Raw genomic sequence first — 57,671 nt, forward strand, 5'->3', positions numbered from 1 at the left:
GATTGTCTACCTTTTTGACTCTAGAGACTGGTCCCATCGAGCGATGTCAAACTCATCCAAAGCTCAACACCTTCTTCAGCAGGTGCAATTGCGGCTGACCATTCGCAAGATCGTTCAGCGAACGTTTCTCGTCACGCTGATTCTGGCAGCGGTGTACTTAACGTTCATGCTCGTAGGGCGATTGACTGGCTACTTCCCGGATTGGTTCACACCGTTCTCCGTGCTGATGGTCCCGGTAGTCGGTTTGTTGATCGCAGTCTTGCTCCCAGGTCGACCGGAGCAGAGCCAGGCCGCCCATGCCATTGATGAAAATCAAGGAACGCACGATCTGTACCTCACGCTGCTTTCAGTGAAGACTTCACAATCAGAGTACAAGCCGCTCGTCACCATGAAAGCGGAAGAGCTCGCCGGGAAGATCGATGCCGGTACGGTCGCTCCGTTTCAATGGGAGAAGTCGTGGTTGTGGACTGCCGGAGCAATGGCGGTTCTGTTCGCGGGGGCTTTCTTTGTGCCGACGCTCGATCCCTTCGGCAAAGTGGCGGAAGCCAAACAGGAAGAACAGCAAAAACGCCTGATCGAAGAAACCGCCAAGCAGACAGAAAAACGCAAGGCGATTCTGGCAGAAAAAGAAATTGAAGCTGAAAACTCCGAAGCGGTCGAGAAAGCGCTTGAGGCACTCAAGAGCGATTTCGGGAAAATGAAAAGTGGTGATCGCAAAGCCAACCTCGCACGCTTGAACAAACATCAGAAAGAAATCGGTGAGAAATTCCGCAAACTGAACTCGGGGGAATTGAAATCACTCAATGACAAAATGAACGGGCAGCAAAAGCTGGGAGCCATCCGTGATCAGGAACTCTTTCGGAAGTGGAAAAAAGAATTGCAGCAAGGAAGTGCCGAAAGTATGAAGAGCGAAGTCGACAAACTCCAGGAAGATCTCGAACGCCTCGCCAAGACGACTGATCCCGTCGAACGAACCGAACTCGAACGACAGATTCAAAAGAAGATGAATGAGCTCTCCGACTTTGCATCCAACAAAGTCGGCTCCAAAGCTCTCAGTGCAGCTATCGAGCGTGCGAAACAACAACTCGAAGCCGCCAAAGATGGCAAGCTCTCCAAAGAGGCGATGGAGGCTCTTAAAGAATCGCTGGAAGTCGCGCAGCAGGAAATGGAAATGCTCGCCCAGTCTGCCCGCGATATGAAAGACCTCGAAGAAGCTCTTGAAATGATCAGCATGGCGAAGCAGATGAACGCTGACGGAAAACTTGACGGAGAAATGTTTCCCGGCGAAATGACTTTGGAAGACTACGCGGAGTTGTATGCCCAGATGATGGGAGACGGCATGGGGCAGGGTGAAGGAGAAGGCGAGGGCGAAGGAACCGGCGGACAAGGCTTCGGTGAAGGGGGAGAGGTCGAAGAAGATGACTCCATCGGGACGGAATTCATCGACGAAAAATCAAAAGCCGCCATCCAGAAAGGCCGCATCTTGCTCTCGATGAAGACCAAAGGCCTCTCCGACTCCGGCGACATCACCGACGCCGACTACAAACGCATCGTCGGCGAATTACAACAATCACTCGACGACGTCATCGAACAAGAACAAATCCCCCCCGGCTACCTCGAAGGCATCAAAAAATACTTCGACACCCTGGAAAAATCCGAGAAATAATAGAAACCCGATCCCTCAATTTTTCCCGCTAAAATCGCAATACAAATAGCAAGCTGATCCGAGCGTTGTCCCTCCGCTTACACACACCAGCTACAAACCTACTCAGAAAACTCCACGTGCCGCACGAGTGATGCAGGATGAGACTGCTTTCGAGAGAGAGTGAAATAAATGGGGCTGGCGGGGACTCAAACCCCGAACGAACGGATTATGAGTCTTTTTGCGAGAAATTCTATCTCACAACCAGACAACGGCTTACACGAATCGCCAAAGGATGGTTGCCGGTATGATTTCGAATTGACCGTTGATTCCAGATGCGAATCAGCGAGAAGCGATCTGGCAAACCTGCCCGAAGTTGCTTCAATTGATGATCCGGAATTGCTCGCAATCATGGAATCATGGCCGAATTTATCCAGATCGCTTCGAAAGGCAGTTCTCAGTATTTGCCGAAGTAGTTTATCTGAAACGGATTGAAAATTTTCACCCTTCTGGAGATTTGAATTTAGGTTTAAGACTTCCGGTCAACACTTCGCTATCGAAGTAATAGTAACCACCAATTTCCATGTGTCCCAGATACTCTTTTTGACTCAATGAACCGCCGACTCTCATTTTCTCACCAGTCACAATCCATACGACGTCAAGATCTTCCTTGTGGAGGAAATCAAGAAACTTGTCACGACGAACGAGTAAGCTTGCCGGACCTTTCTCTAGTACCGATGGGTCAAAGATGACGACAGTCCCACTCCCGTCCATAAACTCGCTGGCGTTTCCAGACCACGAAAGTTGCATTCCTTCAAACAATTCTTTGGATGGAAGCTCCATCAGCACTGTGTCTCGAATTGAATGATCAGACGATCCTGATTCTCGCATGAAGCTCTCGTTTGTCTTTAGAATTTCGCAAGGGAGTGTTCTGAAATCACCGGTGGTCCAACCATCTCTCCCGTAATATTCATTGTCACAGGACTTAAACATAGGTGACCAGAAGAACTCACCTAGAAAAATCCTATATTCGCTGTTGTTGTCACGCATCAATCCTCCATAAAGGTGCTGCTTTCGAACCCAATTCAGAAGTTTTTTTGAATCACGTTTTCGAACAAGATAGCCATCGACCCAGATATCCAGAGTGCGTCTGATGCAGTCAAAGCGGTCCTCTTCTAAAGGCGTCGGCTCTTCCCACCGATAGTGCCCGTTCAAGTTGAGCCACTGTGTTTCGTCGGAGTGGCGAACAACTTGAATTAGCTCTTTGGGTTCTGGCAAGTCCGACTTCGCCGCAAGCCAGTTGGCGTGGTCTTGCTCTTCCCAATCGATACTCTGCGAGTCTGTAAACCACCACGAGCTTGATACCCAGTTGTCACGTTCTGTTTTGGTACACAGCGTAGAGGGATCGACATCACGTCCACCGATCAACTGCCAAGGGCCCTCATACTGCAACGCGTCGTCCGAGAAGGTCGAATACCTCCCTTTCATCTGAAAATTGTCTGCAATTCTCGCCGCCAATTCGAAGTATGCGATCCATTGATACTTCATTCCAATTCGCTCAACACCTACTCCCGAATTTGGATAATAACTTGATCGCTGGACGCTGAGATCGTGCTTGCCAAATTTCTCAACATTCCACCCCAATTCGCAGACTCTCTGTAAGATCCAACGTTTTGCAAAATCTAAGTCGAAACCTCGTTCATCTCCGTAAGGGTGATCGAGATAACCGGCAACAATTTGCTGGTAGATTTTGGCCTTCTTTGACCCGCGACGAAGGGTCTTACGAAAGTCGCTCTCTACAGTGTCATGGAACCGTTTGAACTGTTCCTCGGAAACCTCTTGTTCGAGAATTTCTGCGACCCGACTCGGCTGTTTATTGTATGCCTTGACGAGTTTAATTTTCTCAAATGCATCTTTCTGTCTGTCAGTCAGAGACTCTTCAAAAGCCTCTGCAACTTCTTTTCGGGTAGGTGGTGACGTTTCTCCAAACTTTACGTTGGACCAATCGCGGAGCTCTTCAATACGATATTTGCAAAAATCGTCGAAACTACTGGTGACTGAGCTGACAATCATTTCGACGGCCTGATTCGACTTGTCTGATCCTTTGAAAGTCATTCTTCTGGCTGAAGTAGCCTCTTTTATGGGAACCTTATTCGGCCATTTGCTTTTGTAAGGGGGCCGCACTTTGTCAATATCAACGGGGAGTTGGGGGTTGAGTGAATATGCTTTTTCTATAACACCTCTTGCATAATCTCGTGTCCTAAGGTGAACAGGCGGATTTTCTTGTTCGAAAACGAGCTTGTAGACAGTTAAGGCCAGTTCATCGACTTGGTCAGTTTCGAGGCTTCTCATCGCACAACCATACGCAACTGCATATATTCGCTCGCTGACGTACGGATCATTTACTTCTGCAAAATGCGTGAGGAGTTGTTGAAGAGAACTCATTCGGTCTTGCAAAAGATTCACCAAAGCCTTTGTTGCTCGATCTCGAAGCACGCAATTTGACGAAGTGAAAAACCAGACGAGGGTCAAACCTGTAAGAAACACCACTTCGTCGTTAAGATCGTATTTGCTTAGGTCACTCCATGCCCAATCGACAAGTCGATTCGAAGAGCTTTCATCGAACGAGTTTTCGTTCAGGAAAACAGACCACCATTCATCACGATCTGAGAGACTTAAAGGGAAGAGTTTCTGGTCGAGCCACCGCGCATTCAATGCGTGATCAATCATCGGTGCAGTCATCAACACAGAATCCCAAAAATCGTCATATGTTCCCGGCCAACGTAGCACTACTTCTTGAATGTACCCGAACGTGTTTGTCGAAAATGAGTCTCCTTTTCTCCATGACAAGCTTTTAACAAACGCTTCTCTTATAACGTCACATTCCGCCAAGTGTGGTATCATTTCGAAGAGTTCGGACCCGATGCGTTCGGGAACTTGGACACTTAGTGCTTCGATGAGTCCTGAGTGCTCCCATGCCGAAATTTCGTTTGTTAATCGTTTTCCAATTTCTCCTTGTGCTTCAAAAGCAAGTTGCGTGGCTTCATCGTTGGAACATCGATCAAGAAGGTGCTGTGCAACGAGATGGTCAGTGAATCTCTGATACGCTAGATGCGCAACCTCAATGTGATCAGTGTCAATTCTCCAACAGTCCACATTCAAGATTCCTTCATGAACGAGATGCTGAAAAAGTGACTTTGAATTAGAATTGCTAGGCAGGTGGTAGTTGACAATCGATTCCGCTTCTTGCCTATTTAGATACTCTTTATCGGAGAAAGCAAATTCCTTGCACAGTGAATCTAGGGCCTTCTGGACAATCTGATCATTCGGGTTAAAGTCGAGCATTTCCGGTGCTGCGAGTTTCTCATTGATCGAATCTATGAAATGATCAAGAAGCTGCGAAATCCCTCTCATCCCGAGTGGGACGTGTGTAAGATTCTTGTTCTTCAATGCCACACAGAATGATTTCAGGAAAAGTGGATTCGAAAATTCCGGTGCCAACATCGGAAAGCTCGGCGTTATTCCATAATGGCTAAAAAAAGTCTCCATTGCCCGAGACTCGTTGTCGTGGAATCCTCGATGTTTGGCGCATATGACATCCGGTTCTGATAGGTAATCCGGGACAATCAATTTGAAATAGGATGAACGGATGCTAAGACATATTCCGATCCACGGGTAACGACTTAGACGCTTGAGCATCCCCGGAAGATGTTTCTTCCACAATGAGTTGCCCGTCCCTTCGTTAATGGCATCGATGAATAGAACAATTCGACATTCGTTCGCCATTGCAGACGCTTGGACAGCGCCCAGAAATTCATCAACGGAACAAGTAAGGCCGAGAAGTTCAACAATTTGGCCCCACGGTTCGGCGTCTTGAAAATGCGATCCATGAAGTAATATCTGTGGTAACCCTTCTCCGATGGACTTCTCCGCAACATCGCACAGAAGATGAGTTTTTCCTTCTCCAGCTTCACCTTTGAGAATCAGTGCCGGATTTGTCGCTAGTTTGGTTTCATCAGAGACAAGAAAGGTGTCGATTTCGTAAAGCGCGATCTGAAGTTCACGTAATCGTCTGTGTGCACTATTAAGCTCTTCAATTCTCTCGCTTCGATAGTAATTCGACTTCTCCGCTTCGGTTGGATTGTCATTTACTACTTTTCTGAAGGAATCGAGATTAGAAAAAAGAACGTCCAGTTCAGTTCGAATGCTCTCTATCGAATGCCCTAATTCGTCGACGGGAATCGGAGTTAAGATGCGTGAAAACGAAATGTTGTTTTGGTCACAGCCATGAATTACGGGTGCAATGAGAGTAAACAATTCAGTCAATCTCCCCATTAACACACTGTGATCTGCCTCGAATTTTGAATGAGGGAAGTTCGTTGAAATTTTCTTATTCACACGATGAAGTTTACCAACCAACTCTCTGATTCGGCAAAAAAATCTTGTGTGCCGTGAAAGTCCATCAAAGAGGTCAGCCTGCGGAAGGTCGACGTGAATTTGGGGTGTGTATCTGTCTCCAGCATTTGCAATTGCCTCACTTAACCTATCGCTGTACCACTCTTGCGTGAAGCTCTGCTGGGAGGCAAACCAAAACCAAAGCATGCCTTGGAATTTCTGGTCTTGAATCCTCGATGTGATCGCTGACTCATCCCAAAGTTCAATTTTTACTGCCCTCCCTGAGGAAAGTGATTGTTTTTCAAGCTCATTCTTTAGTTCTTCCCATTTCTTCGCAGCACTTTTCGTCTTCGTTTGGCGACTGTCTGGAAGATTCTGAGGTATGCAGATGATATACCTCGTCATGTCTGGGTGGGTCTTGAAAGCAGTATTGAAGGACTCCCTGATTTGTGACCATTGAGATGCACCGATAGTTTGGCGGAAATATTTTGCCTGCCATCCCCACTCTTCGCCCGTATTTGTTTTCCAGAAACATTCGACACCTCCATCTGGTGTTCCTTTGCGTGTGAAGACATATTTTGTCCCCTCGTGTTCAGCGTATGCGAGTTGACAGCAGAACTCTTCGAAAGACTTTTGAAGGTCGCCATTTAATGGCCGCAAGTCGGCCCAATTGATTGACATGGTCTGATTTCTCAAGTAATCAAGTATTCATTGCATTTTTGAGGAAGCCCGGAAGCAATTGAGTCAGTCTTCCTGCTTTTGAATCGGAAGGCTGAATCCTCAAATAGCCTACCGCATTCAGAGCACTTAATGTATGCGACTCCGCTGAATGAATACAAAGCCTGCTAATGTTAGGACGAGAATTTCTGCAAGGCTTTTAACATTCCAGCACAGCGGAGATATCCCCGGTAATATCAGCGAAAAGTCAACATTCGGTTTGTTACTTGAATTTCAATTACTGTTACGGTTTTTGACGTTTCATTATTCTCCCAAAAGTGCGTTTGGCCCAGTAAAACGCTGGATTCGCTCTTACCCCCCCCCCCCCCCTCGAATTTCCCGGATTTTTGTTGCGCAGGGAGTACCTATTGAAGGTGTCGGAGGCCGAGAAATAATCGACCCCCTCCCCCTATAATGATTTCATGGGGATAGGGTGACGGCCCGACCGGAGTAGTGCCCGGCTCGATGGGGGGCGGCTGTCGATTCCGTCCCGACCCCGGTTCGTGACGATCAACTGGAGAAAATGGTTGCCGGTGTGAACGGCGACCATAGCGATTCGATGAGAAAGATTGAGAGAAGAAAGGATCAGGAAAGCAACCCGACTGAAAGCGGTTTCACCGCACAATTGATGCGGAATGATGACGATTGCGACCGATTGAAAATGAATGGGGCTGGCGGGACTCGAACCCACAACCAACGGATTATGAGTCCGCTGCTCTAACCGATTGAGCTACAGCCCCTCGAACACTTTTGTGTTTTGTGTCGGTCTCTTTGTCTGAAACTTTTTCTGCCGGATGACTGTCGTGAGTGGTGGCTCAGGGCAGTCGCGTTTCATCATTCTGAATGAATGATGAGGTGATGGGCGAAGTCTATTTTATCGCTGGGCGGCAAGCAATGTTCCGACAACCTAACGATAAAGAAGGTTCAAGGAATTTGAATAATCTGTACGCCATCACAGGGTTCAGGCTCAGTTTCCCTCACTCGATGGGGAGTTGAGGGAACGCGAGTCAACGACGCATCTGCGATTTTGGTGCGGGGATCTCTTCGATGGAGACTTCATTCGCAGGTCGATCAAATCGGCCACGCGAGGGAAGGCGTCTCTCCTGCGAATGTGTCACCGTTGTTGATCAGGAAGCTTTCAAAGCTGCGAGAACTTCATCGGTGATCGCTTTGACGAGTGCGTCCATGTTTCCAGCGGGGTTCTGTCCGGCGTTGGCTGGTTGTTGCAAGTAACCGGGGTAAGAAGGGGGAGCTGAGAAGGCTGTTGTTTGCGGAGCAGGTACGTTGTTTTCCGAATAGCCTTCCCGGAATGCGGTGTTGCCGCACAGATCGCAATCTTCCATGTGGAAGCGAGGATCGTCGAAGCCGAGTTTCTTTTTGAGGTCGAGCAATTCGCGTGATTTCTGCTCGTTGAGATAAGTGATTCCGCCAATTTCTTTGGACAAAATCAGGATGCGGCAGTAGGCATCAAGGATTTCAGTTTTCCAATACGCTTCTTCGAGCGTCTTTCCGAAACTGACTGTTCCGTGGTTGGTCAGGATGATCGTGTTCGTTGATTTCAAGAAAGGCACAACCGTATTTGCGAATTCTTGTCCCCCTGGAGTTTCGTAAGGAGCCAACGGGACTTCGCCCATGAACACTTCAATTTCCGGCAACACACATTGTGGAATCGCTTCACGTGCGACAGCGAATGCGGTGGCGTGTGGCGGGTGGCAGTGAACAACAGCTTTGACGTCGGGGCGATGTTCCATGATCGCCAGGTGCAGCAGGATTTCGCTCGTTCGTTTCTTGATACCGGCGAGCTGATTCCCTTTCAGGTCGACCATGCAGATATCTTCGTGCTTCATGAACCCTTTGCAGATCATCGTTGGGCTGCAGAGAACTTCGTTTTCACCAACGCGATAAGAGATGTTTCCATCGTTGGCAGCTGCAAAACCTTTGGTGTAGACGCGTCGACCAATCTCACAGATCCATTCTTTAATTTCCGGGTTGTTGAAGAGTGGGTGATACATGGCTTTCTCTTTTCACAGTCTAAGGTTGAGTGTTTCTGGTCAAGGGGTGGTTTCTAGTGACGAGGGAATTGAGAACTCGCTAGTCACCAGGCTTTAGTCCCGAGACATTTTTGATATCGACAACATCGAGCAGGGCTGCGCAGTAGCCGTCGATTGGTTTTTTGTCTGGGTAAAACGGAGCCGAAGCTTCCGCGCTTTCACTAATTGCAACGATTGAACCTTCCCCCGAACCGAGCTCGTCGAAAATAATCAACGGTTCGCCACGTCCGCCCTCTTCGCCGATCAGGGCAGGGAGGTCGAGCGGGACTACGACTTTCCAGCTGCTTCCATTCAGAGATGGATGGCATCTTGAAAGTGTCACTTTGCCGATGACTTCGCCGATACGCATGGGATAGGAATCAGGAGTTAGGAATCAGTTAGGTTAGTTTTTTCGTTGCTACTTACTGCAGATGACTTTTAACAGGTTCTTCAATTCAAAATACGAACGATTCGTAGGGTCGATGCACCAGACGTTGGCTCGTAGTTGTTTGCGGATTTTTTTGACTTCGCCGGAGTCATTAGCGACGACGGCTTTCGCTTTGCTGTTTCGATTGGTCAGGCAGGCTGCTCTGTGGGTTTGCTCTGCGAAGATCAGGACTGCGCCTGCTCCGGTTCGGCAAAGTTCACTGATTGCAAACTTGGCTGCATCGTCAGGGCAACTGACGAGTTCTTTGTTGACGTCGCCCAGTTCGGCAATCGCCTGCTGAACATTTTCCGTGTGCCGCACAATCGCAATACTGAGGTCGTTTGGAGTCGCAGCCTGGTTCGTTGCCTTGCTCTGTTGTGATGCCGGCGAGTGGCTTGTCCGTTCGATGGTTAATTTTCGTTCCCGAACAACATCAACAGCCGCTGGGGTGATGATTGCTTTCGTCGGAACAAAAACCGTTTGGCCAGCTGGGATGCTTTCGATTTGCTCCGCAGTGATGACGTTATTTGAAAGTTGGTGCTGAGGCGGTTGTTTGGTGTCTTGTGGTGAGGGCGACACTTCGTGCACAGGTTCGTCAGGCGAACTGAGCTGGCTCAGTACGTTGGCGACGATCCGGTCGATGGTGGTTGTTGAAAGTGTCATAAACAAAAAATGCTTTTCGCCACGAGGCAGGACGTCAAGACAAATGTTGGGTCTGCTTTAGTCGTCAGGCTGTCCGAGCACGATCCAACGAACTGGTGTTGTAGGTGTTCCCATTACGTCTCCGATCATTTTGCCATCGGAACAAATCATCACATCTTGACCGACTTGGCTGCCCAGTTCATCAATCGCCAGAATGGGAGTTCCGTCCCGGCCACGGTCTGCCAGTAATGGTTGCACTACGAGCAGTCGCCAGCCATTCATTGAATGGTGTTTGACAGTCGAGGTGGCATGACCGATGACGGAGGCAAGTTGCATCTTAATTGAGGGCTAAAGCATCTTAGGGTTTAAGAGGACTTCTACACTATTGTCAAAACCTCTCTAGACCACTCGCAGTTCGTCGACCATGACGCATCTTCGGGTTCTTGTGAATGTGCCGGGGTTGGTGACTCCTTCTCCGGTGGGAGTGGCGACGCTGAAGGAGAGGTAACCTTCTCCGCCGAGCCCCAAGCCAGCCATTGAAGGACCGTTCTTGACGAACAAGGTCGTGTCCATCAATTTGCCCATCACAGTCATTGCGTGGACATTTCGTGAGTGAATGATGGCTGTGTGGCCGAAACCATGTTCGAATTCATAGGCGAGTTCGATGGCGTGCATCGTATCGCGGGCTCGTACGAATGGGATGAACGGCATCATCTGTTCTTCGGGAACAAACGGGTTGCTGGTGTCGGTTTCGGCGTACAGGATTTCCGTGTTTTGCGGAATATTGAGTCCAATGTGCTGAGCGAGAACTGCGGGGTCTGCTCCGATGAAATCGCGATTGAGAACAGGGTGACCACCTGGTTCTTTCGGAGGAGCAAAGGCAAGCTTCGTGAGGGCATCTGTTTGCTGAGCATTTAAACGATACCCGCCATGGCGACCGACCGCTTCCATCAGTTGATCGAAAATACTCTGGACCGCGAAGACTTCTTTCTCGCCAATGCACAGCAGGTTATTGTCGAATGCAGCCCCAGCCACAATTGATTTTGCTGCGTTTTCGATGTCAGCTGAGTCGTCGACTACGACTGGAGGATTTCCCGGTCCAGCGACGACTGCGCGTTTTCTGGCACCCAGAGCGGCTCGTCCAACTGCGGGGCCACCCGTTACGCAGAGCATGCGAACGTTGCGGTGATGGAAAATTTCGTTGGCTGATTCAATTGTCGGTTCACCGATAATGGTGATCAGATTCTCGATGCCGATCTTTTCTGCAATGGCTTTGTTGAATGCCTGAACGCCTTCGCAGGCAATCCGTTTTCCCGAGGGGTGCGGGTTAAAGATGATGCTGTTTCCAGCTGCCACCATGTTGACGATGTTACCAGCGAGTGTCGGAAGCGAGTGCGTCACCGGTGTGATCGCGCCAATGACTCCGAATGGGGCACGCTCTTCGAGTGCGATCCCGTGGTCGCCGCTGAAGCAGGTTGGATTGAACCATTCGACTCCAGGGACTTGTTTGATGATGCGAAGTTTCGCTTTCTTGTGATCGAGTCGACCGATCTTTGTTTCATCGAATTCTTTCTGGCCCCACTCGTCGGCACGCTCATCGCACATGTTTTTGACGATGTCGATCACGGTTTTCCGGTCAGCAATTGATTTCTTCTTCAGTTGCTGAAAAGCTCCATTGGCAGCAGCGACTGCTTCATCGACGGAGCTGAATACACCGAAGTTTCCGCCACCGCTAAACCCGTTTGAGGCGGCACTTGTCCGTGACGCTGTTCCATTCGAGACGACGGGAATGCCGTTCGGGTTTGATTGAGGATTCAACGCTGGCGAACCGGTCAGCTGTCCACCATTCACTTGCCGTGGAGATTTTCCCAATTCCGCCAGAACTTCTTCAACGACGGATCGAATTGTTTGTTCAGTTGTGTTCATGTTTGATTAATCTCGTATTGGGCGAACAATTGGTTTAGTCGGAGACTTTAAGTCTCTGGCTAAAGGTCGTCTTACGAATAGGATTGCTGTGATTCGGCGTAATGTTTGAAGCGGGTTTTTGTGGGGAAGTTTGTCAGCATGAATAAGACAAGCGTGCCGACTATTCCCAGCGACCACCAGTTTTTCTCAAGGATGTAGGCGACGATATTCATGAAACAGCCACCCTCAAGGAGAGCGAAACCGATGATGGTTCGCAGCTGCATGACCTGATACGGCTTGTTTTCCGGAGTGACCGGAATACTTCGGCGGCCGTACTGGCTGTCGATCACTTGTTCCGTTACGAATGCTGAGACGAAAAAGAACATGACAATTTGTGGAAGGGTCACTGCTGCCATCACTGCACTGACTAACGTTCCCTCACTTGCGACATTCACTCCACCGACAGCAAAAACGGCAACTCCGCAAAATGCAACAACTCCTGCAATCAACGCAGCTGCGATGATCTGTGATGTTCGGAGAATTGCCTCTGGTGTTCCGGAGTGCCTGTTCATTCTGAGTCGTCTCCCGCATCGAAGATTGCATTATGTCCGACTTGAACATTATCGACGATCCCGATGATGGCGCAATCGATCGGAAGTGTTTTCGTATCCTCAGTAAATCGAGCGCTTGACCCCTGCACGATCAGTACGACTTCTCCTTCACCGGCACCGACGGCATCGACGGCGATAAACGTTCGTCCTGTCGGTTTGAGTGAATTCTTATTCTGTTCATCAATCCGCAACGGTTCCACGATCAACAATTTCTGGCCAACCATCGTGTTGACCTTGTGCGTCGATGTGACGTTACCGGTGATTTTGGCTAAAAACATTTTGGTGTTACCACTGAGTCACGGAGAGATGGAGGAAGTTCGTGGAGGCGTCTTTTGATTCCATCTCGCATCATTTCCACTTGGAAGTTCGACAGGAATTCAATTCGAACTCCTGTCAGTTTTAAGTCGGTGAATAATTGTGCTTAATGAATAGGGGGATTTTTTCTTGTCGTTTTGATCTCGGGAATCTATTTCAAAAGGATTTCTTGAATTACTGTTTTTGCTTGGGTGGAAAGTACTCATTTCTGGACGAGGTTCGCTGTCTGTCTGGCAACGACGAGCTCTTCGTTTGTGGGAACGATCCAGATTTGGATTTTGCTGTTGTCAGCGGAGATTTTTCCTTCCCCTCGAGTGGAACTGTTTTTGTCGTTGTCGAGTTCGATACCAGCGAAGGTCATTTCTTCGCAGACCTTGCTTCGAATCGCATCGCTGTTCTCTCCGATCCCTCCTGTGAAAACGAGTGCGTCTGCCCCATTTAAGACAGCAAGGTACTGGCCGATGTACTTCTTGATGTCCGCGGCATAAACATCGACAGCAAGCTGTGCCTGTTCGTTTCCGTTGTCGGCTGCGATTTCGATATCTCGACAGTCGTTGGAAACACCACTGAGTCCGAGCAGTCCTCCCTGTGTCGACAATTCATCTAGTAGTTCGTCGTAATCTTTACCACTGAGCCGTTTCACGAGCCGCAGTGCGAATGGGTCGAAATCTCCAACGCGATTGTTTTGTGGCAATCCAGATTGTGGAGTCATTCCCATTGAAGTCGATTGCGACAGACCACCGAGCATGGCGCAAATTGAACTACTCCCTCCGAGGTGGCACGAAATGACTTTCGCGTCCTCTTTCCCGAGTAACTCTGCCATTCTCGTTCCAATGAAGCGGTGACTTGCTCCGTGAAATCCCCAGCGACGAACTTCGTATTGCTGGGTCCATTGGTAAGGGACTGAATAAATTCGGTACTTTTCCGGGATCGTTTCGTGGAAGGCTGTTTCCAACGCTGCCACGAGGGGGATCTTCGGGAATGATGCCTGAAGTTGACGCATCGCCCGGACGTATGGCGGATTGTGAGCAGGAGCAACGTCAGCGAGGTTTTCCATCGCTTGCAACAGCTCTTCGTTGACGATCTTGATGCCACTCAACTTGCCAGCGAAGACCGCTTTGAAGCCAATCGCAGCGACTTCATCGACGGAGCTCAGGCAACCGGTGTCGGAGTGCATCAGTTGATCCAGACACATCTGCACAGCGGCAGCGTGGTCCGGAATGTGTTTGGTTTCTTTGGCAGCATGGCTTCCAATTTCAACAACACAATTCGACTCTGCATCTTCTCCAATCCGGTCGATTCCTCCACGTGCCAACTGCTGCTCGGTTTCCATGTCGAACAGTCGGTACTTGAAACTCGTCGAGCCAAGATTTGCCACCAGGATCTTCACAAGTGCACTCCATTGGGGCGGACACTTAAGTGTCCGGCGAACTTTAACCGGTCTAGAAACCTCTGGAATGAACGCTTTCTTCAGTCTATAGAAGAACAAAACCAGGTTTCAGGATCAGTTCTTAAAAGTTTTCCATCAACCCGTTCGCTGGACGCGGCAGGATGTGTGCGCTGACGAGTTCGCCAACTTTGGAGGCTGCTGCGGCACCGGCATCGACAGCGGCGCGGACGGAGCCGACATCGCCTTTGATGATTGTGGTGACGAATCCGCCACCGATTTGTACTTGCTTTACGAGGGAAACGTTTGCTGATTTCAGCATCGCATCCGACGACTCAATTGTCGCAATCAGGCCTTTGGTCTCGACCATTCCAATCGCTTCGTTCATTTTGATTCCTTGATCAAACAGTGTCTGTTGTCTAAACGTGGTCACAATGTTCTTCTCGAAAACTGCGGTATCCACGGAGACGGAAACTATTTCGAGCTAGCTTTCTTGGAAGGGAGGATGGATGCCAACTCTTCGTGTGGTCGTGGAATGACCTGGACGCTGACAACTTCGCCGATTTTACTGGCAGCACCGGCACCAGCATCGACGGCAGCTTTGACAGCTGCGACATCGCCTGTCAGGAAGATGGTGACGAGACCACTTCCGACTTTTTCCCAGCCAACCATTTCAACGTTGGCAGCTTTGAGTGCAGAATCAGCCGCTTCGATGAGGCAGATGAGTCCCTTCGTTTCGATCATTCCGAGGGCTTCGGAAACTTTAGCCATAGCAGTATTCTCCAAATAAGGATCAAGGGGTTGGGAGTGGTTCAGGGGTTTGAGTTCAGGCTTAGGGAAGCTCCCTAAACGCTAAACTTGAATCCTGAGGTTTATGAGTGGCAGGCACAGGCGCTGCTGTTGGGTTTGATTAATTCGACGTTTGTCGCTTTGGTCAAGTTGATGGCGTTGCCTTCATCGGTGTCGAGGTGAACTTCAAGTTTGATCTTGTTATCTCCCCCTCGGACCGAAACGTTTTCAAGGACGGTTGTGCAACTGGGAGACTCGACTCGCAAGTGCATGAGATCTTTGTCTTGAACGCCATAAGCTGCCATGTCGGCGGGCGACATGTGAACATGTCGCATGGCTCTGATAACACCTTCGTTGAGTTCGATGCTGCCCGCAGGGCCAACGATTAGACAGCCTGGAGTGCCAGCAGTATCTCCGCTGATACGGACAGGGAGGTCCAGTCCAAGCGAAATGGCATCGGTGAAAGCGAGCTCAACTTGAGACGCTCCGCGGCAGGGACCTAAAACGCGGACTTCAGGTAACATCCGACGTCGTGGTCCAACGATGGCAACTGTTTCCTCAGCTGCGTAATAGCCTTCCTGGTACAGCCATTTCATCGGTGTGAGGGTGCGACCTTTACCGAACAGAATTTCAACATGCTCTTCGGTGAGGTGGCAGTGCCGAGCAGAGATGTTGACCTTCAGAGGATTCGGTTTGCCAGTTACGGGGGCTTGCTGCTGTAGTCCCACGCCTTGTAATTGACGGTTCAAGACCGAGCGGACAACACGTTCGACGTCACTTCGAGAAAGAGTATTTCCAACCGCTGACATGTCTGGGGCATCCCTTGTTTCAAACGAAATTATTGGCTGCGTGTTTCGTTGTTCTTGGTACGACTGCTAATTGGCGACGATGCATTCAATGTTGAGTTTTTCAAGTCGCGTTAACCATTCTTTGGGGGTGTTTTCATCAACAACCAATTTATGCACGATCTCGAGTGGACCCAAGTGCGCCAGTTCAGAGTGTCCGAACTTGGTGTGGTCAGCGACCACGATCACTTCATCCACAGATTCGATCATCTGGCGTTCTGTTTCCGCCAGTAATGAATTGGTATTGAAGAGCCCCCGTTCAGTAATTCCGCCAACGCTCATGATGAGTCGTCGGGCGTGAACACGTTTCAGGGCTTCAATTGTCAATTCCCCCAATGCGACTCCGGTTTTCGGGTAGACGTATCCGCCGAGATAAATCAGTTCGACGTCCGCAACTCCGACTAAATGGTTCGCGATCGGAAGTGAGTTTGTCACGACTTGCAAACCTTTGCCCGCAAGATGTTTCGCCACTTCCAGGGTTGTGGTTCCACCATCGAGGATGATCGTCTCCTGCCGACCAATTAATTCTGCTGTTGCACGACCAATTTTTTGCTTCTCAGTCGATGCGAGGTTTCTTCGGACGTCGAAACCGGTCAGGGCATCGCCAACATACGATGCTCCCCCACGTGTTCGTCGTACCTGTCCAATACCTTCAAGATATTCCAAGTCTCGCCGTATAGTGGATTCGCTGACATTAATTGCGCAGGAAAGCTCTCCTAGAGATATAAACCCCTTGGATTGTATGACTTGCGTGATTTCGTCGCGTCTTTCTTCAACGAGCACAATAACTAAACCCGTTTTGCGTGAGTTCTCTAAGTTCTCTGATTCTGCCGTCAGTTGGATTGATATTCAACTCGAAATGACCAGGAGTTGTCAAATTCTTCCAAAAAGTTTCACGGGATTGCGGTTTTCATGAAAATGGTGGCAGCAACGTCCACTTCAGTTTGAGTCGACTGAAAATGTCAAATTCCTCATCTCAAATCGGTTTCTTTTACCGTACTAGCTGGAGCGGACTCCTTTCTCTCATTACTCTTCATTCGACTGAGGGAATCCCAACGACCGATTCAGGTGGTACAGTCGTTTCACTTAGAAGGTGAAAGAACGAATATGGGTGGTGAACTTTTGACGACCTCTCGATCTGAGAAGCTCGAAGCTCTTCGCAAGAGCCTCTCCGCAGTGATTCGCGGAAAAGACGAGACGATCGAGATTCTTTTGATTGCTTTGTTTGCGGGCGGGTCAGTTTTGATGGAGGATGTCCCCGGAGTCGGGAAGACAACTCTCGCCAAGGCGCTGGCGCGGTCGCTCGATGCGGAATTCCGTCGCGTGCAGTTCACGCCTGACTTACTCCCATCAGATATCCTTGGCTCATCTGTTTATTCTCCCAAGGATGGCAGCTTCACTTTCAAGAAGGGGCCGATCTTTTGCAGCATCCTCTTGGCAGACGAAATCAACCGAGCCTCTCCCAGAACGCAGTCCGCACTGCTGGAGTCCATGAGTGAAGGGCAGGCGACGATTGAAGGTGTGCGGCATCACTTGCCATCGCCGTTCCTCGTACTGGCGACTCAGAATCCGGTCGATTTTCATGGAACCTATCCGCTCCCGGAAGCACAACTGGATCGTTTCCTGGTGCAGCTACATGTCGGCTATCCCGAGCCTGATATGGAAATTGAGATGTTGTATGATCGGGCGGTGACGCTCCCTATTAATTCTGTTGAAATCGTCATGACGATGGAAGAGGTCACTGAGATTCAGAAGTCAGTCCGGGAAGTTCAGATGGAACGAAGCCTTGCGCGTTATCTCGTCGACCTTGTCTCAGAGACTCGAACTCACCCGATGTTGAAACTTGGAGTCAGTCCGCGCGGCAGTCTCATGTTCTTTCGGGCAGTCCAGTCGGCTGCGTATCTAGCAGGTCGAGATTTTGTAATCCCGGATGATATTCAGAAGATGGCTCAGCATGTGTTACCGCATCGGTTAAGCTTAACTCCAAAGGCACGCTACGGAAGTCTGACTCGTTTACAGGTCGTTCAGCAAATTGTCAGTGAGGTTCCGGTTCCCGTATGAAACGTCGCGATCCATTAATGGTTCGTCTCACCAGATTTCTGGTGGGTTTCAAGATGACTCCGTTTGGGCGGGTCGCTGTCTTGGGGATTTTCTTGGGTGCTTTAGGTGGCGTGACGATCGAAATTCCGGTCTATCAGATTTTTTGTGGCTGGGTCTGTCTGTTTGGGTTTATCGAAACGACAGGAATCTTACTCAGGCCGAAGCTCGAGCTGAAAGCGTGGTTCCCAGATAAGGTCATCGAAGGTGAGTCGGTCACTGGATATGTGGCCATCACGAATGTCGGCATGTTTCCAGCTTGCGATATTATGTGTGCTCTGCTGGGAATGCCTGAAGGGCTGCGGCATCTTGATGCGGATTTCTCCATTCCAACAATCCCCAAGGGGAAGCAGATGACACTGCCAGTCACTGTTCAAGCTAAAAAGCGTGGCAACTATCTTCTGCCGGGAGCGCGGATTCACAGCACCTTCCCATTTAATTTGATGCGATTTGGAAAGGCTCAAACTGACCAGTGGGAGCTGCGAGTTCTGCCTGCGTTTTCACCGCTCGAACAGTTTGAGATTCCGTTTTCCCGAAAGACGCAGGCAGACGGAGCGAGTGTCGAAATCCGAGTCGGAGATTCTCCTGAGTATATTGGAAATCGAGACTACACTCCCGGAGAACCAGTCAGGCGTCTCGACTTCAAGGCTTGGGCAAGAGTGGGACGACCGGTTGTTCGTGAATATCAGGATGAACTCAATTCGCAGGTTGCCATCTTTCTCGATACTCATCTTCCGCGTCGTTGGAAACGAAAGCGAAAAGATCATTTGCGGTTAGAAGCTGCTGTAAGTTTGACTGCCGCGATTGCTCACCAGATGGACCAACGCGATGCGTCGGTCGAAGTCTTTCTGGCGGGAGCGGATCTCTTTCTCTTTCAGCCAGCTGCCGGAGTGACACACTTTGAGAGTGTGATGGAGGTGCTTTCAGGAACCGAGTTGACGGATTCAGAATCGCTTTCGCAGTTGGCTCCTGTGATCTCCGATTCGTTGGAAGATGTTGCGGTTGTGTTTTGCGTTTTTGTTGACTGGGATGAATCACGAGAACAATTTGTTCGCGGGATCGTCGAGTCCGGCTGTGCCGTTCGTCTGTTGTTGGTCTCGGAATCGGAGCCAGGGATTCCCATTGCGTACGATGAAGGAGAGTTCACAACTCTCAATCCACGAGCGATTCTTCTTGGTGAGGTTCGCGAGTTGTGAATCACAAAGCAGCACAATACCGGATTTTTTTCAGTTCCCAGCGAACGGCAGCTGTGGGAGTGATTCTGATTCAGTGTGCTGTGCTGTTCATCATGATGGAAGCGGCAACGTTTTCGATTTGTGCTGCTGTACTTGCCTGTTGTGGACTGCTCGCACATAAAAAAGACTGGCTGATTTCACTTCCGGGTGACTTCTGGGTTTTTCTCCTCGCTGCTGTCTTTGTGGTGAAATACTCTTTTGCGCCAAAAGAATTCGATTTAGACGACAGGTTTCTGTTCACCGACTTTACATATGAAGTCGCCATGTTCTGTGTCGTCGTAGAGCTGTGTCACTTATATCGCAAACAAAACCGTGAGAAATTACCAACATCATTTTTGGTGTTCGCGGTGATCGGATTGGTCTGCACCTGTAATGTTCGTTTGAATGGATTTCGGCGACTGGCCATGTTGCTGCTGACTCAATGCTTTCTTTTCATGAGCATGTTGTTTTCGATGAAGTCCCGCCGGTTTTCGCAAGTCAGACAACGGCGAGGATTGGTTTGGCGAAACTCGATTATGTGGGGAGTGCTGATCTGCTCGGCTGCAATGGGAACATCGTTGTCGGTCTTGCTTCATCGGTACGAGCATGTTTTCGAACGAGTCGTAAACGGTTATTTGGCGATTGGGGACCATGGGCCTGCCAGAAGCGGGTTTTCCAATCGGGGTGGGCTCAACGATATTTCCAGCTGGCAAAAATACGGCGGAGAAAAAGTGGCACTGCGTCTCGAGTCCGATTCGATGCCCGGTTACCTGCGTGGGAAGGTTTTTAATGAATTTCAAATGAACCGCTGGGTGACGACTGAGCGAAGTCAAACTTTAGCTCCGATTCCGCGAGAAAATTTTTCTGGCGAACTCACTGTTGGGTTTCCTGATGATGAGCACTTGTATTTGGTCTCCGAAACGCTTCCGGGGAAGAATCGAATCATCAATGTGTGGCCGGTCGAGCGTAAAACTGCGGGGCATTGTTTTGCACCGCTCGAAACGGTTGCTTTCACTTGTCGTTCGAGACCGGTCTCTGTTGATCGTAATCGGATCGTCGATCGACAAAGTGAACCAAACGTTGTCTCTTACTCTGTGATTGTTGAATCACAGCCGAGCCGTGATGAAGGAGTTGTCTCCAGCGATTTTCTGCAACTGCCTGGACATCTCGACGAACGCGTTCTTCAGGCAGCACAAGAACTCTTCGCTGATGCAGAATCACCGCAAGAGAAAATTCAGCTTGTTCAACAATATTTTCAGAGAAATTTTCAATATCGATTGGGGGTCGATCTTCCCAGCGGTGAAGACCCGCTTGGGTATTTTCTGGAACATCGGCCTCCCGCCCATTGCGAATTTTTTGCAACCGCCAGTGCCATTCTGCTGAGACTTGGAGGAGTCCCATCGCGATATGTCACAGGTTATCTCGCTCAGGAACAGAGTACCGCTGACAAGATGTGGGTGGCACGAAGTAAAGACGCGCACGCCTGGGTGGAGGCGTACGATTCTGATCAACAACGATGGGTGCTCGTTGAGTCGACACCAGAAGCCGGGGTTCCAAGTCCCTCTCAAACCGGCGTTTGGCAAAATCGTCGGGAGGCGGTCGCACAATATTTTCGTTCGCTGCGGGACAAATTTGTTCGTGGAAATTACCTTCAGGTTCTCTGGTTTTTATTGCAACCTCTCATGTGGGGGATCGTGGCAATCGGTGTCGGAGTTGGAATCCAGTTGCTGCTGAAGCGTCGAGTCCACCGGAATCCTGCATTGGAAGTGGATGAGTCAGAAGAGTGGCCCGAGCTGATTTTGGAGCGACAGAGGATGGACAATATGATGGCCCGAATTGGGTTTCAGCGTGAACCCGGAGAGACATCCACGCGATTTGCGGAGAGAATCGCTTTGGATTTGGAGAGCACACATGCTGCCCGACTGGCTGACTGGTATCGTCAGTATACGATTTGTCGCTATCGACCCGGGACGCGCAGAGAGAGTGTGGAAGCGTTGAGAGCAGAGCGGGAAACATTGAATCAGAAACGTTTCATGAGAATCAATGGATCGAGAGTCAGGAACATGACCAATGCTTGAACAACTTCTTGACCAGGTGGTTGTGCTCGATATGTCGAGTCCGTTCATTTTTATCGGTACGCTCGTCGAAGAAGGCCATCGTTATCTCGTTTTGAAAGATGTCGATGTTCACGATCTCCGTGACAGCAGTTCGACCCGTGAAGTTTATGTTCACGAAGTCCGCACACATGGACTCGCCCCAAATCGAAAACGGGTGCTCGTTCAGAAAGACCGAGTCGTCAGCCTTTCACGACTCTCTGATGTCTATTGAGATGTCTAATGAACGGTGAGGCTCTGCGGCAGAAGTGAGAGTCGTGTAGATGTGAGACTTCAATAGATTCAAGAGCTTTGAGTGTGCTCTGCATTCCCGTTTTGTTCTTCAGTGAATTTTGAACACGGATCAGCTTTGGGCTTCATCAACATTTGGAAACTGACCGGGACCATCCTGGGTGTAGAAGTTCCTGATTAACTTCTCCCAATCGTCAGCTGTTTTCGATTTCCCGAAGGCCTTCCGGAGCTCATCAGCTTCAGGGTGGAGCCGGGCATACTTAAATCCGAATTTTCGAATAGAGCCCAAGGCGGAAGTTGGATCGTGGTTCTGGGCGAGCGAGAAGTGTTTCTCTAAGGCAACTCGCTGTTGGTGGATCGTTGGTGGAACTGGAACGATATTGTTGAGAAGCAGTTGTTGTGCCTGTTCGAAAATCCAGGGATTCCCGATGGCACCTCGGGCGATAGTCACGCCATCCACGCCGGTCTGCTCCAGCATGCTTACGCACGCTTCTGCGGAGAAGAGGTCTCCAGAGCCGAGGACGATTCGCTCTCCGGCTGCTTGCTTCACTTCTCGAAGGAAATCCCAATTGCTCGGTCCGCGATATTTTTGTTCGACAGTTCGGCCATGAACTGTGATCGCAGCTACACCCGCCAGGTAAGCTTGCTCCAGAATGTGAAAAAAATTGTCGCGGCTTTCAGTTGTTTCATCGATGCCGCGCCGCATCTTCACGGTGACCGGAGTTTCGAGAGGAACCGCGTCTCGGACACGCTTGATAATTTCGATCGCTGTTGCAGGTTGGCCGAGATGGTATCCACCTCGGCATCCGCCGATTGCAGACTTCACCGGGCAGCCGAAGTTGATATCAATGACATCAAATCCGGCATCGACAAGTCGATGGGCTGCCGGGACGAACATCTCGGGATCGGACCCCATCAGTTGAGCACCGACGGGATGATCGGCATCTTCGACTCGAAAATAGTGATTTGTTTTTCCGGACCCTTTGACTTCGCTCACGAACCGATCAATCATCACTTCAGCGACGGTATACGACGCTCCATAAGATCGGGCAAGTGACCGCATCGGCCAGTCGCTGTACCCGCTGAGAGCAGCTTGCACGAATGGATGTTCAAGTTCTAAGTGTCCAATTTGCAGCGGAGGTGATGTCACAGGCATTGAGAAATCGCAAAACTCAAGAAAGGCAGTCAAAGAACAAAAGAAGGCTCTGCCACCATAAGATAGCAGAGCCTCCATAGAACGAACCAGCGATGAACCAATTGCTATCTGTTGCAACCGTTGTGGATTGCATTCAGGTGCGTGCAATGTTGAGGCGGCTGGTTGTGCACCAACGGGCGAGGTGGAAGGAATAGACGGTAATCACCCCGACTTCGCATCGTTCTGCTTCGCGAGGTCGCGAGAGTTTCTCAATGATGCGAGAATCTTGAAGTCATTGAAGCAGTGCTGGATGCAAAACTTTATCCTGCGGATTCCGTGCGTCGATTTGGGCTGTCGTTCGGCCCGAGAGGTTCTTCCGAGGGGAGGACTTGAGCGATATCAACGCGGTTTAGATCTCCGCCAAAGGCGTCGAGATAACCAAGAATCTCTTGATAGTGACCGTAGATTCTCATGGAATCATAGCGTGTGATGAAACGGGTTCGGTCGCGACTGTTCAGGCGTGTCCAGGCAACAATCGTTTTGTCGAGGGCTCCCAGTAAGACGATAGCATGAGTGCTTTTCAGCTTGAGTTGTGACTGAATCGGAATGTCAGGATCACTGCCGTCGACTGCAAACGGAAGATCGATCAATCCACCCGATTGGTTTTGGATATCGTCTCCGCCGAATGGATTGGCTCCGACTTCGAGAGAGGTATTGGAGTCGATAGCGACTTCAATTTTGTCTCCAAGCGATTCATTGTCGGGATTGTGAGTGACACGGCGTCGCCAGCGATCGCAATGGACCAGTAAGTTCACAAGATGATCCTTGGTCGGATCGTCGAAGCCTCCACGGTCAGAGAGTTCATCATTGGCAAGCAGTTCCGCGCGCATCGTGAAGAGGGGGGAGAGGGCAGCTGCGATGTGCAGGTTGCGCATGGTGACGATTGCTCGTCGAAATTGTTCTTTTCCGGGATCGCCGATAGGCATTGGGAGAACTCCGTTTCAGGTTTGGTGAAGGTTGGACATCAGTGTGTTTTCGTGAGATGCTTTGATGCCTCACAAATCGTTGGTGTTTGCTTCAACTCGTGTCGAGAGTGGTGCGACTTCATCAACTCGCTGATCAATTGAGGACTTCAGTTGAGTCAGTGTCGTCTTGGTTTTCTCGTCTGCGGTTGCGGTGATTTTTTCCAGTTCGTCGTCGAGAAACATTCCTCGTAACGCATCAAGAACTGCCACACGTCCCTCTGATTGCCGGATCGCAAGAAGCTCACCTGCTTCATCCAACTGGCGGGGAAAGGGGTTGTTTGAAGTCAAAACGCTCCTTTCCTCTGATGGCAGACTTTTGTTGGAGGGTTGGACGAGCTTTGTTTTCCTTCTTGCTAAAAGGCGTGGCAAAACTGCAAGTGCAAAGCCCGCCAGACCTCCGCTCGCCGCTGTTCCGCTGAGGATTCCCACCTGGTACAAAAAACTGGAACCGACCGGAATCCACTTTTTCAACCATTGGAAACGAGGTGTCTGAGCAGTTTCCGGCTTGGCTGATTCAGGAAGTTTTGGCTTCGGCTCTTGCTCCTGCTTCTCTTCGCTCGGTATTTGTTCCGGAACAGCGATCTCTGTGTCGCCGCTTTCGGTGTTACTTCTTTCTGGTCTGGGATCCTGGTTGTTGGGATGTTCCTTTGGCGGCTCTCTTGTTTCGAGTAACTGACTCAGCAGGGACGTTTTACTTTCGAATCCGATGATTCTGCCTGACCGGGTTTGAAAGGTCGGCAGGTGTTGAATGTTGTGGCTGACTGCCAGGTCGCGGTGTTGATCGTAATCCAGGATGTGAATGTGGAAGGCGCGTTGAAGCTGGGAGCGAAAGGTCGAGTTGGAATTCCAGGCATTTGAAAACTGTCGACAGTTCGCACACCATTTCGCTGTCCAAACGATAAGCAGTGGTTTCGATTGGTCTTTGCACTGGCAGCGAAACGTTGTCTGGATCTGCGATGGCTTCGTTCGCCACTTTTCCCAACCATCGAGGAACTCCGGGATCGTCATTTTGTAAAGTGAGATCAATCGTGATTCGATGGGAGCTTCGATTCGCTGGAATTCAAGAAGAGTCGGAGGAGGGGCTAACGTGAGAAGATACTCGACGAGTGAAAACCCGACCGCGTAAACAGCAGCCATCTCTTCAGGGTTCTGTGGGTAGTCGAGTTCGTTGAGCCATTGTCTGGTGATGACTTCTGAAGGAACCTTCAGAGCCGCTTTTCGGAGAGAGTGTTTCACTTCTTCGGATTCAAACAGTGTGGCACAGCCTTCGTCGAGCCAGCGTTCGATTGGATGTCGAACCAGTGAAGCCCGGACAGCGTGGTCGACTTCATGGGGGATCACATCTCGCAGTAATAATGCGTGCGGACCTTCGAGGGTCATCGACCAGTCGAAGACTTCCCCGTTTTCAAAGCGGAATCGAGTTGCTCCTCCTCCTGAGTGTTGGGCATCGCGAACGGAGATTGGACAGGGACGAAACCAGTCTCCCGGAAGCGGGGAGCCTGTCCAGAAAATGGCAGATTGAAGTCGTGCATTCTCCGCAGTTGTTACGATTGCTGGATCAGCGCAGGTGAAGTTCTCTGCAAGAATTGGTCGGGAGAGTAAGAAAGCGAAAACGAGGGGCCAACATTTCGTCGAAGTTTGCTTTGAGTTCATAGTTCTTCCTGAATCGTTTCCACAAAGTGATATTTCCCGGAGCGAACGAGTTCCCGCATGAGTCTGGCAGGGTGAAAGCGAGTCGGGTTGCTGTGATTCATGCGGTTCAGACGCATCGCAACCGCAGCGACGAGTTCCGAGCAGAAGAGTTCATCAAGATTTGCCCCAGGGAAGAGTCGCGAAAGCTGAAACGCCCGAGTCCCGGAGAGCAGGGCACCCGTCATGTCGTACTGTTTGCCGCTGCGTACGAAATGGTTAATTAATATGGTTGAGAGAAGTTGCGATTCCGCAGCAGAGAGCTTGTTGATTGGCGTCAAGCGATAGAGGTCGACCTTCCCCGCATTCAAAACATAGTCGTTGATGCGGTCTCTCGGTCGATGTGCCTGTGCTCCGGCAACAGGTTCGCCTCGAATTAAACATGGCGAACGGCAGAGCGTCGTCGATTCAACCCAGACTAAATCGCCCTGAACTTCGCAAAGAATAGCAACGTGAGAGGGGCCTAGGAGAAGTTTGGGAGGGGAGAAAAAAGAGGCTGTTCCAAGGGAAATGAAACGTCCAGTCCAGTCGCTGCCGTAACAGGCAGCGATGTCACCAGGTTGGAAATTCATCAGTCGCGACCACCTTAGCGCATTTTCAATGCTGGTCGTGCCCGTGAAGCTCACTTTCATGACTTCATAGACCGCTCGCCACGAGGCTGAACGTTAAGACCAATAATGAATTTGCTGTCGTATCACACAAATAGGTTGTTCTACCTGTATGTGATGTGGTCGCGCAAAAAATGAGCCGCACGCTTCTGTTGAAGTGTACGGCTCATGTTAGTCGCAAAAAAGAAGGTTGTTACGCCTGTGATTTTTCCGGGATACGGTCGTCGACATCAACAGCTTGGCCGATGAATCGCAGGAAGCTGATTGCCCACCAGGTCGGATCGAGTTCCCACCATTTGTGACCGGCTCGTGCCAGACGTGGGTGAGCGTGATGGTTGTTGTGCCAGCCTTCGCCGTAAGCTGCGACAGCGACCCACCACAAATTGCGGGAAGCGTCTGTCGTTTCGTAGTTGCGGTACCCCCACAGGTGTGTTGCGGAGTTGACCAACCATGTACTGTGGTATGCAAGGACAACACGTACACACAATCCCCAGAGAAGCATTGGCAAACCACCAACGAACAGGAGTGTCAGGCCGGTCGCCCACAACCATAGCGGGAATGTCTTTTCGAAGAAGACAAGTGTTTTGTCTTTTGTGAGATCTGGAACATAGTGCTTGAAGAGCAATTCATCTTTGCGTTTCGGATGCTTGAGCATCATCCACCACAAGTGCGACCACCAGGCATCTTCGAGTGGTGAGTGTGGATCGCCTTCTTGGTCGGATTGTCCGTGATGTACACGATGAGTTGCAGTCCAGCGGAGTGGTCCACCTTCGCCAGCGATGACGCCGAAAAATGTTGCGACGACTTTCGAAGGCCATTTCAGTTTCAATGATCGATGAGAGAGGCAGCGATGGTACGCCAGGCAAATCCCGATACTGCAGGTGAGCCAATGCAGAACAACCGCCACAGCGAGTGCTTGCCAAGTGAAGTAGAAGGGAGCAATTAACGCTCCGACGTGCATGGCAATCATCCAGCTGGCAACCACCGGGTCGACATTTTTCCATGCCAGCCTGTTCGGTGAAAAGAAGTCCAAGATCTCCTGGCGTTCCTGAGCAGCCTGACTGAGTTGCTTTTTGGGTTGAGTTTCGAGCTCGAATTTTTCGTGCAGAGCATCGACATCGACACCATCGATGAGGTGGTCTTCGTTGACTTGCTCGACATCGATAGCGGGGGCAAATGCCTCGTCTTCGGAATCAGTCTCTGGGCGTTCTATGAGTGTTGACATGTTGAGTTGATCCTCATTTCAGTCATGTAATATCAGTCAGTTGGTTGATGCGGGATCTGTTCCGGGCTGGCCAGACCAGATTCGCATCCAGCGAGGTAGGTCTTATATCAGAACTTTCGGGGGTAAAGTGTCAGGGGGAGGCGAAACTTTCGTCAAAGTTGCGCAGCTTCTGTCACAGAAATGTCAACGGGCTCAAACCTGTTTGTATGAAAGGATTTACAGACCCTGTGGTTGTGCAGGAGAACCTCGTTTCGGTATGCTGAACCTTTGAAAAATTTGCTCAACGTTCTCATTCAAAGGAATTCGGACTATGAAAATATCGAAGACCATTTGCTGCCTGATCCTGTCAATCGTTTTTGTCGGCTTAGTCAACAGTGAGCTGCAAGCAGAAGAGAAGGAGCCAAAAGTGTTGAGACACGTCGTATTATTCACTTTTGCTGATGCCGCAACGGAGAAGCAAGTCGATGAAATCGTCCAGGAATTTGGGCAACTTCCTAAGAAGATTAAGCAAATTCAGGATTATGAATGGGGGCTGAATAACAGTCCTGAAGGTCTCAATAAGACGCACACGCACTGTTTTATCGTGACATTCAAGTCCGAAGAAGACCGGGATGCCTATCTCCCTCATCCTGCCCATCAGGCGTTTGTCGCCAAGCTTAAGCCGATTCTCAAAGATGTGACAGTTGTCGATTTCTGGGCAAAGTGAGAAACCTGAGCAAGAATTCTGAGTCCGTCGCCGATTTCAACATAACCCTGATTGTTGCGAATCGAGAGGCGGATCGGGCATGATTGATCACATTGCGGTAAAGTTTCTGGCTTTCAATATCCATCTTTCGGATTGCGGAACCAGTTCGCTGGCTGCGCGTGCATGTTGCTGGTGAAGACTCTAAACTTGATTTGATTCGGGAATAATCCGTCAGGATCTCTTGACGGATTTTTAATGCGCAAAAGCATACGAGCTGCTGCGATCCCACTCTCGGGTCAATGGAACAGGTTCTGCCTCGCGGACGACAGTGCTGTGTCAAATCAGATAACTTCTACTGCGGGCAGTTTTCGCGCGAATCGTTTCGACGCGATCTCTAGAATGCTTTTTGAAATTCAGGAATTGTTATGGCAGTGACGGCAGTCGTGGGGCTCCAGTGGGGAGACGAAGCGAAAGGCAAAATTGTTGATATTCTCGCCGACCAGCACGAGATTGTGGTCCGCTATCTAGGTGGGAATAACGCAGGGCATACCGTCATGTTTGGCGGAGAGACCTACAAACTCTCGCTTCTCCCGTCGGGAATCTTGCGTCCGGACGCGACATCAGTGATTGCCAATGGTGTCGTGATCGACCCCAAAGCATTGCTCAACGAAATCACATCGATCAAGTCTCAAGGCGTTCAGCTCGGTAAGCTTTTCATTAGTGATAAAGCTCATGTGATTTTTCCTTACCATGTAGCTGAGGAAGCGATTCTCGAAGCTCGTCGCGGCGATCAAGCGATCGGCACGACAATGCGCGGGATCGGAACTTGCTATCGAGACAAAGTCGGTCGAGCTCATGCTATCCGGATTGGGGATTTACTCCGCCCCGCACTCTTTCGCGAAAAGCTTGAAGATATCGTCGAAGCCAAAAACATCATTCTCAAAGCCTTCGATCCGTCAGCCAGTCTCCCTTCAGTTCAGGAGATTTACGACGACTACATGGGGTACATTGAGCAGCTCAAAGACTCCGTCATCGATACGACGTCGTATCTCCATCGTGAGCTCAAAAATGGGAGTTCCATGCTCTTCGAAGGAGCTCAGGGAAGTCTGCTCGATATCGATCACGGAACGTTCCCGTATGTGACCTCGTCGAACAGTTCTGGCTGCGGAATTCAAGCGGGAAGCGGTATTCCGAGTCGAATGATTGATCGCGTTATTGGGGTCGTTAAGGCCTACACAACTCGTGTTGGTGGCGGTCCCTGTCCGACTGAGCTGAACGACGAAACCGGTCAACATATTCGCGACGAAGGGAACGAATACGGCACAGTGACCGGTCGGCCACGTCGCTGTGGTTGGTTCGATGCCGTCGCGACCGCACACGGTGCCCGAGTGAGCGGAATCGATTGTATCGCAGTGATGCTGCTTGACGTTCTGAGCAAACTCGACGAAGTCAAAATCTGCGAAGCCTACGAGATTCATGGCGAGCGAACGACTGACTTTCCGAGCCAACTCGACGACCTCGCAGCTGCGAAGCCGATCTACAGAACGCTCCCCGGGTGGAAAACCGACATCACGAATGTCCGTCGACTCGAAGATTTTCCGAAGGAAGCCCGACACTACATCGACTCTGTTTCCGAACTGCTGGAATCTGAAGTTGGTTTCGTTTCGATCGGCCCAGATCGCGAACAAACCGTTATTTTATAATCGGCAGTGCGTACAATATTCGTGCCGCTGCTAACGCAGTGCCTGTGCCAGTGCCAACTCAGTAGTACTCAGTCCCAATATTGATGGCTGAGATGATGCGTGCTGGTACTGTGAATGCCGATCAGACTCGAGTTCAGAGCGATGGGTCAACAAAACATGTGTGTCGATCCATCGTCGCTGAACATTCAACTCCGAACATTGTTTAAACTCCGAGGGTCTTATTCACTCTAGAGCAAGTCCAGCGTAGGCTTTTACGTTCTGTCTCGTGGCGAGCAGTCTTTGAAGTCATGAAAGTGATCTTCATGGGCATGGCGAGCATGAAAAATGCTCTGACGACAACCTGAAAGAGTGGTCGTCGTCTTTGCTGGCGAACAGCGACTTCAGCAGGCTTGTTAGTGTTTCTTGATTCTGAAATTTCAACCCATATTTTATTATAATGTCATCAACCGAAGACAAACTGAACGAAATTCTCTCCGAACGCATTCTACTGCTCGACGGATCAATGGGAGCGTTGATTTTTTCTAACAACCCCAGCGAAGAAGACTATCGGGGGGAGCGGTTCAAGGATCATCCGATCGATCTTCGGAATCAGGCTGACATTCTCGCACTCACTCAGCCCAAGTTGATCGAAAGTGTCCATCGCAGCTACCTCGAAGCTGGTTCGGACATCATCGAAACAGATACCTTCACCGCCAGTATCATCACGCTTGAAGAGTACCAACTCGACCATCTGACATACGAAATTAATAAAGCGGCTGCCGAACTGGCGAAGCGGGTCGCTGAAGAATTCACAAAGAAAAATCCTGCTAAACCACGCTTTGTCGCGGGAAGTATCGGGCCGACAAACCGTCAGCTTTCGATGAATGCGGACGAGCCCGGCACACGTCCTGTCAAGTTTGACGATATGGTCGCCTCGTATGCCGAGCAGGTGCGCGGCCTCATCGATGGTGGGGTCGACATCCTCTTGCCCGAGACGTCTTTTGATACCTTGAACATGAAGGCGGCGCTCTTTGCAATCGATAACGTCTTCGAAGAGAAAAACGTCCGTCTTCCAATCATGGTTTCAGGAACCATTTTCGATACCGGAACATCATTGACCGGGCAGACGGTGGAAGCGTTCTATACATCTGTTTCGCACATGCCGCTGTTCAGTATTGGGTTAAATTGCGCGCTCGGTCCCAAGGAAATGCGGCCACACATCGAGTCTTTGCATGGCTTGGCGAATTGCAGAATTTCCTGTTATCCCAATGCTGGAATGCCGGATGGAATGGGCGGGTTTAATTCCAATCCGGAAGAAGTCGCTTCGAATATTCGGTACATGGCTGAGAACAACTGGGTCGACATTGTCGGGGGGTGCTGCGGAACGACTCCCGATTACATTCGCAAGATTGCGGAAGCGGTCGAGAATCTGCCTGCCCGAAAAATTCCTGCACTCTCCGGGGCGTCCAACTACTCTGGACTAGTCCGCTATGAAATTACACCAGAGTCCAACTTCAGCATGATTGGTGAGCGAACCAACGTGACTGGTTCGCGGAAGTTCGCCCGTCTGATCAAGGACGAAAAGTACGATGAAGCGCTTTCCATTGCACAAGGGCAAGTGGAAGGTGGCGCAAATATTATCGACGTCAACATGGACGAAGGGCTTCTTGATTCCGAAGCCTGTATGCAGAAGTTCCTGTGGCTCCTCTCTGATGATGCGATGACCGTTCCGATCATGGTCGATTCATCAAAATGGGAAGTCATCGAAGCTGGCCTGAAGTGCATTCAAGGGAAGGGGATCGTCAACTCGATCAGCCTCAAAGAAGGAGAGGAAGCGTTCCTGGAGCAAGCACGGATCATCCGAAAGTATGGTGCAGCTGTTGTGGTGATGGCCTTTGATGAGCAAGGTCAGGCCGTCGATGCCGATGAGAAAGTTCGCATTTGTAAACGGGCTTACGATCTCTTGACCACGAAGGCAAACTTCCCACCGGAAGATATCATCTTCGACCCGAACATTCTGACCGTCGCCACCGGAATGGAGGAGCATAACAACTATGCTGTCGAGTTCTTTGAAGCTGTCAGGCGGATCAAGGATGAATGCCCCGGTGCGAAAACATCTGGTGGTGTGAGTAACGTTTCGTTCTCATTCCGAGGGAATAACGTTGTCCGCGAAGCGATGAATGCCTGCTTCCTGTACCACGCCATCAAGGCTGGGCTGGATATGGGAATCGTCAATGCCGGTCAGTTAGAAGTTTATGATGAGATCGAGCCGAAGCTGCGCGAACTCATTGAAGATGTGTTGCTGAACCGCAATCCAGAGGCGACAGACCGGCTCATCGAATACGCTGATGAAATTAAGGAGAAAAGCTCCGGGAAGAAAGACGATACCGCAATCGCTGAGTGGCGGAATGGAACCGTCGAAGAGCGGTTGCAGTATGCACTGCTCAAGGGCATCACCGATCACATCGAAGCTGACACCGAAGAAGCTCGGCAGAAGTACGATCGCCCGCTGAATGTGATTCAGGGTCCGTTGATGGATGGAATGGCTGTGGTCGGGCAACTCTTCGGAACAGGAAAAATGTTCCTGCCCCAGGTCGTGAAGTCGGCCCGAGCGATGAAGAAATCGGTTGCTTACCTTGAACCGTTCATGGAGCAGGAGAAAATCGATGCCGGTCTGGAGGATGCTCCGGGACGGGGAACGATTGTTCTTGCGACTGTGAAGGGGGATGTTCACGATATCGGAAAAAATATCGTGGGGGTCGTCCTGCGCTGCAACAACTTTGATGTCATCGATCTCGGAGTGATGGTTGCAGCGGATAAAATTCTCGAGACTGCGATCGAGAAGAACGCAGATATTATCGGCCTCTCTGGGCTGATCACTCCTTCGCTGGAAGAAATGATCGTCGTGGCGAAGCAGATGGGACGGGACGGTTTTGAAATCCCGCTACTCATTGGCGGAGCAACGACATCCGCAAAGCACACAGCTGTTCGGGTGGCTCCTGCGTATTCCAACCCAGTCGTTCATGTTGTAGATGCCTCGCTTGCTGTACCAGCGGTCGAAGCTTTGATCGACAAAGATAAGCGAGCCGCATTCATTGAAAAGAATCTTGCGCAGCAAGAGAAGGATCGCATCGCCTTCGGTGCCCGGCAAGAGCGAAAACTCGTTCCGTACGCTGAGGCTTTTAAGCGACGACATCAGACCGATTGGGAGACGGTGGAGATCCCCACTCCTGCATTCCAGGGGACGAAAACTATCGAATCGATGGACCTTTCAAATCTTCGGGACTATATCGACTGGTCGCCATTCTTCAGTACGTGGGAACTGCGAGGAAAGTATCCGAAGATCTTTGAAGATGAGTTTGTGGGGACTGAAGCGAAGAAGCTCTTTGATGAAGCAAACGTGCTGTTAGACAAAATTATTTCGGAGAAGCTCTTTACTGCGAAGGGCGTTTACGGATTTTGGCCTGCTGTCAGCGAAGGGGATGATATTCATCTGTTTGCTCCAGACGCAGCCAACGCCGATGGCGAGCCGCTTGTCACCTTCCCGATGCTTCGCCAACAATGGGAACGCAAAGGGCAAAAAGACTTCCGCTGCCTCTCTGATTTCATCGCTCCGAAAGAGTCTGGACGCCTGGACTACGTTGGAGCCTTCGCGGTGACGGCCGGTCTCGGTTGTCAGGAACTCGTCGAGAAGTTTGATGCCGATCACGATGACTACAATTCAATCATGACGAAAGCTCTGGCGGATCGTCTTGCGGAAGCGTTCGCGGAGTTTCTCCATCTTCAAGCCCGAATCGACTGGGGGTATGGAGTTGATGAAGGGCTCAGTCGAGAAGAGCTGATTGCCGAGAAATACCGCGGAATTCGCCCCGCATTCGGATATCCCGCCTGCCCGGATCATACGCCGAAAAGAACTCTCTTCGATCTCCTCGACGCTGAGAAAATTACAGGGATTTCCCTGACGGAGTCCTATGCGATGTGGCCGGCAGCTTCGGTCTCCGGACTGTACTTTGCTCATCCGAATAGCCGATACTTCAGTGTCGACCGGGTGACCAAAGACCAGGTTGAAAGCTATTCCAGGCGTACCGGGATGACAATGGCCGAAACTGAGCGCTGGCTCGCCCCGAATTTGGGCTATGAGAGCTGATTCTCTCGTTTTTATCAGAAGAAATTGATTTGCACTGCTCCCTTTGGCTGTTACAATTCGATATCTTAATGAGACTGAGTCTCAATTTTAATGGTGAGCCGTTATGTCAGCTTCAATATCTGCCCCGATTGTTCCACTCGAAGTTCTACGAACGAACGAGTGCGGATGTGTTGCGGAGATCATCGCAAGTGATGAGTGGACACACCGATTGGGTGAGTTGGGCTTACGTGAAGGCGTAAATGTTCGAATGGTGAGAACCGGTGAGCCCTGCATTCTCGCGGTCGCTGGGCATCGTTTCACCTTTCGTTGTGATCCTTCAACGATGGTACTCATTAAATTGACCGAATCGACAGGGTGAGGTGAATAGACGTGGGGAATGAGAACCAACCGCGAACAACTCTCGCAGACTTGAAAGAAGTCGGCTCTCGAGGGTGTATTCTTGATGTCAGCGGAGACGATGCCGTCGCGATCCGCTTGATGGAAATGGGGCTGACCGAAGATGAAGAAATCGAGGTCATCGGCTTTGCCCCGCTCGGTGACCCGATCGAATACTCGATCCGTGGATATCGTATCTCGCTTCGATCGACTGAAGCCGCCCGCGTCAGCATTCGATCGATTTAGCAGGCCAGCTGTCTATCCAGTTCCATTTAAATCTGGACCACCTTGAATTTTGACAGGTTGCGTAAAGTGTCTCTCAAAGCAGTGACCATGGATGCGGTTCAAACAGTTTTGAGAGAACCGTATTCGTTGCAACTCATTTCAACCAAATATTTTATCCCATCACAACTGCAAAATGTGGTTTTGCACGAGCCCGTAAACTTCCCCCACTTTTTCCTTCCTCCAAATTTCTGATTATCACATGTCTGATTTGGTCTCCTCGCCCACACAATCAGCGTCGTTGACCGTCGCGCTCATTGGAAATCCAAACACTGGGAAAAGTACGCTCTTCAATGCTCTCTCCGGAGGGCAAGCGCGTGTTGGAAACTTCCCCGGGGTAACCGTCGAAAAGAAGGTTGGCTCGTATCGCTTTCAAAACCGAGAGATCACGCTCGTCGACCTTCCGGGAACTTATAGCCTCTCGCCCCGCTCGGCTGATGAAATGGTTTCGGTGGATGTTCTTCTGGGACGACAGCCCAGCGCCCCGGCCCCCGATGCGGTAGTCTGCATTGTTGATTCTTCCAATCTAGAGCGAAACTTATATCTTTTCAGTCAGCTCCGCGACCTGAACCTGCCGACGGTCCTCGTCCTCAATATGTGGGATACGACGACTTCTCGCGGTGTCACAATTGATGTGGAGAAACTGCAGGAACGCCTTGGCGTTAAAGTGGTTACCACTTCAGCACATCGGAAAGACGGGATCGAAGCGGTTAGCCATGCGGTGCTGCAAGCACTCGAAGAGACGGTTCAGCCATCCCCGCGATTGTTCCCCACTGAATTTTATGACGAAGTCGAAAAGCTTTCAAAGTGGCTCGAAAATCGTGGAGAAGAAGAAGTCCACTTTTTCCTCCTCGAACGAATGCTTCTTGATGTCCGAGGAGCCAGTGAAGAGGCTGCCGGGAATGCCATTGCTCCCGAACTCAAAGAATACCTGAATGAAGCACGTTTGCGGCTCACTGCTGCGGGATGTCGCATTCCAGCAGTGGAAACCAAGCTTCGGTACAACTGGATTCGAGAGCAACTCGACGGCGTATTGGTACGTTCTCAGGAGGACTCGAAACTCAGCACCAGCGACCGCATCGACAAGTTTCTGACGCACCGCTTCTGGGGGATTCTTGTCTTCACGCTGCTGATGTTCCTGATCTTTCAAGCAATTTACACCTGGTCCGGACCGTTCATGGAAATGGTTGAGGGTCTGCAAGGTGGCGTCAGCGATTTCGTACAAGGGCTCATGCCACCTGGGATGTTTCGTAGCCTGGTCATCGACGGCATCATCGCCGGTGTCGGTTCTGTGATCGTATTTTTGCCTCAAATTATTATGCTTTTCGCGTTCATCGCCATCATGGAAGATTGCGGCTACATGGCCCGTGCTGCCTTCCTGATGGATAAACTGATGACGCGCATCGGCCTGAGCGGGAAGTCGTTTCTGCCGTTGATGTCCTCGTTCGCCTGTGCGATTCCGGGTGTAATGGCGACTCGAGTGATTGAAAATCGTCGCGATCGAATGATCACCATGCTCATCGCTCCGCTGATGAGTTGCTCCGCGAGACTTCCGGTTTACGTGTTAATGATCTATGCCTTTATTCCCGCCACTATGCTGCTCGGCTGGGTCAATTTACAGGGCATCGTTCTGTTCGCCATGTACAGCCTGGGTGCTCTGGTCGCGATTCCCATTGCATGGATTCTGCGAAAAACATTCTTCAAAGGTGAAACGCCACCATTTGTGATGGAACTCCCTCCTTACAAATGGCCCTCACCAGGGATTGTTTTCAACCGCGTCTATGACCGGTCCAAAGCGTTTGTCGTTAGAGCGGGATCGCTGATCTTTAGTGTTACCGTGGTTGTCTGGGCACTCGGATATTTTCCGGGCGATCATACTCGACAGGAATCACTGAGCGCCGAAATCAATACAATCGATGCTGAAGCTGGAGAGAACAGCGAAAAACTTGCAGCACTGACCTCTGAGTACAATCAAGTTTCTGCCGCACTCATTCAGGAGAGCTACCTCGGTCGTATGGGAAAGGCGATTGAACCAGTCGTCAAACCTTTGGGTTGGGATTGGCGAATTGGGGTCGGTGCCATCGCATCCTTCCCTGCCCGTGAAGTGATCATCGCCACACTCGGAACGATCTTCAGCCTGGGAAGTGAGCTCGAAGATGGAGACCCCGGACTGTCAAACGCATTGATGAAGGCGACCTGGCCCGATGGTTCACCACTGATCACCGTCCCGGTTGCCTTGTCGGTCATGGTCTTCTTTGCCTTGTGTGCCCAGTGCGGAGCGACGCTGATGGTCATTCGTCGTGAAACCAACAGTTGGCGCTGGCCCATCTTTACCTTCACTTACATGACCCTGCTCGCCTACGTGGCTTCCTTCCTCACCTACCAGATTGGCACCGCAATCGGAATTTGAGCCACTTGTTGAAAGGCGAAGCTACCGCTGTGTAGACAATTCATTCAAAAAATGACGGACTCAAACAGACATTACGGTTCCACGGTAATTGTTCGCTGCTCCCCATCAACACTGGTCACTTTTCCGAATGTGATGCTGTTGGCAAACACCTGAATTTCTGCTGCCTGATCAAACTCGACTTCTGCCAGATTTTCTTCAATCTTCATCACACGCATTCGAAATGTTTGCCCAGCTGTTCGCAATTCTGGAAAATAGCGGACCACCTCACGTCGAGGGAACCCTTTGAGAATCACTTTCACCGTTCCTCGATTCTGTGAATTCTCTCCTGCACTGCGAGTCCCAGGAAACATTGACGGTTGTCCTGGTGAGGTTCCGCTCCCGGCATCTTGAAAAGGAGATTCCTCTGTTGTCTGGTCACCACCGGTGTTCGCGCGGTTTCTATTTCCGACTGGTCGCTTCTTCATTGACGGCGCTTCCGAACCGGTTCCATTCGGCCCTCGAAAGCTTGGAGGGAGTTCCTCCTGTGTAACTTGATCTTGATGACCTCCTCCAATGGATGCCACGGTTCGAAAAGCGAATCTCACGCCCAGTAGCAAAAACGGACCGACAATTAAGAAGACAAACAGCCCGATCGCACCCCACTTGACGACAGTAAAGCCTTGGTCAAACGTTTGACTCGCGGCGTCACCAAGAGCATCTTTGTAGGAGATTAAAATTACCACCCCACCCAGGAGCAGGAAGCAGACACCTCCCAGAGATTGCATCTCAGGAGACATTGCATTGAGGCCTTTGATTTGAAGCCCCACAAATGGCAAAATGAACGCTCCAATTCCAATTGCCACCATCGTCAATCCGAATTTGCGAATCTGTTCAGGAGGGATCGCTCCTGGTTTCGGCTGTGAGCGACGCTTGCTTTTCTTTTTCGGAGCAGGCTTTCGACTCCGTTTTTTTCGTGGGGCAGAATCCTCTTCAAAAAGGTCGTCGTCATCATTGCCAAAATCATCGTCGTCGAAATCGAACGAACTTGTGGCAATCGGTGTTTGCGGAGGGGCAGTTTTTCTCTTCTTCGAGCCTTGAGGCTGGAGACGGTTCTTATCCGCAACGAAGAGCGTGTCGCATTTTGGACAGCGGACTTTTTCGACAGCCAATGTCAACTTCATTTTTGACTGGCACTTCGGACACTGGACACGGGTTTCCACCATAATTCCAACTCCCGGCCCTGCTTCAAAACGATTTCCCGGCCCCTCGTTGCTTACAAGTGTACGATTCTCTCATGCACAATAACAGAAGGCAATATTGATTCGCCACTTCAATGTGGCAAACGAATGCCATTGCTGGATCTTTCTTTCTGGCTGCTGATGTTCACAGCTCTCCGGGCTTGCGAACGCCCATGGTCAGGAGCAGGTTCGCCCACAACGCCTGATCGGCTGTTTGGATTGTTAAGACATGATCACGGCTGGCGACTGCGTCGTAGAAATCCCATTTCTGAATCGGTTCCAGTTCCACATCGCAATCGGCATCGCTCAATATCGAACGATACTCATTCCAGATTGGTGGATCTCCTTCCAGGGCATATGGATCGTCATCTGGGATCCCCATGGTGTTGGCTGCTTCGATCGGAACTGCTGTCAACAATACTTTTAAGACATCTGTACAACTTACAATTCCCGGCGCGAGATTCAGGCAGACCAACTCAGCGTTTGGTCCCAGCGTGTTGTAGGCAGGGTAGTTTCCATCTGCAATTAAAATTTTGGAATGATGCCCCGCTCGCCCAAGAACTTCGTTGATCTGCGGATGAACTAACGTGTGCTTCAACATGGGTGAGATCCCGTTTGATTCGAGTCAGTGATGTGATTGGGTGATGTAATATTGAGAACTATGCGGATTCATTCAGCGAATCGCAAGGAAACTCCATCGAGAAGACGTCGGTGCTTCTTGTGCCCGCCAATAGCTTGGTTCCTGTGATGGATCACTGATCTCCACAAGACCCTTGCGAATACAGTTTCGAAGAATTGTCGATGAGGGAGATCCGCAGGTCGGGCAGCTTAAAGGTATGTCATTTTTACAAAAATACTCCCGGAATTCAGTCTTCACTCAAGTTTTCCGATAGAGCTGATCTTGCTTCGATTTCAGGATTTGTTTTATAAGCACTGTCCCCACTCATGCGCGATTGGTTTCCTGATCGCCGCACCTCACTTCATGTTCTGCCTGGCAGTTCATTCAAATCTCATCTCAAATCTCGACCGGAATGACGAACATGTGGCGTCTCTTCCTTGTGACATTCTTGTGCTTTGGCTCCCTGCAATCAGCGGAGGCCATTGAACAGAAATTCCCGTATCAGGCGACCGTCATCGCTGAGAAGGTGGAGGTTCGCTGTGGTCCTGGTGCGAATTTCTATGTCACCGGGCATGTGCAACAGAAAGAGACTGTAACTGTTCACCGGCACGATCACGGAGGCTGGTTCATGATTGCGCCTCCCAAGGGGAGTTTGAGCTGGATCGACGCTGAGTTGGTGAAGCGTACGGGTGGTGATACCGGCGTGGTTCAGGTTGCTCCGCAAAATGGCAGGCCAGCTCGTGCCATTGTCCGAATCGGCAGTGAGTTGAGCAAAGAACACTCCTACTACGGGCGAGAACTTTCCAACGGAGATGAAGTCACAATTCTTGGGGAAGAAACATTAACGACCCAGCGTGGTCCAGTTCGCATGCTGAAAATCGTTCCTCCCGCGCAGGAATTTCGCTGGATGAAAGGAGAGTTTCTGGTCCCGCTCGACAAGCAGATTCAACAGCAGATCGCCCATGATCCTTATCAGGTTCCGACCGAGAATCGTTCCACTTTTCTCAACCAGAAAAAGGAGATTGAAACAGCTAAGAAGAAGGAAATAGACCAAGCTGTTGCGAGACGAAAAGTTCTCTACGATGAGCTCGACCGCATCGATAGAGTTTACGCCAGCATGATGCAGAAGGAGCCTGCTCAGTGGGATCTTGAATCAATTGAGGATCAATATCAATTGCTCGCAAAGGGTGCCGATTCCTCCATCGGAGCATTGATTCAGAAACGAATGGATGTCCTGAAGCGTCGGCGTGAGATCCTCAGCCACTATCAAGAATTCGTACGCGTTTCGGCTGCGTCAGCTCGTCGAGACAAAGAACTGGTTGCTCAACAACTCGGTTTTCAAAATGAATCCACATTGAATCAAACGTTTGTTCAAGGAGGGCTCGCGCCTGAGCAGATGGCTTCGCAACCAGGTCCTCCGACCGACGCGCCAGTCACACCTCGATTAAACGGTGCGGGCATTATTCGTCCGTTGCCGGGGAATTATCCCGGGACACCAAGATTCGCACTCGTTGCACCGGACGGGCGGATGCTGGCCTATCTCGAAGCAGCTGAAGGAGTACGCATTGACCAGTGGCTCGGCAAGCCAGCTGGGATCATTGGCAGCCGAGGGCATCATGCACAACTCGGAGCCGACGTGATTCGAGTCCAGAGAGTCGTTCCAGTCCAACTGGTTCGGTGATGCTTTCTCAGTACGATCTGGCTCGGGACGGCCTGTTTCGCCTTCGGATTGAAGTGTGGAGCCAGGCAGAAGTTTCGAGTTGCTGATTCCGACTTCACGTTGACTGCAAAATTGTATTCAGCAGATAATTCGCAGCATTTGCGATCAATTCGTTGTTGGTCACTTCCATCAAAGTGACGAGAGTGACACCGATCAGAATCAGCCCTCCGACGATGATTTTTCCGACATCCTGTCCCTTCAAGCTTCCCAGTTGATCAGGATCACCGGAAAGGTAAGCGCTCGCAGCGAAGAACTCTTCACCAATGAGAGTGTAATCACACGCCGCCACGAAGAAGGGCAGCTGAGCAGGTTGAGCCGTCCCCGCAACCTGAATTGCACCGACTTCATTTCCAGTCTCGGCCAGAATGAGTGATTCGGCATAGAAGGCGCCCAGATAAAAACAGGCTGCCGGTCTCTCTCGGACCATTTTTCCGGTCAGAAACGAAACATAGGCGAACTGCTCATCAGTGACGTAGTAAACCAGGTCGTCATTATACGCATCAGGACGCCCCGCCTTGAGGAATGCCGTGGCAACCGTTTCACGGGCTGCGGTCATCACAAGAGATCTGGATGTGGGGGTTTCCAGTCGGCAGTCGTACTCTGCTGCTTGTTCTGCGACGTGCGAGAGGATCGTCAAACCAGCGATTGTCTGAATGTCGTTCATGTCCTGAAGGCCGGGTACAAACAGGCACGTGCGTCCCATTTCCGTCGCACGACCGACCGCTTCTTCAATCGCTTCTAGACCTGCGATCGGTCGAACTTTCAGCTCTCGTCCACCTCGAGCAAGAGAAATGAAGACCACAACAGAACCGCACACGAGCACTGTAATGATCGCCAACCAAATACGCCCTCCATCAAAAAACTGCAGCTTTCCAACACCGGGTGTATCTTCAGCAGTGCGAACAAAGGCCGACGCTGCATCATCTTCTTCCAGAGACTTCGCCTGCACACGAAACCAGTACTTTTCTCCACGTACGTTTCGGTCACTCGTGTAGATGATTTCAGCTGCTTTAATTTGTTTAGGAGAAGGTTGAACCTTTCCGATCTCCTGGAAGAGTCCGTTGTACTCTGCCGATTTTTCGACAATGTATTCCAGATCGGGAGACGAATTTTCTTGAAGCCTGATGACGACGTCAATGTTTGTCCCATCGTCCATCGGATGATCTTTGGCAAGCACGCTCAGTGGTGGAGCAGGTTGAGCCATCAGCGATGCCGCAAAGAGAGACAAAACAAACGAGGAGATCACAAGGTACAGACCGTTTTTCATTATTGATCTCCAACTAGTTCGACATTTGCTCGCGGAACAATCACTCGCTCACCAGACTCGCAATCCACTTTGAGAACTCGTGCTTTCGATCCAGACTCAAGCACATGCGGTTCAGACGGTAACTCCGAAACGGTTCCCAGTAAGCCAAAGTAAGGATCACGAACCAGCCGGACATGCGAGCCAACTTCCAACACACCGCCTCCAACAACCTGGGCGGTTTCTTCACTGTCGGCGGACTCCGAAAGCGGGATCACAATAGCCGGTCTCAGTACGCCAGCACGAATTTGAGTCGCGCCGTTGACGGAGACGGCTCGGCCTTCGAGCGACTTTAGAAGTTCAAAGGTCCGTGATGCCATCGAAATCTGACCAAATCCTTCGGTGATGATCAAAGTCAGCCCGATCGTTTCTGACCCGGTAATTGCGACCCCCAGATCGTAACCCAGGATGTCTCGCAAGTCCTGATCATCGATACCACCGCCTATGATGGCTGCTACTCCCTGTTCTTTAGCTCTCGCGACAGTCTCGCCATGAATTCGGCGGCCTCCGACAACGACAGCCCCTGCATGCTCAGCATTCAAATGATCCGGTGTCAGATCCTCATTGGGATTTGAGGTGATCATCTTCAGTGGACCATGGGTTTCCCCACCGATCCCGAAGATTCCTTGCACAAATGCAGCGTCCGTTTCGACGATTACCCCTTCGTTCGGAAAGACTTCGGTGACTATTCCGTCTACAAAAGCGTTGACTTCAACTGGAATCGGAGCCCCGCGGATGATGACTTGTCCCGTGATGTCCGACATCGATTCGATCGTTCCGGAGGCAGGTGACGCATACGAGTTTTTGAAGAAGCCGAAGATCCCATTCGAAATCGCCAGTTGTTCGCCTTCCTCGACATGTTCACCCAGCTTGAAGTTCATAGCAGAGGGGACTTCGCTGGCGCTGACACCGATCTGGTTGGCAAGATTCACCGGATAGACATTTCCCGGTTGTTGTGTGCGAGCGACCACTTGTTCAGCTTTGACGGTCTCACCCTGCTTTACCAACACTTCACCGGAAATCGGCAACGCACGATGCACGCGATAGCGAATCTGCTTTTTGATTTGCAATCCGGGAGTATACGCATGTGCCATGACGTCATCCTACATTCTTAACGAAGCCGCAATCCAAAATACTGCATCACTTTGGCCTCTGGGATAGAGCATTTTCAATGCTAGAGGAGTTTGCTCTACCGTCTGCCCGTGAAAGTCAGGTACTTCTTTTTCAATACTGCTCGAACTCCCAAATTCTGACTCCTCAATCCTGCCTTATATTTCTTCGAACAGTGCTTCTACGAAATCGTCTGGAGAGAATAGCTGTAAGTCGTCAATCTGTTCGCCAACTCCGATGTACTTCACCGGGATTCCCATCTTTTTGCGAATTGCGACCACGACACCCCCTTTGGCGGTTCCGTCGAGTTTCGTCAGGATGATCCCTGTGCAGTTTGCAGCTGCTGAAAACTTCGAAGCTTGCGAGATTCCGTTCTGTCCTGTCGTCGCATCAAGGACGAGCAAGCTTTCGTGCGGAGCCCCCTCGATTCGTTTTCCAATGACGCGATGAATCTTCTCCAATTCCTGCATCAGGTTTTGTTGTGTTTGCAGTCTCCCGGCGGTGTCGATGATTGCAACGTCCGCTCCAATTTTGTCGGCTTGGTCGCAGCCCGCGAAAGCGACACTCGCAGGATCAGAGCCTTCGTCTTTTCTGACAATTTCGCAACCGATTCGCTGACTCCACATCGTCAGTTGTTCGACCGCAGCGGCGCGAAAAGTATCTCCAGCAGCCAGAACGACTTTCTTGTTCGCCTTCGTCAGAAAGTTGGCGAGTTTGGCAATCGAGGTGGTTTTCCCAACGCCGTTCACTCCGGAAACAAGAATTACAGTGGTTCCAGACTCAGCCATGTTCAACGGAGAGACAGGATTGTCCGGGTCCCAGTCCGTGCTGCCGTCTCCCTTGAGGATGAGTTTAAGCGTCTCTTTCACGTTTTCCCAAATCGCTTTGGGATCGACTGTTCGTCCACCAAACTCTTTCCGCAACGACTCCACCACTTCACTGGCCGCTTCCACGCCCATGTCGGTCGTGATGAGACCACGATGGAATTCTTCAAGCTTGACTTCATCCAGGATTTCGCCAGCTTTGAAGAGATCGCGAACATCTGTTCGTAAGACATCCTTCGTCTTCTTCAACGCGGACTTCAGTTTTCCAAAAAACGCCATGGTGATTTAAATTTCTAAGAGAAACTCACGATTCTGCCGGAGTCGTTTCATTCACTGGAATTACGATGAGTTCAGCAGATTCTGTGAGAGCAGGTAAATTGAAATGTTGACTTCAGTGAATAATGGTAAACAGACGCCTCATTTGCGAGATCTCTTCTGTTTTTCGACTCAAAATTCTCGGTGTGAAATTCTCGGTGCGGCCCTGTTGATCTGCAAGGCCCTCATCGCAGTGTAAGTTAACTCTTGACCAACTTCTGGTACCGTGACAACGCTGCTTCCCAATCTGCGGGGTTTTGTGGTTCGAATGATTCCAACTCGCAAGAGGCTTTCACAACTGAACGGATTTCGGAGAGCGTGCCAATTTCGCCAGCTGAGCGGGCTTGAATCAGAACGTTTCCCAAAGCTGTTGCTTCGATCGGACCGGCGATGACAGGGACACCGCAGGCATCGGCGGTAAATTGATTGAGCAGCGTGTTTTTACACCCACCACCCACAATGTGAATCACTTCGACCGATTCGCCGGTCAGTTTCTCAATCCCGCGTAACACAGTCCGATACTTGAGTGCCAAACTTTCCAAGGCACAGCGGACGAGTTGACCTTCCGTCTCGGGGACCGGTTCGTTGTGTTCAGTGCACCATTCCTGAATGGCTGCGACCATGTTGTCCGGTCCCAGGAAACGATCATCGTCGACATCAATGATGGACCGGAAGGGGGGGGCGTCGGTCGCCAATTGGGTCAGCTGTGTGTAGTCGATGCTGTTTCCTTCTCGCTCAAACGAGCGGCGACATTCCTGTACCAACCACAATCCCATCACATTTTTCAGAAGTCGATAAGTCCCATCAATCCCACCCTCATTGGTGACATTCTGACTCAGAGCTTCTGCACTTAAGATCGCATCTTGAACTTCGACACCGATTAACGACCATGTTCCTGAACTGATGTAAGCCCAGTTCGCATTTCCAGTCCGATCAGTCGGAACAGCTGCGACGGCCGCTCCGGTATCGTGAGTCGCCGGGGCGACGACATCAATTCGGCCAATGCCCGTTTGCTTGGAGACATCGTTTCGTAACGCGCCGAGTTTCGTTCCTGGTGGAACAACTTGCGGAAAGATTTTTGAGGGAAGCTCGAACCGACGGAGGAGCTCCGCTGACCAGTCTCGATTTGTGGGGTTATAGAGCTGGCTCGTTGTCGCATTTGTGAATTCCACAACTTTACTTCCACACAACAGCCAGTGGAAGAAGTCAGCGACCATTAAGAAGCGATCTGCAATACCGAGCAATTCTGGATCGTTCAGCTGCATCGCGATCAGCTGATACAAGGAGTTGATTTGCATGAACTGCAAGCCGGTCTCGGCAAAGATTTCATGTCGAGGAACGCGAGTCGTGGCATGCTCCAGCATTCCATCGGTCCGGGAGTCGCGGTAATTGTACGGCTGTCCGATGAGTTCGTCTTTCTCTGTCAGCAGAACGTAGTCGACGCCCCAGCTGTCGACGCCGCAAGAGACAATTTGATCACCGTATTGTTGGCCAGCAACTCGCAATCCTTCCTGGATCTCTCTCCAGAGTCCAATCAGATCCCAACGTCGTGTCCCAGCAACATTCACTGGACCATTCGGGAAGCGATGCATCTCTTCGAGGCGAATCGTTTCTCCATCGTAGATTCCAGCGATCACTCGACCGCTTTCTGCTCCTAAATCAATTGCCAGATAGACGTTCTCAGCCATGTTTGTTTCGCGCTTCTCTTCAGATGTTTTCAGAAGCCCCGATCATAGCGAGCAGGCGACAAAGGGTCTATTTCACTGTATCATTGCAGTTCGCTGAATTCCACAGGGGGACTCTAATCTGCACCCCGGGAATCTCATGAATGTTCTTCGGTCGATCCTTTCGCAATCATCTACGCAGGGTAGAGTACGGCGGCTGATCGAGACGTTTTCCGTTCCTTCAATACTTCAATGAGTACCATGAGCCAACAGAATTCCTTTCCGACAGTGGTCCTGGCGAGTCGAAATCAAAAGAAAATCGGCGAGATCCGCGAACTGCTCGCTCCGCATGGAATCCCACTGATTTCGGTCGAGGAATTCGAAAACGTGGAAGATGTGGTTGAAGATGGTGACACCTTCCAGGCCAACGCTGAAAAGAAAGCAACTCAAACAGCTCGAGCAGTCGGGCATTGGGCGATTGGCGAAGATAGTGGTCTGTGTGTCGATGCGTTAAAGGGGGCTCCTGGAATTTACTCAGCCAGGTACAGCGGGCCCGGCGCCACAGATGAGAAAAACAATGCGAAGTTGATCGAGGAGCTTGCAGGGCTCCCCAGTGAAAAACGGGGAGGAAAGTATGTTTGCCATGTTGCCGTTGCTGATCCCGAAGGAAATGTGCAGCTGAATATTGAGGCGACTTGCCAGGGCCGCATCGCTGATTCTGCCCGTGGAACGAACGGTTTTGGATATGATCCCTACTTCGAAATGCGAGAATACCGTAAAACATTTGGCGAGCTGGGTTCCGTCGTGAAACAGCAGATCAGCCACCGTGCCCGAGCCTTTGACCGCCTTATTCCGCAGTTATTACGCGTGTTATCTCAAGCCAAATGAGAATTCTCCATAATCTCTTGAAGGTTTTCAGGAAACGCAACGTGTGAAATCAGCCGCGATGTGTTCGCCCTGGATCATGAAATCTTCGAGTTTCACGCAGCACAATGCCTGCGATCCAGGTTTCAGGTTTTTTTCCATCAGCACTCCCGGATATTGAAATCGAACACTCCAGAAAGTCACCGTTTTCAGGAAGCAGAACAGCAAGTCTTGATTCCAATCACAATGGGCATAAACTCTTGAGATTAGAGCATCTTTCGAATTGGTTTGCAGGATCTGCCTCGTGGCGAACTGCGTATCGACTAGAGAAATACGTTCTTCACGGGCACACTGTAGAGCAAACTGCTCTAGCCCAGTAACATATTTGCGACGGGGCTTCGATTCCGTCGCTGCCGCCTCCGGGACGATTCGTCAAAATTTGCTGCGAATCGCCACTCAACCCTGGTTTTCCCAGTTCATGTCCGAAACACCAAATCCAACACCTGATGATCAATCTGAGCTTCCTCGCGAAGGGGACGGCTCTCAAGAAGATGTCACAGTCAATCTTCCTACTGATCTGCCACCGGTCGAGCCACCTTCAGCCGGGATGATCATTCAACTCTTTCTGGTCCCTGCGATCATTGTCGCATTGATCGTCGGGGTTTATGCCGCGTTCGGTCAATTGGCGTCGCAGGAACTCGATTGGCGACAACTTGTCACCGATGTTCGCAGCGAAAACCCTCATGTCCGTTGGCGCGGTGCGCTCGGCTTAGCCCACATGCTAGATGCTGATGCTCAGCGGGGTGAAAAAAGCCAGCATCTCAACGCCAATCCGGAGATCGCAACCGCATTTGCAGAGCTCTATGGAGAGTTCATCGATTTGGACGATCTCTCGGAAGAAGAACTCAAGAACCTCGAATTTCTCTCAAAGGCATTAGGGCGAATGCAGGTTCAGAGCGCCGTCATTCCGGTCTTTCGGGAAGGCATCAAGGAGTCTCGCAATCATGAGGTGCGAAAGCATTCGCTGATCGGGCTCTCGATGTTTGCAGGGAACCTTCAACAATCGGGGCAAACCTTGAGCGACCCCGAACTTGTGAATGAGCTGATCGAAATTTCAAAGGAAGGGGACCGACTCTTCCGCCATCAGGGAGCTTACGCTCTCGGGCTCTTTCCTACAGCGGAAAGCCAGGCACGCCTGGTTGCTCTCCTCAGTGATCCCGATTTGATGACTCGTATGAACGCAGCGATCGGTCTGTCACGCAACGGTTCAGTCGAGGGAGTGGAAGTCTTCTTTGACCTCCTCAAGGAGGGAGCCAACTGGAATCTCGACCCCAAACAGGTCAAAACGGAAGAGCAGGAGTCCGAGTACTTCGAACGCGTTCTCATGCTCATCAACAGCATTAAAGCCCTCGAAGAACTCGAAGGCCAACTCACCGCGGACCAGAAGAATGAACTCTTGAAACATCTCGATCCGCTGAGCGACACCGTCAAGGACACTCTACTCAAATCTCAGATCATCGAGTTGAAAGCAGCCTTGAATAGATAGTCAGCGAGTTGCGTGCACTGAAACGCACCAACTCGGCTTCTACATTCAGTTCACTTGACGGTGATTAATTTTCAGGATTGCCGGGCAGGGGAGAGGCGACTACGCAGCTGCGTTGGAGTTCTCCATTCTTGCCATTACTGCTTCACGGGCGAAACGGTGCCAGTCGATTCGCGAGATCGGCTTGCGGTCGATCGCAAATTCGAGCACAGGAATTTCGTGAATTCCTCGGAGCACGAATGTGAGACTCGCGTAGTCGAGAACATTTGTCTTGTAAATACGACTGGTCAGCCGACCGGGAAAACCGCTCAGCCTTTGCTTCCACAATTCGTGCTCAGTTCCATCGACTGCTGAAACGGGAATCACCATGCGACCACGTGGTTTCAAACAGGAGAGCAAATTTGCCAGTGCAATTGTTGTTTCGGGTGTCATCTCTTCTGACTGAAACACACTGATGTCGCGTACAAGGACACGATGCATTGAATGGGCTGCCTGGGAAATTGACCCTGCTGGCGAGCCAACAGTGACATTCTCAGCTGGGACTTCCTTCGCCAGCTCCGCAATTCCTTCAATGGCTCCATGCCGCCGCGTGGCATCAGCGACCCAGTCACCTGCATGGCTAACGTCCAGTAACGACCGCTTCGAGAAACATCCCAGCTTTCGTGCCAGAAATAGGAACTGTTTCTTTGTCAGGTCGGGACAAGTGACCGCAGACCGGTCCGGCATGACCATCCTCCGTGAGTGGTGCAATTTGATTAGTTCGCTTGAACAGAGCCTGAACTTGTGATCGTCATCCAGATATCGATCAATGATCTCAGGAGTGCTGTTCGCGTTTCAGTAAACATCCCTGTCTATCGAAATCGAGCCAAGCACCCCCATTTCTGTGGGAATTCCGAGTTTTAAAACAGAGATTTTGGTTATTGTTCTGAAATCGCCACAGTTCAGCACGGAAGCGCAGAATAGGGGGAATGGGAGGGCAGTGTTGGGCGAGCTTTGGAAGTGAGTGATCCGAGGAGGCGAGCTGCCCCGCTCAGCCGTTCCCAGTGGGCTTCTGGAGCTTTTCTCTTGGCGAAAGAGGTCTCTCACGGACACAAGAAAAGAGAATGTGTGCTAAAATGGTATTCAATTCTCAAGCTTTGGGTTTCTGTAAATCGGGGACTGTACAGATGACTGTACAAATAACTGTACAAGCATCTGGACAGTACTTGATGTTGTTACAACGATTTTATGAACAAACTTGCATACAATTGCGTCTGACAGACCAAGGTGGAATCTGAGATCATTGACGGATTCAACTGGAACGTGAATGATGGGATGATTCCCGCCAACTGCGAACACTCCTCACAGGATCGAGACAGTCAAAGTTCATGCAGCTTGCTAACGTGACCATTTTATGTTTCTTCGCTAGCTACACAGCAGCGCTTGTCCTGGAACTGACGCAGTTCATCAGGCAGAGCCAAGTGATGCGCTGGTCCGCTCTGGGAATTTCGGCGGCCGGATTTTTAGCCCAAACGATTTATCTGGTTGAACGCAGTCGCCAAACTGCGCTCCCCCCTCTATTGGCGTCATCACATGATTGGCTGTTGGTCTCCGCATGGTTGGCAATCGTGTTTTACCTCGGAATCAAGTTTTGGGACCGTTCCCTGTCAATTGGTTTGTTTATCCTTCCGCTGGTTCTACTGCTTGTCGGATCGTCCCGTTTTGCGAGTACCACTCCCAATCCGGATGTCAAAATCGCTTACGAATTGACAATGATCCACGCTTCGTTCTTGGTGTTTGGGATCTTCGGAGTCATTCTGTCGCTCGTCATGAGCATGATGTATTTGCTTCAGCATTCCCGGCTGAAACACAAAAAAGCTCAGCCTCCAGCGTTGCATCTGCTGAGTCTGGAGCGACTCAATAAGATTAACTGGTGGCTGATTGTTGTTTCCGTTCCATTGCTGACACTGGGAATGGTGACCGGATTATGGATGTCGTATTTACGTGCCGGGTCTGATCATGCGGTCAATCTCGCAAATTTCGGGTTTATTGCCTTCGGCTTAGTCTGGGTCGCGATGACCTTCCTGTTTGGCTGGCTGTTGGTCTCAAAAAATGCCACGGGACGCCTGGTCGCGTGGCGAACACTTCTGGCTTGCGGTTTCCTGCTCGTCACTCTTTTAGCAATTCGATTCCTGAGTGCCGACAATATTCATTCGTCCGGAGTCCAATTACCGGGTATCATTGTGGATGGCCCCAAGACTTGAATCTGGATTTTGAGAGAAATAACAATTAGAGCACTGAGTTCTTGGTAGACTGTAGCACTGGGAAATTCCTCCTTCCTGCCGATTTGGGAGAGGGACTCTAGGAGAATTTATTCATCGATGAACGTGCAGGTTGTTTACTGTAATCACCAGACAGCGGACTTGAATCTGCGGGAACGCCTTGCTTTCCCGTCTTCGGACCATGTTGTGCGCGCGTATGATGAACTCCGTGTTCGATTCCCGAGATCCGAGCATGTCGTCATCTCCACCTGCAATCGAATCGAACTCTACACAGCCCAGGAAGATCCGGGAGATACCCCCAGCCACGATGATCTCGCTCAGTTCTTCTCAGACTTTCATCAGGTTCCGAAAACAGAATTCTTCAACGATCTTCTCGAACGGCAAGGGCCAGATGCCGTGCGACATCTCTTCGAAGTCGCATCGAGTATCGACAGCATGGTTCTCGGCGAAAGTCAGATCGTTAACCAGATCAAGTCTGCTTACGAACTCGCAATGGAGACTTCAGCGAATGGACCGCTGACGAACGCTCTGTTTCAGCGGGCGATGGCAGTCTCGGGGAGAGTTCGGACCGAAACAAAGCTTTCCGAGGGGCGCGTCTCCATTGCCAGCGTTGCTGTGGGAGACTTCGGCAAAAGCATCTTCGATCGCTTCGATGACAAGACCGTCCTCATCCTTGGTGCAGGAGAGATGGCGTCTGAAACGCTGACGTACCTCAAAGATGAAGGTGTGAAGAAAATCCTTGTCACAAATCGGCATTTTGAACGTGCCGAGAAGTTGGCAAGAGAATTCTCCGGCGAAGCAGTCGCCTGGGAAGCCTTGCATGAATCGCTGGCGCGAGCCGATGTGATCGTGAGCACAACCGGGGCGGATCGACCTATTCTTGGAGTTGAGGACTTCAAGAGTCTTCGCAAGAAAACCGGTCCGAAGCCATTGTTTATTCTCGACTTAGGAGCTCCGCGAGATATTGAGCCGCAGGTCAGTGATCTGGACGATGGAATCTTCCTGTACGATATTGATGACCTTGAAGCGACATGTGAAAACAATCGCAAACAGCGCTCTTCCGCAGTCACGAAGGCCACGAGTATTATCGAGGAAGAGACCGAAAAGTTCATGCACGAGATCTACCATAAGGCGACCGGGCCGATTATCAAACAGCTCCGGGAGCATTGGCACGAGACCAGCCGAGCAGAGCTGGAGATTCTCTTTCGCAAGATCCCGGAACTCGACGATCGACAACGCGAAGCGGTCGAGAAAACCATTAGCCGCGTCGTTAATAAATTGCTCCATCCTCCACTGGAAACACTGCGAGACGAAGCTCGCTCCGGCCCGCCGACCGGGATGCTCGAGACGCTTAAGCGTCTGTTCCACATCAAAGATTAAAACGCTATCTGTTTTTCTCTGTATGGTCAGATCCGTTTAGAGCAGCTTGCTCTACCGCTTGCCCGTGAAGAACGCATTTCACTAGGAAAAATGCGATTCGCCACGAGGCAGAACCTGCAAACCAATTCGAAAGATGCTCTAGGCTCTCGGTGATCTTCATTGGAGGCTTCTCTTCCGAATCCATGCATCATTCGACATGCGTCAGGTGAAATTGTTAAACTGATCTCGTTTTGCCACTCGTTGAATGTCTGAAAGAAATCTCCCATGCGTACCGGCTTTGCTCTCCTGATCACTCTCGCAATGTTGTTTCTCTCGGTAGCCCCTGTTTTTGCGGAGGGTGAGATTGAAGATGGTTTTGTTTCACTCTTTAACGGCAAGGATCTCACGAACTGGACGACTCCTGAAGGAGACGGCGGTAAGTGGAAAGTCGTCGATGGAGTGATCGATTACAACGCCGATTCAGAAGCCAAAGGAGACAAAAACCTTTGGAGTGAAAAGGAATACGGCGACTTCATTTTGAAAATGGATTGGCGAATTAAGGAAACTTCGGGGCTGTATCCTGTCCCGATCGTTCTGGAAGATGGGTCATACTTGAACGATGCCACAGGCAAGAAGCTGACAATTCAGATGCCCAACGCCGATTCCGGCATCTATGTTCGTGGAACGTCAAAAGCCCAAATCAATATGTGGTGCTGGCCCATCGGCTCTGGAGAGGTCTACGGATACCGGAATAATCAGAAAGATCCCGTCGTTCGCGCGGGAGTTACTCCAAAAATCAATGCAGATCACCCGGTCGGTGAGTGGAATCAGTTCACCATCATCATGGTCAAAGACCGTCTGACCGTGATTTTGAACAACAAAATGGTACTCGAAAACGCCCAGCTACCCGAAGTTCCCGCAATGGGCCGGATCGCCCTTCAACATCACGGTGGTGTCAACGCTGATGGCTCGTACAAGCCTGCTTCCAGCTTGGTTCAGTTTCGGAATATTTGGATTAAGGAACTCCCGAATCCTAAGAGTCCTTAAGGATTTAGGGGGATTTCCTTGACTCGCAGGAGTGTCATCGTAAACTGAACAGAGGATTGATGTGGCGTTTTGACCACATCAGTGAAGCCTCTCATCATTCAATTCATTCGAATTTAGCGGTTATCGGACTTCGGCAATTTGCATTGAAGTCTCGATGAAATTCACTCGACTTAAATGGAGAAGACCATTCATTTTGGTCGGATCACGTTGTATCAATATCAATTCACAAGCGAAGTTGCTGGACCGTAAACGTGGACTGCAGCCTATTGTGGATTCAAGACAACCTTCGGTTACAACCTACATGGGGTTACAACCTGCACGGATTGTGAAGCAGTGTCATGGACGATGTTAGAGATGCGACATGCACTGTGTCGATTAAAGACACTGTGTAGAACAGAGACACTTCGTCTAAGACATACGCTGTGAAATGGTGACCGTTCAATCACTTTCGGCACAAATCCATTTGCGCACATAACCTCCATTTCGCGCAAAACTCACTGAAATTGTTCCAAAGGGGACTCCTCGATGGCAGGTTCAAAACCGACCGCAGTACACTTTTCACTTGTCTTCTTTGTGATGACCACGCTCATTCTGTCCATCGTCACCTATTTGACGTTTCAGGAACAGAAAAAAGCGGCACTCGCTGCAGCTGATGCAACAGACAAAATGAACGCAGCTGAGGGGAACTTCAAACGACAATTTGATGAGCTTGCCGCTCTGAAGCAACTCATGGGCTATGAAGGCTTCGAAGAAATCGGCATCGGAGGCAACAACGAGAATTCTGTAATCGGTGCTGCCAAGAAAGATCTCGTTTCCTTGGGCCGCGACCAAGTCCAACCCAGCCCAACCGATCCAAAATTCCGGGACACGCTGCAGTCTTTGCGTGCGAGTTTGGAAACGATGTCGGAGCAAAGTAAAACGTATAACACCGGGCTGAACGAAACCAACGCACGACTCGAAGCTGAGAAAACCGCCACTAGAGGCCGAGAAAATCAACTTCAACAGTCGCAAGAGAAAACTGAGCAAGAACATCAGAAGCTGATCACTGATCAAACTGAGAAGATGGCTGCGAAGGATGCCGAGATCGCCACTGTGCGACAGGAACTTTCTGCAGAACGAGTCGCCAAAGGGCAACTCAACGATGAGCTCGATCGTGTCCGCCGACAGACCAGTGAAGAAATTTCACTTCTCCAACAGGCGAATCAGTTCCTTCGACTGCAGCTCGATAAGCTTGAAAACCAGAGCTTCGACAAACCCGACGGAAAAATCGTCCGTGTCGACAACACGACTCGACTGGTCTGGATCGACATTGGCAGCAAGGATTACTTACGTCCACAAACAACGTTTAGTGTTTACATTCAAACACATCGTGGAGTAGGACGTGGTTCAGGAGACATTAAGGCCAAAGTTGAAGTCAACAAAATCCTCGGTCCAAATCTCGCTGAGTGCCGTATCGTCGAAGAAGACTTTGATCGCCCCATTCAGGCTGGCGACCCGGTTTACTCACCATTGTTCAATCCCGGCGTTGTCGAGTCATTTTCGTTCGTTGGAATTCTCGATATGGATGACAACGGAAAAAGCGATCGTGAACTCTTGCATGGGATTATTTCGAACGCCGGTGCTTCTGTGGAAGTCGAAGTTGACGATCAGGGAAATCGAATCCCTGAAGGTCGTAAGATGTCTGTGAAGACGAAATATCTGGTCGTCGGAGAGATCCCTGACCCAAGCCAGTTCCCCGGAGCTGACGAACGTCGTGAATTCGCTCTGAAGATAAGTGAAGAGCATAAAGCTCTCGAAAATGAAGCACTTCAGTTCGGGATTAAAATTGTACGGTTCTCTGACTTCCTGAATTACATCGGGTACGAAAACAAACAGCGACTCTATGTCGCTGGTGAAAACCAGAAGTACAATTTGAAGTCTGGATCACGAAGTACCGGAACTGATGAAGTTCTCGGAGCGAACCGACTCTCCAGTGGACAAACATCACAACGTTTCCGCAGCGATCGCGGAAACAAAAAACCTGCCAGTTCAACTGGTCAGTAAGCAAACGCGACAGTAAGCAAACACGACAGTGAGTAATCCTGACATTGAGTGATATCTTAAAGAGCATTGTCAGGCACTGAAAAGTTCTTGAAAACTGAAAAGCCAGGCAACTCAACTTGCCTGGCTTTTTTTATGTCCCGACTCTGGATCAGTGATCTGGGCCTTGGCACGCTTTCAGAGATCTCTTCTTCGAAAGCGGCTGAGCAGGCTTTGAACTCTCGAAGGTGACGTTCGCGGGGACGACAAACATTCAGCGTGCTCTACTGCAAACGTTTTTCGGATTCTGATTCGTCTGTTGCGGTCAGAATGGTTTTCAGTCGCCGAATCGCTCGCAAGTATCTCATTCCCGCTGCCGCCGGAGAGAGTTTTAAGGCTTGAGCGACTTCACTGTTCCCAAGGTGTTCGATGTGGCGCATGACGATGATCTCCCGATCGTCATCGTCAATTTGACTCAAGGCTTCAAGGAACCGTTCTTCGAGTTCTTTCCGAATCGTCGCCGCCGCTGGAGTCAGTTCTTGATCACTCAGTTGAGCAGCCAAGTTGAGTGATGATTGATCACCAAACTTTCGCCGCTGGAGTGGTTGTTCTTTGTCGACCGTTCGCTTCTTGGCGTGATGCCGACGGTGCAGGTCGATCATGCGGTCTTTGGCAAGTTGTCGGACCCACAGGTGAAACGGCATGACCGGGTTGGCGACATAATCTTTCAGACGCTGGTTGGCTTCGAGCAGGACATCTTGCACAACATCGCTGGCGTCGACCCGGGCGGAGATCTTTCGGTCCAGTCGAAAGTGGATCAGGCGTCTTAATGCGTCACGATGCCGATTCATTAAATCGTTGACGGCAAGTTCATCACCGTTCGCGACCGCTTGAACAAGTTGCTGCGTCACTTCGTGTTCCGGCCAGATCGATTTTTCAGGCATGAAATTCCACTCTCAAAAAGCCCTTCGGGCTAAAAGGTGATCCTCATCGAGTGCCCGACAACTCGAACAATTGGAACTGTTTCATCTTCTGGTCTCCAGAAAATGTCCTTCGCTTGAGTTCAGGCCCCCAACGTTCAATCTCATCTTTCCAGGAGTCATCGATGCCTTCCCAGTCTCTGAGGTTGAATTCATCCGGGAGCGGAACTTCTTCAAACGGCCAACGGTCAGCTAGCTGTTTGAGCCTCTCTGGAGAAACGAAATCAGTATATCCGTAAGTCGTGCGATACCGAAGGATTTCATTCCAGTTGATCAAAATGTGCGTGATGCCAGCGACTTGGAAATTCTGCCTGATAGTCTCAGCTGGCAGCAGTTCCCATTCATTTTTTCCGAGTTTGCTGGAGGTCCATTGTTCGAGAAGTGAATAGTCGAAGACCGTGTTGTATCGATACTCGCACTCCGCATCAAAGACCATCGCCTCGCCGACGAACAGCACACGCCCGCTTTCGCCGGCAGCTTGTTCCGCAAGAAGCACCGAGGCTGGTTTCACCTGCTGGCGTGCTTTGCTGTAATCAATGAGATAGGCATTGTATCCGCTGGCAGGGGTTGTCATGAACGCAAGATTGAAGACCAGTGTGGTCAGTAGCAATAGAAAAACCGCTTTCCCTAGCCAGGGAAAATACCAGGGGGAATCATTGCCTTGAGAGAAAAAAGTCTCTTTCAATGCTGCGATTCCCACTCCTGAAAGGAGAGCGATGACAGGCAGTACGGGGACCCAGAAACGGTCGATAAGGTGGGTCATGGTGTACCAGACGGTCAGGATCGTGATCGCTGCTCCGAGGACAATCCAGAACTCCCGGTTTCGTTTGCGATAAAGAAATGCGAGCGGAGCGAGCCCGAAGATCAGCGGGGATTGCCAAACGCTTCCGAGCGTGACATCGACAACATTCTTCTTCAGTTCTTGCCCCATCGCGACTGGATTCTTGAGCAGAGGTGACGGCCGCGCATGCCCCGCTTTCCACTTGGCATTCAATTCAGCGTCCCAGTCCTCGCCTCCAAAAATTGAATACATCAGCGGGTAGACCGGGTTCCTGGTTTCGAGGGTGTTCTTGACTGCCCATGGCCCAAACGTCAGCAATCCGCCGACAATATACAATGCCGCCATCGTTGTTGTTTGTCGCCAGGGGACTCGTCGCAGAACGACAGTGGTCAGCATCACAAGAGCAATCGGAATCGCAACGAGCACGATTCCAGGATATTTGGTGGCAACAGTACTCCCTGCAAGGAGGCCACACAGCATCGAGAGCCCTCGCTCATGCGACGAAGATTGTCGTGAATCGGAGAAGAGCGACAGCCAGTGCAGCAACGCTAACAGCGAAAGAATCACATAACAGCACATCGCTCCTTCTGTGTATGCGATGACCGAAATGCGATACGTCCATGGTGTGGACAGGTAGACAAGGGCGCTGATCGCTCCAACGTAATCTCCTGCAACGCGACGTCCCACAGCGAAGATTCCCATCGCGGTGAGCGGAGCGAAGGCCATCAAGACCGTCTTGCCAACCAGAGCTCCGGTGAACCAGTCACCTGTCAGGAGCATGCCACACAGTGTCAGCATTTCGGTGAGGAATGGAAAACTTGTGTAGACGTTGTGTGGCAGGAAATGAACTTTGCCCGCCAGAAAATATTCCTTTGGCCCTTCGAGGTGGTATTCCTTTACATCGAAATCTGTCGAAGGGAGCATCGCTCCTAGCAGCATGGGGGTGAGAAAACAGACGCAGAGGACTGCAATCCAGCGAAGAGAGAAATTGTGTTCTTTGGCTTTGTCGTTTCGCTGCGATTTTTTGTCTCGCTGTCGTAGTGTCAGAAAGCATTCGGCAGCGATCGTGACAAGTAAGAGAACGAAAAACAGACCACGGGAGAGGGCTCCGGCGGTTCCGAGTCCCAAGGTCAGCAGCGAAAGAATTGAAAGGCCCAGTCCACCCGCGAAGGCGGATTTGGAAACACCGTCGAAGATCGAGTTCAATTTCATTCCACGCAGAGCGAGTCGGCCCAGTGCAATCGCCCCGGCCAGCATCAACAGGGCGTATCCCAGAATGGGAATTCGTTGAATCAGATTCGCCCAGCTGGAGGAATCACCTGGGAGTCGTTCCGGGAAGATGTTGTTCCATAAGATTTCAGGAACAGCGAAAAGGATATCGACGCGATCGATGTCACCTTCGCCGATCCCGGGAAGCAGGG

The 57,671-nt window shown here is 50.5% G+C and carries 45 protein-coding genes and 1 tRNA gene (1 of these 46 running past the window's edge); 18 read left to right on the forward strand and 28 right to left on the reverse strand.

All coding sequences use genetic code 11. The features are described from left to right. The first annotated feature begins 43 nt into the window (after positions 1-43). Positions 44-1,666 (forward strand): hypothetical protein, encoded by a 1,623-nt coding sequence (locus ACN0YR_RS05505; RefSeq protein ID WP_417848190.1) that lies wholly within the window; start codon positions 44-46, stop codon positions 1,664-1,666. 477 nt (positions 1,667-2,143) lie between these two features. Here the strand turns inward: ACN0YR_RS05505 and avs2 are convergent, their stop codons facing one another. The 14 genes from avs2 to ACN0YR_RS05575 form a co-directional block, all read right to left on the reverse strand. Next, positions 2,144-6,718, reverse strand: coding sequence for an AVAST type 2 anti-phage system protein Avs2 (avs2, locus tag ACN0YR_RS05510; protein WP_417848191.1), 4,575 nt, complete (start codon positions 6,716-6,718; stop codon positions 2,144-2,146). Positions 6,719-7,420: 702 nt separating this feature from the next. Then, positions 7,421-7,494 (reverse strand) — tRNA-Ile (locus ACN0YR_RS05515). A 387-nt stretch (positions 7,495-7,881) separates the two neighbouring features. Beyond that, positions 7,882-8,766 (reverse strand): class II aldolase/adducin family protein, encoded by an 885-nt coding sequence (locus ACN0YR_RS05520; RefSeq protein WP_145195248.1) that lies wholly within the window; start codon positions 8,764-8,766, stop codon positions 7,882-7,884. A 79-nt stretch (positions 8,767-8,845) separates the two neighbouring features. Continuing rightward, on the reverse strand, positions 8,846-9,154 hold the full coding sequence (locus tag ACN0YR_RS05525; RefSeq protein ID WP_145195250.1) for a EutN/CcmL family microcompartment protein: 309 nt from the start codon (positions 9,152-9,154) through the stop codon (positions 8,846-8,848). A 48-nt stretch (positions 9,155-9,202) separates the two neighbouring features. Further along, complete coding sequence (locus ACN0YR_RS05530; protein WP_417848192.1) at positions 9,203-9,874, reverse strand: hypothetical protein; 672 nt, start codon at positions 9,872-9,874, stop codon at positions 9,203-9,205. A gap of 57 nt (positions 9,875-9,931) precedes the next feature. Then, the gene (locus ACN0YR_RS05535) at positions 9,932-10,189 is read right to left on the reverse strand and encodes a EutN/CcmL family microcompartment protein (protein WP_417848193.1); all 258 of its coding nucleotides are present in this window, start codon (positions 10,187-10,189) and stop codon (positions 9,932-9,934) included. 63 nt (positions 10,190-10,252) lie between these two features. Further along, positions 10,253-11,779 (reverse strand): aldehyde dehydrogenase family protein, encoded by a 1,527-nt coding sequence (locus ACN0YR_RS05540; RefSeq protein ID WP_417848194.1) that lies wholly within the window; start codon positions 11,777-11,779, stop codon positions 10,253-10,255. A 71-nt stretch (positions 11,780-11,850) separates the two neighbouring features. Continuing rightward, complete coding sequence (locus tag ACN0YR_RS05545) at positions 11,851-12,330, reverse strand: hypothetical protein (protein ID WP_417848195.1); 480 nt, start codon at positions 12,328-12,330, stop codon at positions 11,851-11,853. Then, positions 12,327-12,647, reverse strand: coding sequence for a EutN/CcmL family microcompartment protein (locus ACN0YR_RS05550; protein WP_417848196.1), 321 nt, complete (start codon positions 12,645-12,647; stop codon positions 12,327-12,329). Before ACN0YR_RS05550 ends, ACN0YR_RS05545 begins: the two co-directional genes overlap by 4 nt. A gap of 239 nt (positions 12,648-12,886) precedes the next feature. Then, entirely contained in the window at positions 12,887-14,074 is a 1,188-nt protein-coding gene (locus ACN0YR_RS05555; protein ID WP_417848197.1) for an acetate/propionate family kinase, read from the reverse strand. A 121-nt stretch (positions 14,075-14,195) separates the two neighbouring features. After that, the gene (locus tag ACN0YR_RS05560; RefSeq protein WP_145195264.1) at positions 14,196-14,459 is read right to left on the reverse strand and encodes a BMC domain-containing protein; all 264 of its coding nucleotides are present in this window, start codon (positions 14,457-14,459) and stop codon (positions 14,196-14,198) included. A gap of 86 nt (positions 14,460-14,545) precedes the next feature. After that, positions 14,546-14,842 (reverse strand): BMC domain-containing protein, encoded by a 297-nt coding sequence (locus tag ACN0YR_RS05565; RefSeq protein ID WP_417848198.1) that lies wholly within the window; start codon positions 14,840-14,842, stop codon positions 14,546-14,548. Positions 14,843-14,943: 101 nt separating this feature from the next. Beyond that, on the reverse strand, positions 14,944-15,669 hold the full coding sequence (gene pduL / locus ACN0YR_RS05570; RefSeq protein ID WP_417848199.1) for a phosphate propanoyltransferase: 726 nt from the start codon (positions 15,667-15,669) through the stop codon (positions 14,944-14,946). A 66-nt stretch (positions 15,670-15,735) separates the two neighbouring features. Further along, the gene (locus tag ACN0YR_RS05575; protein ID WP_417848200.1) at positions 15,736-16,488 is read right to left on the reverse strand and encodes a DeoR/GlpR family DNA-binding transcription regulator; all 753 of its coding nucleotides are present in this window, start codon (positions 16,486-16,488) and stop codon (positions 15,736-15,738) included. A gap of 324 nt (positions 16,489-16,812) precedes the next feature. Between ACN0YR_RS05575 and ACN0YR_RS05580 the strand changes: the two genes are divergently transcribed. The 4 genes from ACN0YR_RS05580 to ACN0YR_RS05595 are packed head-to-tail and all read left to right on the forward strand — an operon-like array spanning position 16,813 to position 21,344. Continuing rightward, positions 16,813-17,766: an AAA family ATPase gene (locus ACN0YR_RS05580; protein WP_417848201.1), complete on the forward strand. Its 954-nt coding sequence runs from the start codon at positions 16,813-16,815 to the stop codon at positions 17,764-17,766. Further along, positions 17,763-18,998, forward strand: a complete 1,236-nt coding sequence (locus tag ACN0YR_RS05585; RefSeq protein WP_417848202.1) for a DUF58 domain-containing protein — start codon at positions 17,763-17,765, stop codon at positions 18,996-18,998. Before ACN0YR_RS05580 ends, ACN0YR_RS05585 begins: the two co-directional genes overlap by 4 nt. Further along, the gene (locus tag ACN0YR_RS05590) at positions 18,995-21,094 is read left to right on the forward strand and encodes a transglutaminaseTgpA domain-containing protein (protein ID WP_417848203.1); all 2,100 of its coding nucleotides are present in this window, start codon (positions 18,995-18,997) and stop codon (positions 21,092-21,094) included. Before ACN0YR_RS05585 ends, ACN0YR_RS05590 begins: the two co-directional genes overlap by 4 nt. Then, complete coding sequence (locus tag ACN0YR_RS05595; RefSeq protein ID WP_417848204.1) at positions 21,087-21,344, forward strand: hypothetical protein; 258 nt, start codon at positions 21,087-21,089, stop codon at positions 21,342-21,344. The genes ACN0YR_RS05590 and ACN0YR_RS05595 overlap by 8 nt, the downstream gene beginning before the upstream one ends. Before the next feature lie 129 nt (positions 21,345-21,473). Here ACN0YR_RS05595 and ACN0YR_RS05600 read toward each other — a convergent pair whose 3' ends face one another. The 5 genes from ACN0YR_RS05600 to ACN0YR_RS05620 form a co-directional block, all read right to left on the reverse strand. Further along, the gene (locus tag ACN0YR_RS05600) at positions 21,474-22,517 is read right to left on the reverse strand and encodes a tRNA dihydrouridine synthase (RefSeq protein WP_417848205.1); all 1,044 of its coding nucleotides are present in this window, start codon (positions 22,515-22,517) and stop codon (positions 21,474-21,476) included. 299 nt (positions 22,518-22,816) lie between these two features. Next, positions 22,817-23,482 (reverse strand): hypothetical protein, encoded by a 666-nt coding sequence (locus ACN0YR_RS05605; RefSeq protein ID WP_417848206.1) that lies wholly within the window; start codon positions 23,480-23,482, stop codon positions 22,817-22,819. A 69-nt stretch (positions 23,483-23,551) separates the two neighbouring features. Beyond that, positions 23,552-25,174, reverse strand: coding sequence for a thioredoxin family protein (locus tag ACN0YR_RS05610; RefSeq protein WP_417848207.1), 1,623 nt, complete (start codon positions 25,172-25,174; stop codon positions 23,552-23,554). After that, positions 25,171-25,782: a hypothetical protein gene (locus tag ACN0YR_RS05615; RefSeq protein ID WP_417848208.1), complete on the reverse strand. Its 612-nt coding sequence runs from the start codon at positions 25,780-25,782 to the stop codon at positions 25,171-25,173. The genes ACN0YR_RS05610 and ACN0YR_RS05615 overlap by 4 nt, the downstream gene beginning before the upstream one ends. Positions 25,783-26,011: 229 nt before the next feature. Then, entirely contained in the window at positions 26,012-27,043 is a 1,032-nt protein-coding gene (locus tag ACN0YR_RS05620) for an acyl-CoA desaturase (protein WP_417848209.1), read from the reverse strand. A gap of 310 nt (positions 27,044-27,353) precedes the next feature. Between ACN0YR_RS05620 and ACN0YR_RS05625 the strand changes: the two genes are divergently transcribed. The 6 genes from ACN0YR_RS05625 (at position 27,354) to feoB (ending at position 36,624) form a co-directional block, all read left to right on the forward strand. After that, positions 27,354-27,749, forward strand: a complete 396-nt coding sequence (locus tag ACN0YR_RS05625; protein WP_417848210.1) for a Dabb family protein — start codon at positions 27,354-27,356, stop codon at positions 27,747-27,749. 404 nt (positions 27,750-28,153) lie between these two features. Continuing rightward, positions 28,154-29,431 (forward strand): adenylosuccinate synthase, encoded by a 1,278-nt coding sequence (locus tag ACN0YR_RS05630; RefSeq protein WP_417848211.1) that lies wholly within the window; start codon positions 28,154-28,156, stop codon positions 29,429-29,431. Between the two features lie 436 nt (positions 29,432-29,867). Then, the gene (metH, locus tag ACN0YR_RS05635) at positions 29,868-33,557 is read left to right on the forward strand and encodes a methionine synthase (RefSeq protein ID WP_417848212.1); all 3,690 of its coding nucleotides are present in this window, start codon (positions 29,868-29,870) and stop codon (positions 33,555-33,557) included. Positions 33,558-33,660: 103 nt separating this feature from the next. After that, on the forward strand, positions 33,661-33,915 hold the full coding sequence (locus ACN0YR_RS05640) for a FeoA family protein (protein ID WP_417848213.1): 255 nt from the start codon (positions 33,661-33,663) through the stop codon (positions 33,913-33,915). Between the two features lie 11 nt (positions 33,916-33,926). Then, the gene (locus tag ACN0YR_RS05645; RefSeq protein WP_417848214.1) at positions 33,927-34,178 is read left to right on the forward strand and encodes a FeoA family protein; all 252 of its coding nucleotides are present in this window, start codon (positions 33,927-33,929) and stop codon (positions 34,176-34,178) included. Between the two features lie 238 nt (positions 34,179-34,416). Continuing rightward, a complete protein-coding gene (feoB, locus tag ACN0YR_RS05650) occupies positions 34,417-36,624 on the forward strand; it encodes a ferrous iron transport protein B (protein WP_417848215.1) in 2,208 nt (735 codons plus the stop codon). A 71-nt stretch (positions 36,625-36,695) separates the two neighbouring features. On the opposite strand, the gene ACN0YR_RS05655 is transcribed toward feoB, so the two are convergent. Continuing rightward, positions 36,696-37,784 (reverse strand): hypothetical protein, encoded by a 1,089-nt coding sequence (locus ACN0YR_RS05655; RefSeq protein ID WP_417848216.1) that lies wholly within the window; start codon positions 37,782-37,784, stop codon positions 36,696-36,698. Between the two features lie 202 nt (positions 37,785-37,986). Further along, a complete protein-coding gene (locus ACN0YR_RS05660; protein WP_417848217.1) occupies positions 37,987-38,442 on the reverse strand; it encodes an RbsD/FucU family protein in 456 nt (151 codons plus the stop codon). A 439-nt stretch (positions 38,443-38,881) separates the two neighbouring features. On the opposite strand from ACN0YR_RS05660, the gene ACN0YR_RS05665 reads away from it, so the two are divergent. Further along, on the forward strand, positions 38,882-40,141 hold the full coding sequence (locus ACN0YR_RS05665; RefSeq protein WP_417848218.1) for a hypothetical protein: 1,260 nt from the start codon (positions 38,882-38,884) through the stop codon (positions 40,139-40,141). Positions 40,142-40,235: 94 nt separating this feature from the next. Here ACN0YR_RS05665 and ACN0YR_RS05670 read toward each other — a convergent pair whose 3' ends face one another. The 4 genes from ACN0YR_RS05670 to rhaB all read right to left on the reverse strand — a co-directional run bounded on the left by ACN0YR_RS05670 (position 40,236) and on the right by rhaB (position 45,420). Then, entirely contained in the window at positions 40,236-41,447 is a 1,212-nt protein-coding gene (locus ACN0YR_RS05670) for a DUF6754 domain-containing protein (RefSeq protein ID WP_417848219.1), read from the reverse strand. Further along, positions 41,447-42,577 carry a hypothetical protein gene (locus tag ACN0YR_RS05675; RefSeq protein WP_417848220.1) on the reverse strand — a complete coding sequence of 377 codons (1,131 nt, stop codon included), beginning with the start codon at positions 42,575-42,577 and terminating at the stop codon, positions 41,447-41,449. The genes ACN0YR_RS05670 and ACN0YR_RS05675 overlap by 1 nt, the downstream gene beginning before the upstream one ends. A gap of 174 nt (positions 42,578-42,751) precedes the next feature. After that, positions 42,752-43,696, reverse strand: a complete 945-nt coding sequence (ftsY, locus tag ACN0YR_RS05680; protein ID WP_417848221.1) for a signal recognition particle-docking protein FtsY — start codon at positions 43,694-43,696, stop codon at positions 42,752-42,754. Positions 43,697-43,932: 236 nt separating this feature from the next. Next, positions 43,933-45,420, reverse strand: coding sequence for a rhamnulokinase (rhaB, locus tag ACN0YR_RS05685; protein ID WP_417848222.1), 1,488 nt, complete (start codon positions 45,418-45,420; stop codon positions 43,933-43,935). Between the two features lie 237 nt (positions 45,421-45,657). On the opposite strand from rhaB, the gene rdgB reads away from it, so the two are divergent. Both rdgB and ACN0YR_RS05695 read left to right on the forward strand, forming a co-directional pair. After that, positions 45,658-46,284, forward strand: coding sequence for an RdgB/HAM1 family non-canonical purine NTP pyrophosphatase (rdgB, locus tag ACN0YR_RS05690; protein ID WP_417848223.1), 627 nt, complete (start codon positions 45,658-45,660; stop codon positions 46,282-46,284). A gap of 454 nt (positions 46,285-46,738) precedes the next feature. Beyond that, positions 46,739-47,806 (forward strand): HEAT repeat domain-containing protein, encoded by a 1,068-nt coding sequence (locus tag ACN0YR_RS05695; RefSeq protein ID WP_417848224.1) that lies wholly within the window; start codon positions 46,739-46,741, stop codon positions 47,804-47,806. Between the two features lie 99 nt (positions 47,807-47,905). Here the strand turns inward: ACN0YR_RS05695 and ACN0YR_RS05700 are convergent, their stop codons facing one another. Next, complete coding sequence (locus ACN0YR_RS05700) at positions 47,906-48,529, reverse strand: hypothetical protein (protein ID WP_417848225.1); 624 nt, start codon at positions 48,527-48,529, stop codon at positions 47,906-47,908. 641 nt (positions 48,530-49,170) lie between these two features. Between ACN0YR_RS05700 and ACN0YR_RS05705 the strand changes: the two genes are divergently transcribed. From ACN0YR_RS05705 to ACN0YR_RS05720, 4 genes are all read left to right on the forward strand, one after another. Further along, on the forward strand, positions 49,171-50,046 hold the full coding sequence (locus ACN0YR_RS05705; protein WP_417848226.1) for a hypothetical protein: 876 nt from the start codon (positions 49,171-49,173) through the stop codon (positions 50,044-50,046). A 117-nt stretch (positions 50,047-50,163) separates the two neighbouring features. Continuing rightward, complete coding sequence (hemA, locus tag ACN0YR_RS05710) at positions 50,164-51,444, forward strand: glutamyl-tRNA reductase (RefSeq protein WP_417848227.1); 1,281 nt, start codon at positions 50,164-50,166, stop codon at positions 51,442-51,444. Between the two features lie 264 nt (positions 51,445-51,708). Beyond that, complete coding sequence (locus ACN0YR_RS05715) at positions 51,709-52,470, forward strand: 3-keto-disaccharide hydrolase (protein ID WP_417848228.1); 762 nt, start codon at positions 51,709-51,711, stop codon at positions 52,468-52,470. A 525-nt stretch (positions 52,471-52,995) separates the two neighbouring features. Next, positions 52,996-54,513, forward strand: coding sequence for a hypothetical protein (locus ACN0YR_RS05720; RefSeq protein WP_417848229.1), 1,518 nt, complete (start codon positions 52,996-52,998; stop codon positions 54,511-54,513). Between the two features lie 260 nt (positions 54,514-54,773). On the opposite strand, the gene ACN0YR_RS05725 is transcribed toward ACN0YR_RS05720, so the two are convergent. Beyond that, on the reverse strand, positions 54,774-55,433 hold the full coding sequence (locus ACN0YR_RS05725) for a sigma-70 family RNA polymerase sigma factor (RefSeq protein WP_417848230.1): 660 nt from the start codon (positions 55,431-55,433) through the stop codon (positions 54,774-54,776). A gap of 43 nt (positions 55,434-55,476) precedes the next feature. Beyond that, positions 55,477-57,671, reverse strand: partial view of an ArnT family glycosyltransferase gene (locus ACN0YR_RS05730; protein WP_417848231.1) — the 3' portion only. The gene runs 106 nt beyond the window's last position; only the last 2,195 of its 2,301 coding nucleotides appear in the window; its start codon lies off the right edge, out of view; it ends in the stop codon at positions 55,477-55,479.

The organism is Thalassoglobus sp. (genome assembly GCF_048270125.1).
Classification (GTDB): Bacteria; Planctomycetota; Planctomycetia; order Planctomycetales; family Planctomycetaceae; genus Thalassoglobus.

Excerpts from the sequence above, each read along its gene's own strand:
- ACN0YR_RS05505 (WP_417848190.1), top strand. The coding sequence starts at position 44 with ATGTCAAACTCATCCAAAGCTCAACACCTTCTTCAGCAGGTGCAATTG.
- avs2 (WP_417848191.1), bottom strand. The coding sequence starts at position 6,718 with ATGTCAATCAATTGGGCCGACTTGCGGCCATTAAATGGCGACCTTCAA.
- ACN0YR_RS05520 (WP_145195248.1), bottom strand. The coding sequence starts at position 8,766 with ATGTATCACCCACTCTTCAACAACCCGGAAATTAAAGAATGGATCTGT.
- ACN0YR_RS05525 (WP_145195250.1), bottom strand. The coding sequence starts at position 9,154 with ATGCGTATCGGCGAAGTCATCGGCAAAGTGACACTTTCAAGATGCCAT.
- ACN0YR_RS05530 (WP_417848192.1), bottom strand. The coding sequence starts at position 9,874 with ATGACACTTTCAACAACCACCATCGACCGGATCGTCGCCAACGTACTG.
- ACN0YR_RS05535 (WP_417848193.1), bottom strand. The coding sequence starts at position 10,189 with ATGCAACTTGCCTCCGTCATCGGTCATGCCACCTCGACTGTCAAACAC.
- ACN0YR_RS05540 (WP_417848194.1), bottom strand. The coding sequence starts at position 11,779 with ATGAACACAACTGAACAAACAATTCGATCCGTCGTTGAAGAAGTTCTG.
- ACN0YR_RS05545 (WP_417848195.1), bottom strand. The coding sequence starts at position 12,330 with ATGAACAGGCACTCCGGAACACCAGAGGCAATTCTCCGAACATCACAG.
- ACN0YR_RS05550 (WP_417848196.1), bottom strand. The coding sequence starts at position 12,647 with ATGTTTTTAGCCAAAATCACCGGTAACGTCACATCGACGCACAAGGTC.
- ACN0YR_RS05560 (WP_145195264.1), bottom strand. The coding sequence starts at position 14,459 with ATGAACGAAGCGATTGGAATGGTCGAGACCAAAGGCCTGATTGCGACA.
- ACN0YR_RS05565 (WP_417848198.1), bottom strand. The coding sequence starts at position 14,842 with ATGGCTAAAGTTTCCGAAGCCCTCGGAATGATCGAAACGAAGGGACTC.
- pduL (WP_417848199.1), bottom strand. The coding sequence starts at position 15,669 with ATGTCAGCGGTTGGAAATACTCTTTCTCGAAGTGACGTCGAACGTGTT.
- ACN0YR_RS05580 (WP_417848201.1), top strand. The coding sequence starts at position 16,813 with ATGGGTGGTGAACTTTTGACGACCTCTCGATCTGAGAAGCTCGAAGCT.
- ACN0YR_RS05585 (WP_417848202.1), top strand. The coding sequence starts at position 17,763 with ATGAAACGTCGCGATCCATTAATGGTTCGTCTCACCAGATTTCTGGTG.
- ACN0YR_RS05595 (WP_417848204.1), top strand. The coding sequence starts at position 21,087 with ATGCTTGAACAACTTCTTGACCAGGTGGTTGTGCTCGATATGTCGAGT.
- ACN0YR_RS05600 (WP_417848205.1), bottom strand. The coding sequence starts at position 22,517 with ATGCCTGTGACATCACCTCCGCTGCAAATTGGACACTTAGAACTTGAA.
- ACN0YR_RS05605 (WP_417848206.1), bottom strand. The coding sequence starts at position 23,482 with ATGCCTATCGGCGATCCCGGAAAAGAACAATTTCGACGAGCAATCGTC.
- ACN0YR_RS05610 (WP_417848207.1), bottom strand. The coding sequence starts at position 25,174 with ATGAACTCAAAGCAAACTTCGACGAAATGTTGGCCCCTCGTTTTCGCT.
- ACN0YR_RS05615 (WP_417848208.1), bottom strand. The coding sequence starts at position 25,782 with ATGAATTTCCAACCTGGTGACATCGCTGCCTGTTACGGCAGCGACTGG.
- ACN0YR_RS05620 (WP_417848209.1), bottom strand. The coding sequence starts at position 27,043 with ATGTCAACACTCATAGAACGCCCAGAGACTGATTCCGAAGACGAGGCA.
- ACN0YR_RS05625 (WP_417848210.1), top strand. The coding sequence starts at position 27,354 with ATGAAAATATCGAAGACCATTTGCTGCCTGATCCTGTCAATCGTTTTT.
- ACN0YR_RS05630 (WP_417848211.1), top strand. The coding sequence starts at position 28,154 with ATGGCAGTGACGGCAGTCGTGGGGCTCCAGTGGGGAGACGAAGCGAAA.
- metH (WP_417848212.1), top strand. The coding sequence starts at position 29,868 with ATGTCATCAACCGAAGACAAACTGAACGAAATTCTCTCCGAACGCATT.
- ACN0YR_RS05640 (WP_417848213.1), top strand. The coding sequence starts at position 33,661 with ATGTCAGCTTCAATATCTGCCCCGATTGTTCCACTCGAAGTTCTACGA.
- feoB (WP_417848215.1), top strand. The coding sequence starts at position 34,417 with ATGTCTGATTTGGTCTCCTCGCCCACACAATCAGCGTCGTTGACCGTC.
- ACN0YR_RS05655 (WP_417848216.1), bottom strand. The coding sequence starts at position 37,784 with ATGAAGTTGACATTGGCTGTCGAAAAAGTCCGCTGTCCAAAATGCGAC.
- ACN0YR_RS05660 (WP_417848217.1), bottom strand. The coding sequence starts at position 38,442 with ATGTTGAAGCACACGTTAGTTCATCCGCAGATCAACGAAGTTCTTGGG.
- ACN0YR_RS05665 (WP_417848218.1), top strand. The coding sequence starts at position 38,882 with ATGTGGCGTCTCTTCCTTGTGACATTCTTGTGCTTTGGCTCCCTGCAA.
- ACN0YR_RS05670 (WP_417848219.1), bottom strand. The coding sequence starts at position 41,447 with ATGAAAAACGGTCTGTACCTTGTGATCTCCTCGTTTGTTTTGTCTCTC.
- ACN0YR_RS05675 (WP_417848220.1), bottom strand. The coding sequence starts at position 42,577 with ATGGCACATGCGTATACTCCCGGATTGCAAATCAAAAAGCAGATTCGC.
- ftsY (WP_417848221.1), bottom strand. The coding sequence starts at position 43,696 with ATGGCGTTTTTTGGAAAACTGAAGTCCGCGTTGAAGAAGACGAAGGAT.
- rhaB (WP_417848222.1), bottom strand. The coding sequence starts at position 45,420 with ATGGCTGAGAACGTCTATCTGGCAATTGATTTAGGAGCAGAAAGCGGT.
- rdgB (WP_417848223.1), top strand. The coding sequence starts at position 45,658 with ATGAGCCAACAGAATTCCTTTCCGACAGTGGTCCTGGCGAGTCGAAAT.
- ACN0YR_RS05695 (WP_417848224.1), top strand. The coding sequence starts at position 46,739 with ATGTCCGAAACACCAAATCCAACACCTGATGATCAATCTGAGCTTCCT.
- ACN0YR_RS05700 (WP_417848225.1), bottom strand. The coding sequence starts at position 48,529 with ATGCCGGACCGGTCTGCGGTCACTTGTCCCGACCTGACAAAGAAACAG.
- ACN0YR_RS05705 (WP_417848226.1), top strand. The coding sequence starts at position 49,171 with ATGCAGCTTGCTAACGTGACCATTTTATGTTTCTTCGCTAGCTACACA.
- hemA (WP_417848227.1), top strand. The coding sequence starts at position 50,164 with ATGAACGTGCAGGTTGTTTACTGTAATCACCAGACAGCGGACTTGAAT.
- ACN0YR_RS05715 (WP_417848228.1), top strand. The coding sequence starts at position 51,709 with ATGCGTACCGGCTTTGCTCTCCTGATCACTCTCGCAATGTTGTTTCTC.
- ACN0YR_RS05720 (WP_417848229.1), top strand. The coding sequence starts at position 52,996 with ATGGCAGGTTCAAAACCGACCGCAGTACACTTTTCACTTGTCTTCTTT.
- ACN0YR_RS05725 (WP_417848230.1), bottom strand. The coding sequence starts at position 55,433 with ATGCCTGAAAAATCGATCTGGCCGGAACACGAAGTGACGCAGCAACTT.